The organism is candidate division KSB1 bacterium (assembly GCA_016214895.1).
GTDB lineage: Bacteria > Electryoneota > RPQS01 > RPQS01 > RPQS01 > JACRMR01.
Genome location: JACRMR010000008.1, coordinates 1 through 57671, shown reverse-complemented (window position 1 = coordinate 57671; position 57671 = coordinate 1). Strand labels below are relative to the sequence as shown.

At 60.9% G+C, this 57671-nt stretch carries 51 protein-coding genes and 1 tRNA gene (1 of these 52 running past the window's edge); 2 read left to right on the top strand and 50 right to left on the bottom strand.

The window, feature by feature from the left end; genetic code table 11:
• The 47 genes from ffh to HZB60_04680 all read right to left on the bottom strand — a co-directional run.
• A protein-coding gene (gene ffh, locus HZB60_04910; protein MBI5059107.1) for a signal recognition particle protein crosses the window boundary here: on the bottom strand, nucleotides 1–514 show its 5' end (the start). The gene continues 809 nt to the left of window position 1, outside the view; only the first 514 of its 1323 coding nucleotides appear in the window; the start codon lies at nucleotides 512–514; its stop codon lies off the left edge, out of view.
• Between the two features lie 4 nt (nucleotides 515–518).
• Nucleotides 519–1019 (bottom strand): D-glycero-beta-D-manno-heptose 1-phosphate adenylyltransferase, encoded by a 501-nt coding sequence (gene rfaE2 / locus HZB60_04905; protein ID MBI5059106.1) that lies wholly within the window; start codon nucleotides 1017–1019, stop codon nucleotides 519–521.
• Nucleotides 1019–1095 (bottom strand) — tRNA-Val (locus tag HZB60_04900). Before HZB60_04900 ends, rfaE2 begins: the two co-directional genes overlap by 1 nt.
• Before the next feature lie 4 nt (nucleotides 1096–1099).
• Complete coding sequence (locus HZB60_04895) at nucleotides 1100–2080, bottom strand: D-glycero-beta-D-manno-heptose-7-phosphate kinase (protein MBI5059105.1); 981 nt, start codon at nucleotides 2078–2080, stop codon at nucleotides 1100–1102.
• Entirely contained in the window at nucleotides 2077–2634 is a 558-nt protein-coding gene (gene frr / locus HZB60_04890; protein MBI5059104.1) for a ribosome recycling factor, read from the bottom strand. The genes HZB60_04895 and frr overlap by 4 nt, the downstream gene beginning before the upstream one ends.
• 12 nt (nucleotides 2635–2646) lie before the next feature.
• The gene (locus HZB60_04885; protein MBI5059103.1) at nucleotides 2647–3351 is read right to left on the bottom strand and encodes a UMP kinase; all 705 of its coding nucleotides are present in this window, start codon (nucleotides 3349–3351) and stop codon (nucleotides 2647–2649) included.
• A gap of 21 nt (nucleotides 3352–3372) precedes the next feature.
• On the bottom strand, nucleotides 3373–4248 hold the full coding sequence (locus HZB60_04880; GenBank protein ID MBI5059102.1) for an elongation factor Ts: 876 nt from the start codon (nucleotides 4246–4248) through the stop codon (nucleotides 3373–3375).
• Between the two features lie 90 nt (nucleotides 4249–4338).
• A complete protein-coding gene (gene rpsB / locus HZB60_04875) occupies nucleotides 4339–5301 on the bottom strand; it encodes a 30S ribosomal protein S2 (protein MBI5059101.1) in 963 nt (320 codons plus the stop codon).
• Between the two features lie 231 nt (nucleotides 5302–5532).
• The gene (rpsI, locus tag HZB60_04870; GenBank protein MBI5059100.1) at nucleotides 5533–5925 is read right to left on the bottom strand and encodes a 30S ribosomal protein S9; all 393 of its coding nucleotides are present in this window, start codon (nucleotides 5923–5925) and stop codon (nucleotides 5533–5535) included.
• 22 nt (nucleotides 5926–5947) lie between these two features.
• A complete protein-coding gene (gene rplM, locus HZB60_04865) occupies nucleotides 5948–6376 on the bottom strand; it encodes a 50S ribosomal protein L13 (protein ID MBI5059099.1) in 429 nt (142 codons plus the stop codon).
• A gap of 320 nt (nucleotides 6377–6696) precedes the next feature.
• Nucleotides 6697–9582 (bottom strand): T9SS type A sorting domain-containing protein, encoded by a 2886-nt coding sequence (locus tag HZB60_04860; protein MBI5059098.1) that lies wholly within the window; start codon nucleotides 9580–9582, stop codon nucleotides 6697–6699.
• Between the two features lie 525 nt (nucleotides 9583–10107).
• Complete coding sequence (locus tag HZB60_04855) at nucleotides 10108–12216, bottom strand: hypothetical protein (protein MBI5059097.1); 2109 nt, start codon at nucleotides 12214–12216, stop codon at nucleotides 10108–10110.
• A gap of 921 nt (nucleotides 12217–13137) precedes the next feature.
• A complete protein-coding gene (gene galT / locus HZB60_04850; GenBank protein ID MBI5059096.1) occupies nucleotides 13138–14169 on the bottom strand; it encodes a galactose-1-phosphate uridylyltransferase in 1032 nt (343 codons plus the stop codon).
• Nucleotides 14170–14217: 48 nt separating this feature from the next.
• A complete protein-coding gene (locus HZB60_04845) occupies nucleotides 14218–16335 on the bottom strand; it encodes a hypothetical protein (protein MBI5059095.1) in 2118 nt (705 codons plus the stop codon).
• Entirely contained in the window at nucleotides 16329–17525 is a 1197-nt protein-coding gene (gene glgC, locus HZB60_04840; protein MBI5059094.1) for a glucose-1-phosphate adenylyltransferase, read from the bottom strand. Before glgC ends, HZB60_04845 begins: the two co-directional genes overlap by 7 nt.
• 32 nt (nucleotides 17526–17557) lie before the next feature.
• Entirely contained in the window at nucleotides 17558–17932 is a 375-nt protein-coding gene (locus HZB60_04835) for a response regulator (protein ID MBI5059093.1), read from the bottom strand.
• Nucleotides 17917–18786, bottom strand: a complete 870-nt coding sequence (gene nadC, locus HZB60_04830; GenBank protein ID MBI5059092.1) for a carboxylating nicotinate-nucleotide diphosphorylase — start codon at nucleotides 18784–18786, stop codon at nucleotides 17917–17919. The genes HZB60_04835 and nadC overlap by 16 nt, the downstream gene beginning before the upstream one ends.
• Complete coding sequence (locus tag HZB60_04825) at nucleotides 18782–20992, bottom strand: UvrD-helicase domain-containing protein (protein MBI5059091.1); 2211 nt, start codon at nucleotides 20990–20992, stop codon at nucleotides 18782–18784. The genes nadC and HZB60_04825 overlap by 5 nt, the downstream gene beginning before the upstream one ends.
• Nucleotides 20989–22065, bottom strand: coding sequence for an endolytic transglycosylase MltG (gene mltG, locus HZB60_04820; GenBank protein ID MBI5059090.1), 1077 nt, complete (start codon nucleotides 22063–22065; stop codon nucleotides 20989–20991). The genes HZB60_04825 and mltG overlap by 4 nt, the downstream gene beginning before the upstream one ends.
• Nucleotides 22055–23251, bottom strand: a complete 1197-nt coding sequence (locus HZB60_04815) for a HAMP domain-containing histidine kinase (GenBank protein ID MBI5059089.1) — start codon at nucleotides 23249–23251, stop codon at nucleotides 22055–22057. The genes mltG and HZB60_04815 overlap by 11 nt, the downstream gene beginning before the upstream one ends.
• A gap of 12 nt (nucleotides 23252–23263) precedes the next feature.
• Nucleotides 23264–24238, bottom strand: coding sequence for a glycosyltransferase (locus tag HZB60_04810; protein MBI5059088.1), 975 nt, complete (start codon nucleotides 24236–24238; stop codon nucleotides 23264–23266).
• Complete coding sequence (locus HZB60_04805) at nucleotides 24235–25020, bottom strand: hypothetical protein (protein MBI5059087.1); 786 nt, start codon at nucleotides 25018–25020, stop codon at nucleotides 24235–24237. The genes HZB60_04810 and HZB60_04805 overlap by 4 nt, the downstream gene beginning before the upstream one ends.
• Complete coding sequence (locus tag HZB60_04800; GenBank protein ID MBI5059086.1) at nucleotides 25001–26347, bottom strand: tetratricopeptide repeat protein; 1347 nt, start codon at nucleotides 26345–26347, stop codon at nucleotides 25001–25003. Before HZB60_04800 ends, HZB60_04805 begins: the two co-directional genes overlap by 20 nt.
• Nucleotide 26348: 1 nt before the next feature.
• Entirely contained in the window at nucleotides 26349–27401 is a 1053-nt protein-coding gene (locus tag HZB60_04795; GenBank protein ID MBI5059085.1) for a site-2 protease family protein, read from the bottom strand.
• On the bottom strand, nucleotides 27392–28576 hold the full coding sequence (locus HZB60_04790) for a 1-deoxy-D-xylulose-5-phosphate reductoisomerase (GenBank protein ID MBI5059084.1): 1185 nt from the start codon (nucleotides 28574–28576) through the stop codon (nucleotides 27392–27394). The genes HZB60_04795 and HZB60_04790 overlap by 10 nt, the downstream gene beginning before the upstream one ends.
• 13 nt (nucleotides 28577–28589) lie before the next feature.
• Nucleotides 28590–29330, bottom strand: a complete 741-nt coding sequence (locus HZB60_04785; GenBank protein ID MBI5059083.1) for a lipoate--protein ligase family protein — start codon at nucleotides 29328–29330, stop codon at nucleotides 28590–28592.
• Between the two features lie 131 nt (nucleotides 29331–29461).
• On the bottom strand, nucleotides 29462–30265 hold the full coding sequence (lpxA, locus tag HZB60_04780; GenBank protein ID MBI5059082.1) for an acyl-ACP--UDP-N-acetylglucosamine O-acyltransferase: 804 nt from the start codon (nucleotides 30263–30265) through the stop codon (nucleotides 29462–29464).
• 12 nt (nucleotides 30266–30277) lie between these two features.
• Nucleotides 30278–31666, bottom strand: coding sequence for a bifunctional UDP-3-O-[3-hydroxymyristoyl] N-acetylglucosamine deacetylase/3-hydroxyacyl-ACP dehydratase (locus tag HZB60_04775; GenBank protein ID MBI5059081.1), 1389 nt, complete (start codon nucleotides 31664–31666; stop codon nucleotides 30278–30280).
• On the bottom strand, nucleotides 31663–32709 hold the full coding sequence (gene lpxD, locus HZB60_04770; protein ID MBI5059080.1) for a UDP-3-O-(3-hydroxymyristoyl)glucosamine N-acyltransferase: 1047 nt from the start codon (nucleotides 32707–32709) through the stop codon (nucleotides 31663–31665). The genes HZB60_04775 and lpxD overlap by 4 nt, the downstream gene beginning before the upstream one ends.
• A 3-nt stretch (nucleotides 32710–32712) precedes the next feature.
• Entirely contained in the window at nucleotides 32713–33243 is a 531-nt protein-coding gene (locus tag HZB60_04765) for an OmpH family outer membrane protein (GenBank protein ID MBI5059079.1), read from the bottom strand.
• Nucleotides 33244–33273: 30 nt separating this feature from the next.
• Nucleotides 33274–35601 carry an outer membrane protein assembly factor BamA gene (gene bamA / locus HZB60_04760; GenBank protein MBI5059078.1) on the bottom strand — a complete coding sequence of 776 codons (2328 nt, stop codon included), beginning with the start codon at nucleotides 35599–35601 and terminating at the stop codon, nucleotides 33274–33276.
• 6 nt (nucleotides 35602–35607) lie between these two features.
• A complete protein-coding gene (locus HZB60_04755; protein ID MBI5059077.1) occupies nucleotides 35608–39750 on the bottom strand; it encodes a translocation/assembly module TamB domain-containing protein in 4143 nt (1380 codons plus the stop codon).
• Between the two features lie 6 nt (nucleotides 39751–39756).
• Entirely contained in the window at nucleotides 39757–40440 is a 684-nt protein-coding gene (locus HZB60_04750; GenBank protein MBI5059076.1) for an FAD-binding oxidoreductase, read from the bottom strand.
• On the bottom strand, nucleotides 40437–41171 hold the full coding sequence (locus HZB60_04745) for an isoprenyl transferase (protein MBI5059075.1): 735 nt from the start codon (nucleotides 41169–41171) through the stop codon (nucleotides 40437–40439). Before HZB60_04745 ends, HZB60_04750 begins: the two co-directional genes overlap by 4 nt.
• Before the next feature lie 31 nt (nucleotides 41172–41202).
• Nucleotides 41203–42423 (bottom strand): hypothetical protein, encoded by a 1221-nt coding sequence (locus HZB60_04740; GenBank protein MBI5059074.1) that lies wholly within the window; start codon nucleotides 42421–42423, stop codon nucleotides 41203–41205.
• A gap of 2 nt (nucleotides 42424–42425) precedes the next feature.
• Nucleotides 42426–43457, bottom strand: coding sequence for an S-methyl-5-thioribose-1-phosphate isomerase (gene mtnA, locus HZB60_04735; GenBank protein MBI5059073.1), 1032 nt, complete (start codon nucleotides 43455–43457; stop codon nucleotides 42426–42428).
• The gene (locus HZB60_04730) at nucleotides 43454–44422 is read right to left on the bottom strand and encodes a sugar kinase (protein ID MBI5059072.1); all 969 of its coding nucleotides are present in this window, start codon (nucleotides 44420–44422) and stop codon (nucleotides 43454–43456) included. The genes mtnA and HZB60_04730 overlap by 4 nt, the downstream gene beginning before the upstream one ends.
• Before the next feature lies 1 nt (nucleotide 44423).
• Nucleotides 44424–46064 (bottom strand): arginine--tRNA ligase, encoded by a 1641-nt coding sequence (locus tag HZB60_04725; GenBank protein MBI5059071.1) that lies wholly within the window; start codon nucleotides 46062–46064, stop codon nucleotides 44424–44426.
• Complete coding sequence (rsfS, locus tag HZB60_04720) at nucleotides 46061–46627, bottom strand: ribosome silencing factor (protein MBI5059070.1); 567 nt, start codon at nucleotides 46625–46627, stop codon at nucleotides 46061–46063. Before rsfS ends, HZB60_04725 begins: the two co-directional genes overlap by 4 nt.
• A 14-nt stretch (nucleotides 46628–46641) precedes the next feature.
• On the bottom strand, nucleotides 46642–47196 hold the full coding sequence (locus HZB60_04715) for a LytR C-terminal domain-containing protein (GenBank protein MBI5059069.1): 555 nt from the start codon (nucleotides 47194–47196) through the stop codon (nucleotides 46642–46644).
• Between the two features lie 182 nt (nucleotides 47197–47378).
• Nucleotides 47379–47894 (bottom strand): hypothetical protein, encoded by a 516-nt coding sequence (locus HZB60_04710; protein MBI5059068.1) that lies wholly within the window; start codon nucleotides 47892–47894, stop codon nucleotides 47379–47381.
• A gap of 71 nt (nucleotides 47895–47965) precedes the next feature.
• Nucleotides 47966–48685 carry an NTP transferase domain-containing protein gene (locus tag HZB60_04705; GenBank protein MBI5059067.1) on the bottom strand — a complete coding sequence of 240 codons (720 nt, stop codon included), beginning with the start codon at nucleotides 48683–48685 and terminating at the stop codon, nucleotides 47966–47968.
• A 69-nt stretch (nucleotides 48686–48754) separates the two neighbouring features.
• Nucleotides 48755–49606, bottom strand: a complete 852-nt coding sequence (locus HZB60_04700; protein ID MBI5059066.1) for a pantoate--beta-alanine ligase — start codon at nucleotides 49604–49606, stop codon at nucleotides 48755–48757.
• Nucleotides 49603–50442 (bottom strand): 3-methyl-2-oxobutanoate hydroxymethyltransferase, encoded by an 840-nt coding sequence (panB, locus tag HZB60_04695; GenBank protein MBI5059065.1) that lies wholly within the window; start codon nucleotides 50440–50442, stop codon nucleotides 49603–49605. The genes HZB60_04700 and panB overlap by 4 nt, the downstream gene beginning before the upstream one ends.
• Nucleotides 50435–51628 carry a tRNA 2-thiouridine(34) synthase MnmA gene (gene mnmA, locus HZB60_04690; protein ID MBI5059064.1) on the bottom strand — a complete coding sequence of 398 codons (1194 nt, stop codon included), beginning with the start codon at nucleotides 51626–51628 and terminating at the stop codon, nucleotides 50435–50437. The genes panB and mnmA overlap by 8 nt, the downstream gene beginning before the upstream one ends.
• A complete protein-coding gene (locus HZB60_04685; GenBank protein ID MBI5059063.1) occupies nucleotides 51625–52506 on the bottom strand; it encodes a hypothetical protein in 882 nt (293 codons plus the stop codon). The genes mnmA and HZB60_04685 overlap by 4 nt, the downstream gene beginning before the upstream one ends.
• The gene (locus HZB60_04680) at nucleotides 52503–53660 is read right to left on the bottom strand and encodes a cysteine desulfurase (protein MBI5059062.1); all 1158 of its coding nucleotides are present in this window, start codon (nucleotides 53658–53660) and stop codon (nucleotides 52503–52505) included. The genes HZB60_04685 and HZB60_04680 overlap by 4 nt, the downstream gene beginning before the upstream one ends.
• 111 nt (nucleotides 53661–53771) lie before the next feature.
• On the opposite strand from HZB60_04680, the gene HZB60_04675 reads away from it, so the two are divergent.
• Nucleotides 53772–55196: a hypothetical protein gene (locus tag HZB60_04675; protein ID MBI5059061.1), complete on the top strand. Its 1425-nt coding sequence runs from the start codon at nucleotides 53772–53774 to the stop codon at nucleotides 55194–55196.
• On the opposite strand, the gene rdgB is transcribed toward HZB60_04675, so the two are convergent.
• From rdgB to HZB60_04660, 3 genes are read right to left on the bottom strand one after another with little or no spacing between them, the layout of a single operon-like run.
• The gene (gene rdgB / locus HZB60_04670) at nucleotides 55193–55801 is read right to left on the bottom strand and encodes an RdgB/HAM1 family non-canonical purine NTP pyrophosphatase (GenBank protein ID MBI5059060.1); all 609 of its coding nucleotides are present in this window, start codon (nucleotides 55799–55801) and stop codon (nucleotides 55193–55195) included. The genes HZB60_04675 and rdgB overlap by 4 nt on opposite strands.
• Nucleotides 55794–55979: a hypothetical protein gene (locus HZB60_04665; GenBank protein MBI5059059.1), complete on the bottom strand. Its 186-nt coding sequence runs from the start codon at nucleotides 55977–55979 to the stop codon at nucleotides 55794–55796. The genes rdgB and HZB60_04665 overlap by 8 nt, the downstream gene beginning before the upstream one ends.
• Nucleotides 55980–56038: 59 nt before the next feature.
• Nucleotides 56039–56317 carry a hypothetical protein gene (locus tag HZB60_04660; protein ID MBI5059058.1) on the bottom strand — a complete coding sequence of 93 codons (279 nt, stop codon included), beginning with the start codon at nucleotides 56315–56317 and terminating at the stop codon, nucleotides 56039–56041.
• Nucleotides 56318–56649: 332 nt separating this feature from the next.
• On the opposite strand from HZB60_04660, the gene HZB60_04655 reads away from it, so the two are divergent.
• Complete coding sequence (locus HZB60_04655) at nucleotides 56650–57585, top strand: VCBS repeat-containing protein (protein ID MBI5059057.1); 936 nt, start codon at nucleotides 56650–56652, stop codon at nucleotides 57583–57585.
• Nucleotides 57586–57671 lie beyond the last annotated feature (86 nt).

Sequence of the window (57671 nt, the reverse complement as noted above, 5' to 3'; positions counted from 1 at the left end):
CCTCGCAGACGTCGATGGCGCTCCGGCTCTCGCCGCGATACACCGGAATCCCGATCGAATCGCCCAACACCTGCAACTGATCCTGAGCTGCCGGACGCTGCAAGTCGGCCGCGACCAACAACGGCCGCTTGCCTTTCGACTTCAACAATCGCGCCAGCTTCGCGCAAAATGTCGTCTTCCCGGATCCTTGCAGACCGACGACCATATAGACAGTCGGCGGCAGGCTCCCCGTCGTTAGCCGACTCTCCTTTTCCCCCAGCAGCACCACCAGCTCATCGTGAACAATCTTGATCACGAGTTGCGCAGGCGAAACCGCTTTCAGCACCTGCTGGCCCAGCGCCCGTTCCTCGACCTTTGCCAGGAAATCGCGCGCGACACTCAAGTTCACGTCCGCTTCGAGCAGGACGCGTCGAATGTCCTTCAGGCTCTCACGGATATTCGATTCCGTGAGCTTGCCGGTCCCCATGAGGTTCCGGAACACCTGATCCAGCCGGGTTGTCAAATCCTCAAACATGCGCTCAGCGGTAGCGTTTCCTGATCAGCTCAATGATCGAACTCGTTGAACATCCCTCACGCAGCGGGATCGTCACCACCCGGCCGCCCGCGGCGGTCACCTGATCGTATCCGACGATGTCCTCAATGCGGTAATCGCCGCCCTTGACCAGCACGTGCGGCGACAGCAATCGAATCAGCGCTTCCGGTGTGTCTTCGTCGAACAAGATGACGTGGTCCACCGCCCGCAACGCGCACAACGTCACCGCCCGATCCAGCTCCCCCACCAGCGGCCGCCGCGGACCCTTGATCCGCCGCGCCGACTCATCACTGTTCAGCCCGACCAGCAGCGTAGTGCCGAGGGCCCGCGCCGCTTCGAGATATTGAACGTGTCCCGCGTGCAGAAGGTCAAACACGCCGTTCGTGAACACGATGGTGCCGCCGCGCAATCGCTCGACCGTGCAGCGCTTGGCAGCCTCTTCGCGCGACAAAATGCCCGCGTACCCCGACTGTGCGCCGTCAATCATGGTGGGCGACATAGGACTTGAACCTATGACCTCTGGTATGTGAGACCAGCGCTCTAACCAGCTGAGCTAGTCGCCCGAATTCAGAATACATCCGCCAGCAATTGATCTCGATGAATCGGCACGACCCCGACCTCGCCGCACACGATTCCCGCCGCCTGATTCGCCAGCACCGCCGATTCGAGCGGCGTCGCCCCGCCGCATTCCGCCACCACATAGGTCGAAATCACCGTATCGCCCGCCCCGGATACGTCGTGGACCTTTTTCGCCCGCGTCGGAATGTGCGCGCTCTCCGCCGCACTCGTAAATAATTCCATCCCCCGCTCACCGCGCGTCACCAACAGCCGCGACGGCTTCACCCGCTTGAACACCTCCGCCGCCGCTCCGAAGAGCTCGTCGTCGCTCCCGATGCGCTTCCCCAGCGCCGATTCCAGCTCCCGCACGTTCGGCTTGAACAACCCGCACCCCGCGTATTCAAAAAAATGATCAAACTTCGGATCCACCGCTACCCGCACCTCGTGCGTGCGACAGATCGAGAGCAACGCCTCGATCACGCGCGTCGATAATACGCCCTTGTTGTAGTCCTGACAGATCAGCGCGTCGAGCGAATTGATGACCGTCCGCAACGCCTCAATCAACCGATCCTCGTCGCTGCGCTCCAGCGGCCTGATCGTCTCACGATCCGCCCGCACCACATGCTGATCGTGCGCGATGATCCGCGTCTTCTCCGTCGTCCGCCGGCTCGGGCACTTGATCATCCCCAGCGCGCCGCAACCCGCCAAATCCAAATGCCGCAGCAGGTCCAGCCCCGCCTGATCGTCCCCGATCACCCCGAACGCAACCGGCGTCGCGCCCAGCGCCGAGATGTTCTGCACCACGTTGCCCGCCCCGCCCAGCGCCGCCCGCTCGCTCTCCACCTCCACGACCGGAACCGGAGCCTCCGGACTGATGCGGCGAACCGTCCCGGTCAAGTGCCGGTCCAGCATGAAGTCGCCCACCACCGCGATCCGCTTGCCATGCGCCGCGTCCAGAACCCGACGCGCCCGATCGGCGGAAACCGTCAAACTTCCAATACCTCTTTCTCTTTCAACTCAAAGAGATGATCCATCTCCTTGATGTGCTTGTCCGTCATCTCCTGCGTCTTGTCCTGCGACTTGCGCGACTCATCCTCGCTGACCTTGTGCTCCTTTTCAAGCCGCTTAATGTGCTCGTTGGCGTCGCGACGAACATTGCGGATCGCCACCTTCGCCTCCTCCACATACTTCTTCACGACTTTCACCAGATCCTTGCGACGCTCCTCCGTCAGCGGCGGAAGCGTCAGCCGAATCGTCGTGCCGTCAATGTTCGGCGTCAACCCCAGCTCGGACTTCTGGATCGCCTTCTCGATCGCGTGCACCGCGCCCTTGTCCCAGGGCTGGATCATGATCGTCTTCGCGTCCGGTGTCGAGACCGATGCCACCTGCGAGAGCGGCATTTCCGTCCCGTACACGTCCACCCGCAGCGGCTCCACCAAGCCCACCGACGCCTTGCCGGTGCGAATGTGCGACAGCTCATGCCGCAGCATTTCCACCGATTTCTTCATCCGCAAGTCGCAGTCAGCGATGATTTCTTTCACCATTGTTGGGTCCACCTAAGAAATCAGCGTTCCGATCTTCTGCCCTTCGAGTATGCGGCGAAAATTGCCGCGTTGCTTCAAATTGAAAACATGGATCGGGATCGAATTCTCCATGCAAAACGTCACCGCCGTCGTGTCGATTACCCGCAACTGACGCTCCACGAACTCAAGATAACTGATCCGGTCGAACATCGTCGCCGTCTTGTCGAGCGTCGGGTCCGCGGTATAGATCCCATCGACCTTCGTGCCCTTCATCAACACCTCGGCCTTGATCTCCTTCGCCCGCAATGCCGCCGCCGTATCCGTCGTGAAAAACGGACTACCAGTGCCACCGGCAAAGATCACGATCCGGCCCTTCTCCAGATGCCGCAGCGCCCGGCGCCGAATAAACGACTCCGCCACCGTCTGCAACGGAATCGCCGTCTGCACCCGCGTGATCGCCCCGCGAGCCTCCAGCGCGTCCTGCAACGCCAGCGCGTTAATTACCGTCGCCAGCATGCCCATCTGATCGCCCGTCACCCGGTCCATCCCCTGCGCGGCACCCCGCAGGCCGCGAAAGATGTTCCCGCCGCCAATCACGATGCCGACTTCGACACCCAGCGACTGAACCTCGGCAATCTCCTCGGCCATCGCATGCAGCGTCGCCGGATCAATACCGTACTCCCCCGCGCCGCATAATGCCTCGCCGGAAAGTTTCAGCAGAACCCGTTTGCCGTCCAGTGTGCTCAGAGCGCTATCATCCTATGATCCAACCCGAAACCGCTCGAACGACTGTACATCCACCGCTCCGCCCACCGCCTTCGACGCCCCTTCCAGCAAGCTCTTCACGGCCACCTTCGGGTCCTTCACGAACGGCTGCTCCAATAACGCAACCTCGGCCAGCCACTTGTTGATCCGCCCCTCGGCGATCTTGGCCACCGCCGCTTCCGGTTTGCCTTCCTCGCGCGCGCGCGCGATTTCAATCGCCCGCTCCGCGTCAAGTTTCGCCGCATCAACCTGCTCGCGCCGCACCACCAACGGTGACGACGCCGCGACTTGCATCGCCAGGTCTTTGCCCAACGGGCCCGCTTCGGCGTGCTGCGACGTGATGCCCTGCAGACCGACCAGCGTGCCCAGCTTGTTGTCGCCGTGCACATAGTAGCCCACGAAACCACCCGCCGACTGCATCCGCGCAAAACGGCGAATCTCCAGCTTCTCGCCAATCTTGCCGATCAGGTCGGTCAACGAATCGCCAACCGTGCGCGCCCCCAGGGTTCGCTGCTTCAAATCATCAACGGATTTGCCCGCCGCGTCGCCCCAGCCCAGCACCAATTTGGCGAGCTCGTCGGCGAACTTGCGAAAGTCGTCATTCTTGGCCACAAAATCCGTCTCGCTGTTCACCTCCACCATCGCGGCGGTCTGGCCGTCTTCACTGCGCACAATCGCCACCACGCCTTCATTCGCCGCGCGGTCGGCACGCTTCTCCGCGGCCGCCTTACCCTTCTTGCGCAGATATTCCACGGCCTTGTCCTTGTCGCCGCCTGATTCGACCAGCGCCTGCTTGCAGTCCATCATCCCCGCCCCCGTCTCCGCTCGAAGCTGAGACACCAGCGCGGCGCTAATTGCTACGTCTGCCACGGTATCTATCCTCTATCTCGTTGTGTCATTCTATACTCGCTGCTTGGCGGCACCGTCCCCGGTGCCGCGCCTCGCCCCGCGGTCCGCGAACTACGCGCCCGCCGGTGCGTCTCCGCTGGGCGGTACCGGCTTCTCTTCGCCGCCGTGGGGTTGATCCGCCTGAGGTGCAGGTCCGCTACCCGGTCCGGGACCGCCCGGCCGACGCACACGTCGCGGCCGATCACCACCGCCGCCGGGACCACCCGGTCCACCGCCGCGCTGATCACGACCTTCCCGCCGATCCCGGTCGCGACCCCGCGGATCCACATGCTCACGGTCGCGAGCCTGTGTATCTTGCGTCGTCTCCTGCACCTGCACCGCCGTCGCCCGATACGTCGCCATCCCTTCGACGACCCCGTCCGTCAGGGCGCGAGTTATCAACGCAATCGACTTGAACGCGTCATCGTTGGCCGGAATCGGATAATCCACCAGATCAGGATCAACGTTCGTATCCACGATCGCGAAAATCGGAATGCCCAACCGACGGGCCTCGGCGACCGCGATCTTCTCGCGACGGACGTCCACGATGTAGATCGCGTGCGGCAAATAGTTCAGTTCGCGAATGCCGCCGATGGACTCGAGCAGCTTCTCCCGACGGCGGTCCAACATCAACCGCTCCTTCTTCGAGATCTTCTCGAACGTCCCATCCACCATCTTCTTCTCGATCCCGTTCAGCGTCTTGATCCCCTGACGAATCGTCTGAAAGTTGGTCAGCGTGCCGCCCAGCCAACGCTCCGTTACGTACGGAACCCCCGCCCGCTTCGCCTCCGCCGTGATCACATCGCGCGCCTGCGGCTTAGTGCCCACGTACAAAATTGTACCGCCGCGAGACGCAATCTGCATCGCCGCGGCAGTAGCTTTGTCCGTACATTCCTGGGTCTTGCGCAGGTCCAGCAGATGAATCTTGTTCCGTTCCATCAATATGAACGGCTTCATCTTCGGGTGCCAGCGACGAGTCAAATGGCCGAAATGACTTCCGGCCAACAGCAATTGCTGAAGCGTAACTTTGGACATCGGTGCTCCGGGTTGGTGCTCTAACGGCCCTTCCTCTCGCCGGACAACTCAGTCACTGAGCACCCATCCCGCGATCCGAACCGTCGATCGATTAGTAAACCTGACTTGCCTGCTATGTGTGCGCGGCGATACGTCTCCCGCCGAACCGGGTTAAGTTTGCGCAACCCGGCCGGAAACCGGAACGGCGCGCCAAGTCTTTGCCCGCTTGGCGTACCCGATTAGACCATTGGCTTAGCGCTTCGAGTACTGGAACCGCTTGCGCGCGCCCGGCTGACCATACTTCTTGCGCTCGCGCTCACGCGGGTCACGAGTCATCAGGTCATGTTGACGCAAAACCGGTCGGTGCGCCTCGTTCATCACGACCAGTGCGCGCGAAATGCCGAGCAGCAGCGCTCCGGCCTGGCCGCTCAGCCCTCCGCCCTTCATCGTCGCGTGAATGTCAACCTTGCCGAGATTCTCCGTCACGACCAGCGGCTGTTCGATCTCCATCCGCAACACGTCGCGGCGGAAATAGCCAATCAGGTCCTTGCCGTTGACATTGACTTTGCCGGTGCCCGGCACCAGCCAGACGCGGGCAATGGCCGTCTTGCGCCGTCCTGTGGCGTAATACTTGGTCTGCTTCATGTAATACCTTAAGGGAGTCGAATTAGAAGGAGAGCGGCTTCGGCTGCTGCGCAACGTGCGGATGTTCCGCGCCCGCATACACAAATAGCTTGCCGAGCTGCTTGCGGCCCAGACGCGTACGCGGAATCATGCCCTTTACCGCACGTTCGATGATCCGCTCCGGATGCGCCTTCTTGAGCGTCTCATACGGTGTCCAACGCGCACCCTGCGGGTGGCCCGTGTGATGGAAGTAGGCTTTCGTACGAGACTTGCCGCCCGTAACCCGCACCTTGTCGGCATTAATCACCACGACGAAATCGCCCACATCCACATGCGGCGTGTATTGCGGCTTGGTCTTGCCGCGAAGAATTGCGGCGATCTGAGTGGACAAGCGGCCCAGGATCTGGTCCGTCGCATCGACGATTATCCAGCCCCGTTCCACCTGACCCGGTTTGGCGTGAAATGTTGACATGAAACCTACCCTATGTTTGCAAAGCTTTTAAATATAGATAACCAGCTCCACATTGTCAAGCACAACGTGAGTCGGCACAGCCCACAGACCTGAATCGTACTACTTTGTTAATTAACACTTTACCGCAATCAGTCAGATCGGCGTCCAACCTCCCAGCCCTCTTCAAAGTCTCTCCCGACCGCCGGATCGGCCCTCGGCGCTTCGCCGAGCCGGGCGTCCTCGCCCGGCCGGAATCGGAGAGTCAACTCTCCCCCCACATCCCGTGGGGGGCCGGGGGGGCAAATCGGAACTCTGCCTTCCGATTTTAAATTCTCAGTTTCCTACCTCAACACCACAATCTTCGTCCGCGCCCCCCCCGCCCGCTGCCCAATCTGTACGAAGTACATCCCGCTCGCGAGCGCACCCGCGTCGAAATGATAGTCATGCGCCCCCGCCGTCTGCACGCCGAGGAAGCGACCTTCCACGAGTCGCCCCGTCACATCATATACGCTCAGCGTCACCGGAGATACCCGCGGGACGGTGTAGGAGATGGTGGTCGATAAGTTAAACGGATTCGGGTAGTTCTGCGAAAGTGTGAAACCCGCCGGAGGCAACTTGGGACGCCGCTCCACGACGGACAACCCGACGATGTCTTCCATATGGCCAGCATACAGCACGAAGTCGTCGCCGTCCCTTGCGGCGACACCCGAAACTCGGCATTCCACTCCGACCAGCTCGTTTCCAAGCCGATAGTAGCGGCCATCGATGTTCACGCTGTCAAGATCCGATTCATCCCAGACCCGGACCCGCAGGTCGCCGCTGCCGTCATTCAAGTACAGAGTCGTTGCGCCGTCGATGTTCTCATCCACGCGATTGATCGCGCCCGTCGTCGCGCACCACGTCCCCGACCCGTGCAGATTCTGGAATGATGTGCGACCAATGCTGTCCTGCAGTTCACGATCGCCCGTCGTCATTACGATCGGCGGTGGAAGGGAGACGCCTTCGTTGATGAGCGTCATGCCGAAACTCGTAAAGCCGCCCAGCTGAATCTCATTGTTGAACGAGCCAACGAGCCCGGTGATCGTGATCAGATTGCGGCGCCGTAGCGCGGGGTACGCGTTCATGCGGCCAGACTGAGTCAGATAGAGCCCACGCCCGCTTTGATCTTGAAGGTAAGCCGCGACGCGACGGGAACCGCTATCCGTCGTGATCTCGCGCACGTAGTTGACCACGCCGCGGAGCGTGACGATTTGTCCGCTGTAAACGCCGAAGCTGTCGTAGAGGCTGGCAATCGGGACGAACGCGGTGGGTGAATAGCCGCCGAAGAAGACAACCGCGCCGGCCAGCTCGTTACCGGCCAGATCCTCGATGGCCTGAATCTCCAGTCGATAACCGTGCTCCGAATCGAGAGCCGCGAGAAGCTCAAGATGCACGGTATGGCCCGCGGATAAGACGGCTGCCGAGGCGACGTCAAGGCGGGGATGCTCTGGGACCGACTGATCGGTGATCGTGTAGTTGCCCGGGTCGTTCGCGCCAACGTCGGACAGACGCTCGTTGAACAAGATGTTAACGCTCAGGTCGGAGACTGCCGTGGCGCTGAGAATTTCGGGAGGACGACGGTCAATGAAGCCAAGATCGGCGTCGAAGCGCGGCGCTGTGACATGGCCGATGTACCCTGCGAAAGGGAGATACGTGCAGTTTCCGCGAATGAACAGGAAGCTGTCGCCGACCACCGGCACGAACTCAAAACCGGCATCGTTGACGATCGTGCATGAGCCTTCCAGACCGGAAACGTCGAACTGGCCATATGAGTTGAAGTCCGAGGTATTCGTGACCATGGACGGTCCGATCTCGATCAGGACTCCCTCGTAAGCCTCGCCCGAGTCGGGTAAACTGCCATTGGGCGGCGACAACTCGGCCGCGCGCACGCGAAGCGAAGGAATCGGTTGACTTGTGCCCAGCACCGCAACCTGACTGCCCGACGCGAATTCGGTGAGGGATCCCGCGTAGTCGATCACCTGGCCGGTGACGCGGATGCTGTCCCAAAGCGAAGGCATCCGATCCGGCGCGTACACTTCAATCCCCGACCAGCGTCCTGAATCGGGCCAGATGCCAACAGGATCACACATAAAGAAGCTGAAGTCATTATTGAATCCAGTTCCTGTGACAATGCCGATTACGGTGACGAATTGGCCATCATAGGGTGAGACGCCACCGGTGGGATCGCCCGTGTACTGCAAATCGAAGATGGCGGGAGGGTCTCCTCGAATGCGATAGTGATAGCTCTCTTCCGGCGCGGCAGCGGGATTAGTGGAGATGGTGCCGAGGCCGTCGATCGCTCGTACGTAGTAGTACGCAAAGACATGTGCCGCTCCGGCGGGTACGATCCCACCCCAATTACCGTCCCCGGATCCGCCGTCTCCATGCGCGCCATCGTCGAACATGGACTGTGGAATGAAGTCGCCGAGCGGGCCAAAGCGATAATGCACTTCCACGCCGGCAACACCGTCGGCATCAAAGACGGACGCCGTAACCGTGACGGAATCATGGTTGGTCGGTTCCGCCGGAAAGTTCGCGACTTGTGATATGACCGGTCCATGATTGTGAAGCAGCCCGATGTCCGACGTCGCGCGTGGATTGACGAGAAACACATTGGCCGCTGAGGACACGATCCCCCGCAAGAACAGGAGTGAGTCACCCAGTAGCAATTCCACGGCGTAGTCCCATCCGGTTCCGACACCGACCGGACCCGAACCGTCGTCAATGGTGATTTGTGGCTGATCGTCGACAACGACCGCGTTCGCAATCTCAACGAGCACACCTTCCATCGGTTCGGTGACGGACCCGGTCGTGGTAGGTGTGGGGGCTACTTGGGCGCCGACGGAAACCACGGTGAAGGTCCCTGCAACGATGTTTCGAAGGCGGGTTTGCGTGTTCGATTCCTGAACCTCGGCTTGGAACCGAACAGAATCGCCGCGGATGATCTGGCGCAGCTGGTTGTCGTTCACGAGAATACCGCTCCACGGACCACCGCCCCGATCCGAAAGGAAGTAGCGAATCGGCTGTCCGGTGTACTCCGTCGCTGTGACAATTCCACCGACCGAGACCAGTTGTCCCGCCCAGGGTGAGGCTCCGGAAGGGTCCGTGGTGAACTGAATGTCGTGAATAGACATCTGCGCGAACAGTGCGGCAGGCAGCAGAAGGTTGAGAAGGCAGGAATATCGCATGACTAGACTCCTGGGGATGGAGACTCGTAGCGCAATTGTGGTCACACCTGCGCGTGCGGCGAGCATTCGGCTCCGGTTGTCACTTACAACTCGGATCTTGAAGGCAGATTCCTCAGCTGCGACTAACTGCGAGGGTGCTCTAAGGCGATCCTCGGTGCCAATACCGGTCAGTAGGGAAGAGCTGGCGGACAGCTCCGGAGGTAATGCCAGTGGTTTCCTTGGCGGCGCATGTCTCCATGCGCCCCATTCTGCGAAGCAGCAGCCGTCACCCCCGCCAAGATCAGCACGAATAGCGACTTGTACATTTTAAGCCACAGCTATTGACTTTTTGACCAAAGTTTCGTATATTATGAGCGTCCGAGTGGGTCAGGATTAACTGCCAATTCCTCATCTATCATCTATCATCTATCATCGTTCATCAATAACATTTCCTGCCCCCGCCTCCTTAAGTGAGGCGGCACATCCCCCGCTCACGGGAGAACTAAGGGGGGGATTTAGGCTTTTCGCGCTCTTCGGTTCCGCTGGCTAATTTCTCACCGCGCGGACGTGATAAAAGTAGCCGCCTTCCGTTGCGGTCGAGTCAAAAAACACCGTCGTGTCCGGCGGCACCGGTACGCCCAGCGAGTCCCAAAGCGGATTCGCCAAACTGCCCGCACCGAAGATCACATAGCGATCGATCTCGATCGGTGAACCCGTCGTATCGAATTGCACAGGAAACCACTCGAGCCGCATTACGTTGGATTGAAGCGGATGGCCGAGGGTCAATCCTGCCGGAGCCATCGGCGGAGGCAAACACGCAAAATGCGACACATCGTACGCACTGAAATTCGTATAGTCCGCTACAAATGCCACACACCCCGCAATTGCCACACCCCAGGCAAGTCCGGGGGTATCATAATATCCAACCGAAATCGGCGCGGCTGGATCGGAGATGTCGATTACTCTGAGACCGGTCTCGTAGTCCGTCACATACGCGTAGTCTCCGTCAACCACAACACTCACACAAAGATCCGGTGTATTGAAGACGCCGCTGCGTACGGGTGCGGCGACATTGGAAACATCAATGACCTGCAGGCCGCTTGTACCATCCGCAACGTACGCGTAGCTCCCCCTGACTGCAACATCATAGGCGTGGCCCGGAGTGTCATAGAAGCCGGTTTGGCTCGGGGCGGCCGGATTGGTGATATTGATCAATCGCAAGCCACTCGCCCCATCCGCGAGGTAAGCATAATTCCCTTGCACGGCCACGCCGCGTGCAGTTCCCGGTGTGTCGTACGATCCGGCACCCAGGGGGGCTGAAGGAACGCTGATGTCGACTATCCGCAGGCCGCGCGAATCGTCCGCTATGTAGGCGTAATTTCCGTCGAGCACCAAGTCTCGGGCCTCACCCGGCGTGTCGTAATGGCCAACCTGAACCGGGACCGCCGGATCGGAGACATCAAGAACTCTCAACCCACTGGTCCCATCGGCAACGAAGGCAAGAGTCTCCCGGATCGTAATCCCTACGGCCTGATCTGCCGAGTCGAAAACCCCGGTCTGTACAAGCGCCGTAGGGTCGGCCACATCGATTACTCGCAGCCCGCCGTCTCCGCAAGCAATGTAGGCGATGCCGCTCTCAACCGCCACACCCCAAGCGTTGCCCAGCGGGTTGTAATAACCGGTCTGCTCGGGGGCGGCTGGATTCGCAACGTCAATCATTCGCAGTGCGCCGTCCTCTTCCGCAAGATACGCGAAATCTTCTTGAACGACCACGCTCCGACAGCGACCCGGTGGGTCGTAGAAGCCGGCTTGGATCGGGGCGGCCGGGCTGGTGACGTCGATGACCAACAGTCCAGCATAGTAATCCGCCACGTACGCGAACTGACCGCCAACCGTGACGTCCAAACACAGATTGGGTGTTTCGAGCATGCCGGTCTCAAACGGCGCGGCAGCGTCGGTTACGTCAATCACGCGCAGGCCATTCAAATAGTCCGCAACGTAGGCATAGTTCCCATCCACGGCAACGCCCATTGCGAAGCCTGGTGTATCAAAGAAGCCGGCCTGAATCGGCGCGGACGGATCACTAATATCGATGACTCGCAGACCAGTTGCTTGATCCGCCACGTACGCGTAATTTCCTACCACCGCCACACCAGTGGCGTTTCCCGGTGTGTCAAGAAAACCTGCCTGCACCGGCGCGGCGGGGTTCGAAACGTCGATCACCCTGAGGCCACTTAGGTAATCCGCTACGTAGGCGAAATCCCCCTGTACCGCAACACCCAGCGCACTGCCTGGCGTGTCAATAAAGCCCATCGGCACGGGCTGCGCCGGTTCGCTGATATCCACGATTCGCAAACCGCTCTCGCCATCCGCTATGTAGGAATAGTTCCCTTGAACGGCAACACCAGTGGCGCTGCGCGTTTCAACGTAGCCGATTTCCACGGGGTTCGCGGGATCCACGATATTCACAATCCGCAACCCAGACATGTGTGTCGCGACAAAGGCAATCGTGTCGCGAACCACTGCGTCAGACGCATAGTCCCAATAATCGGCGATCGTTCCCAGCCGTCGTACATGCAAGCTGTCCTGCGCCTTCAGCTCGCTGCTCATTAACATCACTGACCCCAATAAGCAGATGACCACGAACACTCGCATGATGGACTCCGAACAAATTGCTTTTTTCCTATTATACCGCCGCGCACTGCGAAAGTCAAGGCCATGCGGTTCCGCCGAGCGGCGGGACGGCCATGCGGCATCGTGCAAGAGGAATTTACATGCCCCGCTCAGAACAACGACTATAGCCACCCGACAAGACCAAAAGTCGTCCTCTAACCAGGAAGCACTGCAATCGTCTCCATGAACAATGACATACGCACTTAACAAACATCTAATCGAACTCGGAAGCCGGCATTTCGATTTTCATTTTTCTCGAATGTCAATCGTCAGCCCCGCCTCCGTGACGAAGTAGGTCGTGCCTCCTGCATTCACCTCAAACGCAAACGGCTCCTCCCATTGCCCCTCGTTGGCCACGAGAAGATGGACGGCGGAAGATCAGCGCTTGGCGGCACGATCCCACTCACGTGGGTGTCTCCATGTGCCCCATCTCTGGCGCCAGCAGCCACCGCCGCCCCAACATCAGGACGTACAAGCACTTGTACATTTTAAGCCACGGCTATTGACTTTTTGACCAAAGTTTCGTATATTATGAGCGTCCAAGTGGGTCAGGATCAACTCCCAACTCCTCATCTATCATCTATCACCGTTCATCTATCGGCCATGCCACGCGATGCAATCTACCCCGACAAAAACCGTGCAAGTTTCTGATTCTCAAAGAGTAAACCAGTTCCTTCGGGCAGATAATGTTCTTGCGCGCCATCCTCTAAGTCAGGCCCCTGCCTTCATCATCTCAGAGCCAAGTTCGTTCCGTCAAATATCGTGCATCTCCCCACCCCGCGCACATTTGCAACCTCAACCCCGGTCGGCGAGATATGGAGATCGCGCACGCTGTGCGGCGCTACACTCGGTCTCCACCGTTCATGGTTTCTGCCTCATAGATCATCTATCAGCGTTCATCGATCACCCGACCACCAGCCTCCTCAAATATTCCGCCGCCTGCTCCGGTGGTGTCGGATTAATATGAAACCCCGTCCCCCACTCAAACCCTGCCGGCTTCGTCAGCCGTGGAATGAGCTCGAGGTGCCAGTGATAACACGCCCTGATCATCCGCTCATCTCCCAGCGACGGCGAAATCGCCGCCAGATTCGGACTGGTATGTAAGACAAAATTGTACGGCGGATTGTTGAGCGCGGATCGCAACCGGTTCACCGTGTCCCGCAGCAGTTCCGCCAAGCGGTCAATCCTGATGTCATCCAGTTGCGAGTAGTCATGTTCATGACGGGTCGGCGCGATAAACAGCTCAAACGGCGAGCGACTCGCATAGGGACACAGTGCGACGAACTCGTCATTCTTCTGCACGATCCGCACATCCAACTCGATCTCGTGCCGGAGAATGTCGCAGAACAGGCAGCGCTCCTTGTGAACAAAATGCTCTCGCGCCGATTTGAGTTCAGTCTCGATTACCTGCGGAAGGATCGGCATCGCCATGATCTGTGAGTGCGGATGCGTTAACGTCGCTCCCGCGCTTTCGCCGTAATTGCGAAACACCACGACATACATGAAGCGATGATCCTGCATCAGATCCCGCACGCGATCGCGATAGGCGCGCAGCACCCGCGCCAAATGACTGACCGGCTGGTCGCCGGTCTGCTGCCGGTGGTCCGGCGTCTCGATCACGATCTCGTGCGCGCCCACACCGTTCATCGCGTCGTACATGCCGCGGGCGTGACGTTCGAGATTGCCCTCAATCCGCAACGCCGGAAATTTGTTGGGGACCACCCGCACCGACCAGCCCGGCGAATTCGGAGCGCCATAACCGTCGCGAATCGCCAGGACTTCCCCGGGCGTCTTGTCTTCATTCCCCGGGCACAGCGGGCAGAATTCCGGGGCACTCTCCGTCACCACCACCTGAAACTCAGAAGGCCGCCGCGCGCGTTCACTCGAAATGATCACCCAGCTTCGTTGTATCGGATCCAGCCTCAACTCCGGCATCTGCTCGCTCCTTCTCAAATTTGCGGATCAAGAATCGACGCTACCGCATCATATCAACCAGTTCGATGCCACCGCCTCGATCGTTGGCAGCACGAACCGAAAACCGCCTGCCGGCGGATGCCGCTCGATGACCGTACCGCCGTCCAACACTTCAATCATAATCTGGCAGTCCCCGCCCCGCTCCAACGCCACGCATGCATAGTCCAACGCCAGCTCATACACTTCGCCGGCGCAAATCTCAATGCCGTCTTCCCGTCGCTCGCAGGCCGGCTCCGAAAACGGAACGACAAGCTCCGCCTCCCGGTCGGCAACGACCCGCACGATCAACTCGCCGGACAGGTTTCGGACGACGCCCGGATGCGGATCGATCCGGATGAATACCCGCCGGCCGTCAAACCCATAGTAGATGTCGCGAATCGCGCCTTCAGATCGACCCATCACCGAGCCGTACTGCGCTGCGGGGATGTGGCAGGCCCCCACCCATTCATAGAACGACGTCACCTTTCCGTCAATCGTCGGCTCAATCTCAAAAACCGGCTGGAACCGGCGTTCCACTCGCGCCGGACGCTTGATGGCGGCGTCGAGACTCGACGGCGCCTTTACTCCCGCCAGCACATAGATCTGCTTCAAGAATGCGCGAAATAGCTCATCGAAATCCGCGTCATACAGTGACGAAAACGGCTCACCGAACCACCACAGCCAGTCCGAACCCTCCGCGCGTAACAGCCAGTCCTGGCATTCCGCGCCGACCCGCTCATCAAGCGTCAGCTCGTCCAACATGCGCCGCACACGCAGCAGTTCGCTCCAGGCTGCGTTTTTCTGAGAATCACCGATCCAGATCCGAAAATTCGAGTCGATCCAGGAACCGGGATGCACCGTTCGCACCTGCCCGCCTGCGGCCTGCTCCGCGTGAGCCCCGATCAACATCGTGGTCAGGCGTTCATGATCCTGAATCTGATTGAAAAGCGTCGTCATGAACTCCCGTCCGCCGTCCGCAAAGCTCTCCCACGGATTCTCGCCGTCGAGGGCAACACACACACACCGATGCGGATCGTGCCGCGTGTCCCGTTCAATGTTCAGCAGGCTGCCGATGAACTCCCCCACCGCCTGCGCAGCGGGCATCGGCGCATAACGAAACCCGATGGCATCCGACAAGCCGTGATCGCGAAAATACAGCCGGAGCGTCCCGTGTTCGCCTTGCCACTCGTAGGATGTATGCGCGGCTCGCCCCGCCTGCCGCGTGACTTCGCTCCGACTCAGAATTCCATCGTCCGTGGCCGCCCACGCAAAGCCGTATGACCGCGCCAATTCCAATGCCGCATCGCTGACCGAGCCTTCCGAAGGCCACAACCCGCGCGGATCCGCTCCCCAGACGCGGCGATACGTCTCCGCGCCGCGCCGCAACTGCCGCTTCGCATCCTCCGGATACCCAAACCCCGGCTTCGGCAAGCGGTGGCGCGGAATGTCAATCCCGGCAATATCACTGTCGCACAGGAGCGGAAGGATCGGATGTGCGTACGGCGATGTCGAAATCTCGATTTGCCCCCCCGCCATCTGCTCGCGATAACCCGCGATAACCAGGTCCAAAACACGATGATGATACGATAGAATCGCGGCAATATCCTGTGCGTCGTAGCCCCGTTGCTTCGATCGCAACTCGCGGATTTGCCCATCATTGTCGCCGCTGAATCCGATCCAATTCAAGTTGAATAGCGCCATCAGATCGAGATAGTCGTGCGTCGCATACTCCTCCATGGCGCTCCGCAGCTGATCCTCCGTGCCGTGCTCGCCGCGCCGCGCGAGCAATTCCGCGTACCGCCCGTGGTTTCGGATCCGATGCGGCCAGTGGATCGAAAAGAAATGCCGCAGCACAAACCGCCGCTCCGCCTCTGACATGTCCGCCGGCGAGAGACACGAAACCCGCTCGAACTCATCGGCGGGTCGGTGCTGCGCGGCGAACTCCAGCTGCTCCAAAAGTATCGGCGTGAAATTGAACGTCATCCGTGCGCTCGACGCGCGGACCGCCGCCAACATGTCCGCATACCCGCGTACCGAGTGCAGCCTCACCCACGGTAAGCGCGGCAGCTCCGCATCCGGCATCCGGTAGTACGGCTGATGGTGATGCCAGAGAAACAGAATCGGCAGCCGACCCGCCGCCCTCACCACACGTAGCCCTCCGGAACCACCGTCACCCGCCCCTCCGTGACGATGAATCGCGCTCGATCCTCGTTCTCGTCCACGCCGATCCGCGCGTGCTCCGGAACGCGCACGCCCGTACAAATGATCGCGCGGCGGACCACCGCGTGCCGCCCGATGTCCACGCCTTCCATCAAGATCGAATCGCTGACCTCCGCCCCCGTGTGCACTTTCACCTCCGGCGATAGCACCGAACGCACCACGCGCGCGCCCGATATTACGCTCCCCGAACTGACCAGTGAATCGACGACGACCCCTTCCCGACCCCGATCAATGGTCGAATCGACGATGCGCGCCGGCGGGGTCTGCGGTGTGTAGGTGCGAATCGGCCACCGGCGATCGTAGAGATCGATCGCCGGGTTCGCCGTGACCAAATCAAGGTTCGTCGTGTAGAACGAATCCAACGTTCCGATGTCGCGCCAGTAGGCCGGGCTGCCGCTGTCCCCGTCGCGGAACGGATACGCGAATATCGGCTCATGGTTCGCCACCAGATTGGGAATGATGTTGCGGCCGAAATCATGCCGCGAATTGCTGTCCTTCGAATCCCGGATGAGCTCGCGCACTAACTTGGTCGTCGTAAATACGTACACGCCCATCGAGGCCAACGATTGATCCGGATGCCCGGGCATCGCCGGCGGATCCGCCGGCTTCTCCACAAACTCGCGAACGCGAAACTCGTCGTCCACCCCAATCACTCCCATCTCGCGCGCGCTCAGCCGATCCAGCGGCACCACCGCGACCGTCATCTCGGCCTGCTTGTCGATGTGGTAGTCCAGCATCTTCCCGTAATCCATCTTGTAAACGTGATCGCCCGAGAGAATCAGAACATAGTCCGGCTTGTGACGCTCCAGCAGATTGATGTTCTGATAAATCGAATCCGCCGTCCCGTGATACCAGTTTTCCGTCCCGATGTGCTGCGGCGGAAGCGCTTCGATGAACTCATCAAGTTCCAACCGGAAGACCGGATTCCAGCCCAACCGCACGTGCCGGTTCATCGTCACGTTTGAATATTGCGTCAACAGATAGATCTGCCGAATCCCCGTGTTGAAACAATTCGAGAGCGTGAAATCGATGATCTTGTAGATCCCCCCGAACGTCACCGCCGGCTTGGCCACTTCCCGCGTCAACGGAAACAGGCGCTCGCCACGCCCGCCGGCCATGATCAGCGTCAACACGCGTCTGAAGGGCTTACTCACGACTTCTTGTCCAGCACTTTCTTCACCGCCTGCTTCAATTCGGCGGTATCCGAACTCTTCACCACATACGCCTCGGCCGGCCAGGTCATGAAATTGTCCCGATAAGACGGAAACGCCGTGTTGAGAATGACCGCCTGTCGCTTGTCGTGCGCCATAATCTTCTGCAATAAGTCGATTCCCGACAACCCCGGCATCTGAATGTCGAGGATGATAATGTCAAACTCGCGCTCCTCGATCCGGCTCAGCACCTCCATCCCATTCGCCGCCGTCTCGACTTCGTAGCCTTCCTCCTCCAGCTCCATCCGGTACAGTTCGCGCAAGTTCTTCTCGTCGTCCGCGACCAGCAACTTCGCCTTTACGCCGCTTTCCATTCAACCTCCAAGGAAAAGTCCAGGGCCGGCACCGAATGCGTCAGCGCGCCAATGGACAGATAATGTACTCCCGTCTTCGCATACTCCCGCAGATTGCCGGAATGAATCCCGCCGGAGGCTTCGAGCGACACCGAGTCGCCATGGGCGCGCACGGCTTGTGCGACTTCATCCGGCGTGAAATTGTCCAGTAAAATCTGCTTCCAACCCAGGGCCACGGCCACGTCAAGATCTTCGAGACTCGTTACTTCCAACTTGCCATCGCGCAACGTCAACTCCGCCTCCGCCGCGCGAGCCGCCCGCAACTGCTCAAGCTCCGCGCCGATGCCCCGTAACCCACCGACGCAAACCAGATGATTGTCCTTGGCCAGTACCGCATCCGAGAGATTCGTCCGATAGACGTCGCCGCCGCCGTGTCTGACCGCCTGCAACTCAAGCTCGCGCAGTCCGGGCGTCGTCTTGCGAGTCGCCAAGACCTGCGAGCCAAACTCGGCCGCGGCAGTTGCAAAGCTGCGCGTTACCGTGGCCACACCGCTCAAATGGCAGAGGAAGTTCAGCGCCGTGCGCTCGGCCTTGAGAATGGACCGCGCATTTCCCCTGAGATCGACGATTCGTTGCCCGGCTTCAGCCCGCTCCCCGTCTCGCCGGAGCCAGTGCAATGCGAGCTCCGAATCGACCTGCTTGAAGACTTCAGCGACCGCTCCGCAGCCGCTGATGATCCCATCCGCCTTGGGTACGATGTACCCCTCGCCGATTAAGCCGGCGGATACCAGCCACTCCGACGTGACGTCATGCCCCGTCGGCAGGTCCTCGGCCAACGCGATGCTGACTATCTCGGCGAGCGTAATCACTCTAATCCACCTTCTTCAGTTGCGCGTATTTCACCGCCAGCAGCTTCGAGCCGATACCCTCGAACGCCACTCGCACTTTCAGATTCTCGGCGTCGCCGCTCTTTGCCGTCACCACTCCCAGACCGAAATCCGCGTGCTCGACGAGATCGCCGATCCGGTACGGCACCAGCGATGCGCTGACGGACGGCGATGCCGGGCGCGACATCTGAAAAACGTCGCGGTGCCGCGAGCTGGCCGGCGCGTGGCCGTCCCCCAAGTCAAGCGAGTCCTCGAATTGCCGGCGCGGCGGCAACGTCCAACCGCGCAAGCGCGTTGGTTCAATGTCGCGCAGGAACCGCGAGGGTTCCTGAAAATCGCGACCGCCATAAAGCGTACGAGACTGTGAGTACGTCAGATACAACCGCTCCCGCGCCCGCGTCACGCCAACGTAAAACAACCGCCGTTCCTCTTCAAGCCCCGCCTGGCTATCCATGCTCCGGCGATGCGGCAGCAGTCCCTCTTCGACGCCCGTGATGAAGACCACCGGAAACTCCAGCCCCTTCGCCGAGTGCAACGTCATCAGCGTGACACGATCCGCCTGCTCCTCGTACGCGTCCACGTCCGCCACCAGCGCGGCTTCCGCCAGAAAATCGGTCAGCGTGATCTCCGAAACTGCGCGCTGCCGCTCCCGCGCCGCCTCCACCAATTGATGCAGGTTGGCGATACGCTCTTCGCTCGCAGGATCCCGCGGATCGTTGTAGTGATCCACCAGTCCGCTGCTGTCCAACACCGTCCGAACCTGATCCGCAATCACCAGTTCCCGTATCTCCTCGCGCAGCTTGAGCATGCGCCCGGCCACCGGACTCAGTTTCGCGAACGCGGTCTTGCCGAGCAGTTTCAGAAGCTGCTCGTCGTGCAGAACCGCGCCGAATCCCGTGCGCAGTTGCTTCGCCGTCTCCTCAACCGCGGCGACTGTGACCTCGCCGATCCCGCGCGGCGGCGTCTTCAGCACGCGGCGCCACGCCTGTTCATCGTCCGGATTGACCAGCACACGCAGATAGGCCAACAGGTCCTTGATTTCCTTGCGCTCGTAGAACCGCACGCCGCCCACTAGGGCATACGGCACGGCCTGCGCGACCAACACCTCCTCGAACAGCCGCGATAACGAATTGGTCCGAAAGAGAATCGCGAAATCCCGCCACGTGTAGCCGTTCATCCGCCGCTGGTGCACGATCTCGCCGACAACTTCGTTGGCCTCATCGACGGCGCGGGACAGCGTCCGCAACACGACCTTTTCCCCGCCCTTCTGCGCCGTCCACAGCCGTTTGTCCGTCCGCTTTCGGTTCCCGCCAATCACGTCGTTCGCGATGTCGAGGATCGCCTGCGTCGAGCGATAGTTCTGCTCGAGCCGGTGAACCTGCGTGCCCGCAAACCGCTCCTGAAACTCGAGAATGTGTTTCGAATCCGCGCCGCGCCAGCCGTAAATCGCCTGATCGTCGTCGCCCACGACGAACAGATCATTCCGCGGCTCGGCCAGGATCCGCGAAAACTCGAATTGATGCGAGTTCGTGTCCTGGAACTCGTCGATCAGAACGTGCCGATAACGATCGCGCAACCGCTGCAAGACCTGCGGACAGGCGGCGAACAAGTCCAACGGCAGCCGCAACAAATCATCAAAGTCCACGGCCTGCGCCGTCCGCAACCGGTCGTTGTAGGCCGTGAGCAAGTCATCCACGTAGCGGTGCGCCGGGTGCTTCCCCGACAGCCTGCCGCCATTCTTGATGAGCGAAATCCAGCCCCGCAGCGTACCGGCGCTCAGCTCATCGCGCGCGAGCTGCCGTTCGCTCAGCAATCCGGTTAGTATCGCTTCATTATCGTCCGTGTCATAGATCGTAAAACCCGGCGCCAGGCCGATCTCACCGCCGTACTGCCGCAACAGCCGCGCGCAAAACGAGTGAAAGGTCCCCGCCCACGGCAGCCGTGAGGATTCGCCCCAGTAACCGCGCAGTCGCTCCTGAAGCTCGCGCGCCGCTTTGTTCGTGAAAGTCATCACCAGCAGGGAGTCGGGATGCTCGCGCTGCTCGGCTACCAGGTAAAATACCCGTCCCGTCAACACGCGCGTCTTACCCGACCCCGCCCCGGCAAGCACCAGAATCGGTCCCGACGGAGCCACCACCGCATCGCGCTGCTCCGCGTTCAATGTCTTGAGAAATTCCCGAAATCTGGAGTTCATCCCTTGACTACGCTATCCGGCTTCGCGAGCTGCTCGCGGTCATAGTCACGGCGAATCCGATCGAGTTGAGCTTTCGCCGCCAGGTGATCCGTCAAATTCGTCGTAAACGCGTGGGTGCCGTCGCCCTGCGAGACAAAAAACAGGTACGATGTGGACTCCGGGCTGAGCGCCGCCTCGATCGCCAGCCGGCCCGGGTTGTTGATCGGTCCCGGCGGCAGACCCGTGTACTTGTAAGTATTGTATCGGCTGTCCACCTTCAAATCACTGAAGAAGAGCCGCGAGGGTCCCTTCCCCAACGCATAAGACACCGTGGGATCGGCCTGCAGGAGCATCCCTTTTCGCAGCCGATTCAGATACACCGAGGCGATGGTCCGCGCCTCGCTCCGCACCATCGTCTCCCACTCCACGATACTGGCGAGTGTCAAGGCCCCGTGCAGAGTCAGACCCAGCGCGGCCGCCCGCGCATCCGCATCTACCGGCAGGTGCGAGCGAAAATTTGCCACCATGCGACGGACCATGCGCCGTACATCACCGTTCGCGGCAAACAGATAGGTATCCGGATAGAGGTAGCCTTCCAACGAGGGACCGTCCACGCCGACTTCACGAGCGAACACGGTATCGCGAATCACCGCCAGAAACGCCGTCGAGTCAATTCCCAATCGCGCGTGAATGATCCCGGCAATCTCCATGCTGGTCAAGCCCTCGCGGATCAGCACCGGTACTCCCACCGACTTCGCGCGCGAAAGGTTCTGAATCAGTTCGACCAGCGATTGCCCCGATGCCAGCACAATGTTGCCCGCCTGGATCTTCGTGTCGGCGCCCATCAGCCGCACCGCATAGCGAAACAAGAGCGGATGATCGATGAGCCCGCGGGCCTGAAGGACCTTGGAGAGCTGCTCGACCGTCGCGCCCTCCGGGATGCTCACCTCAATCAACTGCCGCGGGCCATCGGAAATCGATCCCTCCAACAACACGCGCGAGAATACTTCCAGAGCCAACAACAGCACCAGGGCCAGTCCCAATACGACAAAGCCGCGTGCGACGCGGCCTGAATGCGATGCGTTAGGAGTCACCGTGGCCTACTCGTAAACAGATGCGCATTACCGTGCCCCGGCCGTGCGAGGTCTCCTTAATGAATAATCGGCCACCGTGATACTCCTCGACGATCCGGCGCGCCAACGAGAGGCCCAGCCCCCAACCGCGGGTCTTCGTCGTAAAGCCCGGACGAAAGACCAAGCGGCGATGCTTCGCCTGAATCCCGGGTCCGTTGTCCGCGACATCGATATTCACCGTGTCGCCGTGCAGCTCGCAGGACACCTGAATCTCGCCACCCGACTGCCGCAAGGCATCGATACTGTTCTTGATCAAGTTTTCGAGCACCCACCCGAACAGCCCGCGGTTCAAATTTACCACCGGATCGCAGGGAAAGTCGATTTGAAGGCTGATCGGCTTATCCGTGCGCGGCAGGCGCGACTGGAAATAGTTCACCGTCTCCTGCACAACGTCGCGCAGACGCGTCGCCGTCATGACGGGCTCCGAGCCGATCTGCGAAAACCGCGCGGTGACCCGCTCGAGCCGAACCATGTCCCGTTCCATCTCGACCACCGCGTGCTGTACGTCACCGCCGCCCTTCAACAACTCGGTCCAGCCCATCAATGACGTTAACGGTGTTCCCAGTTGATGCGCGGTCTCCTTGGCCAGACCCACCCAGACCATGCGCTCTTCGCTCCGGCGAATACTGCTGAACCCGACATAGCCGATGATCACAAAGAGCAGCGCCACGAGAATCTCGACCCACGGCAGCCAGCGTAATTGCCGGATGACGACCGAATCGCCGTAGTGAAACCAATCGACTTGATTGCCCGACACCAGAATCGGTAACGCGGGATTCCCCTGCTCGTCCATCGTCCGCGCCAAGTCACGCGCCTGTGACCGCGCCTCCGCCGTCGTGTCATTGGGGTCAATCTCGATATTCTTCCAGTGCTTCGGACTGCCGCGCGAATCCGTGACAATGATCGGAAAATCGACCGCCTGAATCTGCTCGAGCGCGAGCGCGATCAGATCCGGACTCTCGCTGTTCACCAGCACCGAGTACATCCGAATCTTCTGCTCCAGTCCGTGCCGCGTCGAGTCCTTCAGCTTCGACACCAGCACCTGCGTGTAGGCCAGTACCGAAATAATCAGAATCACCGCCGCGAGAAAGAGGAACCCTTTGAAAGTTCCCACATGCTGATAGGCAAGCCGCGGCAGCCGCATCATGGCCGAGATCGCCTATCGCGCCGACGCTGGTCCGGGCGCGTCGGCGGCCGCCGAATCGTACTTGATCGCGTACGTACGATCCCGCTCGGAGGTGTTCACCATCATCTCCGCGATCAAGCCAAAGGAAAAGAACTGCACGCCGATCACCATCAATAACACGCCGAGAAACAACAGCGGCCGGTTGCCGATCCACTGCCCCGCCAGCCAGCCGATGGTCAGGTACAGGTTGATCGCAAATCCCGTCAGCGCGCAAATCATCCCCAGCGACCCGAACAGGTGCAGCGGTGCGCGGTTGAACCCGGAGATGAACAGCACGGTCAATAGATCAAAGAAGCCGTTGACGAAGCGGCTCATCCCGAACTTCGTCACCCCGTATTTCCGCGCGCGATGCTGCACCGGCTGCTCCGTGCAGCGATAACCCATCTTGTGTGCCAGCACCGGCAAGAATCGGTGCAACTCCCCGTACACCGGAATGTCTTCCGTGACCGGCTTGCGATACGCTTTCAGTCCGCAGTTGAAATCGTGCAGTCGAATCCCGGACAGCTTGCTCGTCACATAGTTGAAAAACTTCGACGGCACTGTCTTGCTGAGCGGGTCATAGCGCTTTTTCTTCCAGCCGGAGACCAGGTCCCAGCCTTCCTCCAACTTCGCGATTAATCCCGGTATCTCGGCCGGGTCATCCTGCAGGTCCGAATCCATCGTGATCACGTACCTGCCCGTTGCCGCTTGAAAGCCCGTGGCCAGTGCCGCCGACTTCCCGAAATTGCGGCGGAAAGAGATGATCCGAAGATGAGGATCCCCGGCGCGGAGTTCGCGCAGCACGTCCAGGGAGTGATCCCGACTCCCATCATCCACGAAGATGATCTCATAACCGCCCGTCCGCCGGGAACACACGGCCGTAAGCTGCGCGTGCAACTCCCGCAGCGATTCGTCCTCGTTGTACAGCGGAACGACGACGCTGAGCTCCAGGCGCTCTGCCTCACTCATCGCCGCCCTCCCGTCGGTGCGCCAAACGTCTGAATCGTATCCTCCAGCATGTACTCCTGCGCGTCAAGGTCGATTCCCGTCAACGCCCAGGTTAATGTGAATGTGCGCAAACTGTCCGTGCAAACCACCTGTGTCGGCAGCGGCCACCCCTGCAACGTCCGCTGCCGGTCGTATCGCTTGTACAGCGGGTCCCGCCCCGCGCGCCGCACGACTTCCGCCGTCACCATGCCCCGCTTGAGCGACATCGTCAGCTCATGCACCACGCTGTCCGACGTAGCCCGCACAAAGTAACCGCTGCCGGTTTCCCACACACTATCCGGCTGCAAGCCGCCCGTGCGACCGCTAACCGCCAACGGAAGAAAGTCGCGCGGATCCCAATCCGGAAACGGATAGCCCAGCAGTTCGGACAGGTCGATCCGCTCGGATAACCCGTAAACCCGTGGAATCGGACTCGTCCCCCAGTACACCGCGCGATCAGGAATCACGTAAAACGTCCCGATAAATTCGTCCCACGGCTTGCGAAACCCAAACTCAATGCGCTCACCGATGAGGTAGATCAGATGACCCCGCGCCGCGAGTTTGGTCTCGCCCATTTGCACTCTGAGCTTGAACTGCGCCGACATCGAGCGCCAGCCGACCCAGCGGTCCAGCGTGCGGTGCAGCACCTGCGCCGGGGTCCAGTCATTCACACCGGACACCCGCTGATAGTATCCCGCGGCGCAGCCACTCGCCAGCAGCATCACGCCCACCAGCAATGCGGCGCTACGGAGTAGCTTTGGCACGCAAGCGCTCGTTTCGTGGATCCAGACGCAGGGCGCGACCATAGTAGTCGCGCGCCTTCGACTCCTGCCCGCGCTTCGCGTACACATCGCCGAGGTGCTCCAGCACTTCAGCCGATCCCGGCGTCCGCTTGGCCGCATCCTTTAGCCACCGCAGCGCCTCGTCGTGATGACCCTGCCCGAATTCGATCCAACCCATCGTATCCATGTAGGAAGCGTTGTCCGGATCGCGACGTAATGCCTCCGCCGCGAGCACACGAGCCTCGTCAAGCCGCATAAATCGCGCGGCGAACGTGTAGGCCAGATTGTTCAAATACACGGCGGCGCTGTCCGATAGCTCGATCGCGCGACGGTAGGCAAACTCCGCCTCCGACAGGCTGTCCAGTGTGTCGTAGATCAACCCGAGCGTACCATAGGGAGCCGACATGGTCGTGTCCGTCGCCACGGCCAACTTCAGCGCGACGATCGCGTCAAGCTTGCGCCCCAGCCGGTTCAGCGCCGTGCCGCGCAGGTTGTAAAGCCCCGCGTCCGGCCCGGTAATGGGCAGCCCGCTGTCCACCAGGGCCAGCGCGCGCTCGTACTCGCCGCGATCGAACATCATTACGGCACGGCCCGTCCAGAACCGCGGATTATCAGGCGCCAGGCGAATCGACCGATCGATCAGCGCCGTCGCTTGAGCGGTGTCGCCCTGCTGCAGGAGCGTCGTGCCCAGCGTGTAAACGATTCCGGCGTCCGTTGTGTCCAGCGCCTGAAGCTGCCGGAGGTACGGTACCGCGCGCGCGTATTCCCGCTCGTTCAGATACACTGCCGTCACCTGCCGCAGCAAGAGATCGCTCGGCCCTTCGATGCCAACGATCCGCGCGGCCGTCCGGTCCGCGTCGTCGTACCGCTTGAGCGTTAATTCCACCGACAGCAATTGCCGCAAATAGTTCCGGCTCGCGGGATCGAGCTCGACCAGCGTTTCCAGCGCTTCGCGCGCCTGCGCCATGCGATCGCTGCCACGATAGATCGCGGAGAGCACTTCCAGCGCGGAAGCATTCCGCGGATCCAGGGCCAAGGCCCGGTCCAGCGCGCCCTCCGCCTGCGCAATGCTTCCCACCGCCAAATACGACTCCGCCAATGCCACGTGGATGAACGCGGATAGCGAGTCAAACCGCAGGGCCTCTTGAAAGTCGAAGATCGCCCGGTAATAGTCCTCATTCGTCGCCGCCGTCGTGCCGCGAATGTAGAAGTCCATCGCCTTAGAGCGCGTCTCCTCCGGCGTCGCCGCGCGCGCGCCAAGCATCGCGACCATCACGGCAATCAGCGCTGCAATAATCCGAACTCGCATGTCAGTTGGCAAAGATCCGCAATAAGTCCTGATACGAAACAAACAACACGAGCATGAGCAGCATGGCCATGCCCGCCTGCTGAATGTAGAGCTTTAGCTTGGACGGAATCGGTCGCCGGATAATCGATTCAATGATGACATAGACGATATGTCCTCCGTCGAGCACCGGAAAGGGCAGGATATTCAGGAAGCCGATCGAGACACTCACGTACGCGATAAAGAACAGAAACGCATCGCCGCCCTCCCGCGCGCTCTCGCCCGACAGCTTCGCGACCCCCAGCGGCCCGGCCAGGTCTTTCACGCTTGACGCGCCACCGAAGAGATCGCCCACAAACCGCACGATTCCGACTGAGGTCCGCCAACAGAACAGCCCACCCTGCGAGATCGCTTCGCCGGGACTGGCCGGTCTGAATACGACCTTCGGCGCGATCCCGACCACGTGGCGCGGCGGATCGGAGCCGGGGATGATCTGCGTCGGTATCGCGAACTCGACGTGCTCGCCGGACGCGCGCCGGATTCCGATGTTGACCGTGTCCCGGGCCGCGGTGATCGCCTGCACGACGTCTTCCCAACTCCCGACCGCGCGCCCCTCCACGGTTTCGATCACGTCGTCCTTCACGACGCCGGCTTTCAGCGCCGGCATGCCCGCCATCACTTCGCCGACCGCCGTCCCCTGCGGGTCCGGAACCCCGACCGACACGGTCAGAATCGCGATCAGCACAAAGGCGGTCAGGTAGTTCATCATCACACCCGCGGAGAGCGTGAAGATCTTCTGCAGCGGGTTTTTCGACATGAACTCATCCGGCGCACCGGTGACCGTATCGTCCAGCGACTCGTCCACCATGCCCGCGATATGCACGAAGCCGCCCAACGGAATCCAGCAAACCTGGAACTCGGTCTGCCCGAAATTCCGGGACCAAATCTTCGGCGGAAACCCAATTGAGAACTTCGTCACTCGCATGCCGCTCAGGCGTGCGGCCAGAAAGTGACCGAACTCATGCAAGGTCACAATCACGCCGATCACCACCAGGAAGGATACTACCGTCAGCAGCATTTCATACTCGCTCTTGACCGCACTCGTTGCACCTCTTCTGTCGCCATTTCACGCGCCATTCTGTCCGCATCCTCCACCGTCTCCAAATCAACAAGCGGCCGCGGGGTCCAGCGCGCCAACACGCGCTCGATAACCCGCGCGATGGCTGTGAAGGATATCTCGCCCCGCAGAAATGCCGGCACGGCGATCTCATCGGCCGCCGATAACGCCGCCGGCGCGGTGCCACCCTGCGCGAGCGCCGCATAGGCCAGCGCTAAGCAGGGAAACAGCTCGTTAGTCAGCGGTTCAAACGTCAGCGAAAACGACCGGTCGAACTCGGTCCGCACCAGATCGCTTGTTGCCCGCTCCGGGTAGGTGAGCGCGAATAGGATCGGTAACCGCATATCCGGAACGCTGAGCTGAGCCTTGAAGCTGCCGTCCACGAATTCGACCATGGAATGCACGACCGACTGCCGGTGCACGAGCACGCGAATCCGCGAGGCGTCCACGCCGAAGAGCCGTTCCGCCTCGATCACTTCGAGTCCCTTGTTGAACAGCGTGGCCGAGTCAATCGTAATCTTCGGTCCCATCTTCCAGGTCGGATGAGCCAACGCCCGTTCGACGGAAACGTCGTCCAGCGAGTCCCACGGCATGCCCCAAAACGGCCCGCCGGACGAGGTCAGCCAGAGCCGCCGCACTGAATCGGCACGCTCGCCAAGCAAACATTGATAAAGCGCGCTGTGCTCGGAATCCACGGGCAGGATGGCTGCGCCGTGCGCCCGAGCCGTCTTCATCAGCAGCGGCCCGGCGGCGACCAGAGCTTCTTTATTGGCCAGTGCAACCGACTTGCCGCGCTCCAACGCCGACATGGTCGTACGCAACCCGGCTCCCCCCATGACCGCGTTCACGAGCAGGTCATAGTATTCCGCGGCCACTTGCTCTTGCAACGCCCGCGGACCGACATACACCCGGTCGATCCCCAGTTGTTTCGCCGCCGCGGTCAGCTCACCCGCCTGTGCGTCGTCGTGCAGCGCGACTGACGAGACGTGGAATTCCGCCGCAATCTCAAGCAAGCCCCGTAAGTCCGAGCCGGCCGCGATCCCGGCAATGCGAAATCGCTTGCTCTTCTCCCGCACTACCGCGAGGGTGCTCCGACCAATCGAACCGGTCGCGCCTTGTAACAACAGCGACTTCACGGCTGAATGATACTCACGATTCAGCGCCACTTAACTGCGGTACACAGAAGCTCCGGAACGTCACACGGAATGACTCCGTCAGGGCCAGCCGCACGTCGTCCCGATTGATCGGACGCCCCAATTCGGCCTCCGCCGACGTCGATTTCGCGGCCAGCCGCTCGCGTAGCGCCGCGCGCATCCGCTCATCAGAAACCCTCAGTAAGTCAACAATCCGCAAGTGATCGTCGCCCAGAAGAATCGACCCGTGCTGCAAGATCGCGCCTTCCCACTTGCGCTGTGCGCTCCCCACGATCTTCCGCCCCCGCGCGGTCACTTCCCACCGGGAAGTCCGGACAAAGCATGAAGTTCGATTCGGCAGCGCCGCCATTGGCTCGCCACGCTCATCGACCTGCGCATCCACGCCGAGCGCCCGCAGGCCGTCCGCAATGGCCTGACTCACATATTGCTGAACGAGTCCGCCGAAGCCGGGGGAGTCTCCGCGCACGACAATCGCGTACGTGAGTTCCTCGCTGTGCAATACCGCCGCGCCGCCGGTCGGACGACGCACACACGGCACTTGCCATCGCGCACGGCGCTCCTCATCGATCGAATCCGACGATTGATGATAGCCCAATGAAAGCGTTGGGCAGTCCCATTCGTAGAATCGCACCAACGGTCCGATCGCACCGCGCGAGCACTGCTCCATCAGTTCCCGGTCGATTTCCATCAACCGCAAGCCCGACTCCGCCGGATCCTGTCGTATTTCGAGTTCCATGAACCTATCTTGGAATAGCCGTTGAATCAGGCAACGGGGCTTCCGCCCGTGGTCTGTGTTGCTTGTCAAGGCGCTAAAGCCACCTTGCCTTGCAGAAGTCGATACTCCGATCCTATTTCAAGATCGGTTCATCATACCTCATCATCCAGTGCAATACGATTCCCCGGAAGCAGACCGCGCTTTGATTTTTCGATAAATTCCAGCACGATCCGCACTTCCTCGCGGTCGCCGCATTCCGCCCGCATCTTCTCGATCGCCTGCTTCGTGTTCATTTTGGATTGAAAGAGCAAGCGGTAGGCATGCTTCAGCGCGCCGCGGGTCTCCTGTGAAAAGCCGCGGCGGCGCAGGCCCACCGAGTTCAACCCAAAATAGCGCAAGGGCTGCCCCCCGGCCAAAATATAGGGCGGAACATCTTTCGGCACGCGCAATCCGCCGCCCACCATGCAATGACGGCCAATCCGCACGAACTGATGAACAGGCACCATGCCGCCCAGAATCGCCCAATCCTCGATCTCCACATGACCCGCGAGGTTCACCGCGTTCGCCATGACCACGTTGTTCCCGATCAGGCAGTCATGCGCCACGTGAGTGTACGCCATCAGCAAGCAGTGGTTCCCGATCGTCGTACGACCGGTCGCCGTGGTTCCGCGATTCAAGGTACAGAACTCGCGGATGGTTGTGTCGTTGCCGACAAACAGCTCGGTTCGTTCCCCCGCGTATTTCAGATCCTGCGGCTCCCCACCTAAGGCCGCGCCGTGAAAGACCCGGACGCGCTCACCTAATCTGACTCCGGAATGCAATCTCACCGAACTTGAAATCCGGCACGCCGCGCCGACCTTCACGTCGTCATCAATCACCGCGAAGGCCTCAACAATCACGTCGTCCGCCAATTCAGCCCGGGGCGATACCACTGCGGTCGGATGTACTTTGGCCATGGATATGCCTGTCTATTTTTCCACAATGAGCGCCGTCATATCCGCTTCCGCGGCCAGCACTCCGTCCACATGCGCTTCACCGCGCATCTTGCAGAGATTCCGCCTGAACATCGACATCGTCACCGTGAACTTGATCTGGTCTCCCGGCACCACGGTCTTGCGAAACTTCACGTTGTCCAGGCCCGTAAAATACACCACTTTGGTCTCCGGGTGCTCCACCGAGTTCAGCAGCAACACACCGCCCGTCTGCCCCATCGCCTCCACAATCAACACCCCCGGCATCACCGGATGCCCGGGAAAGTGCCCGTCGAAGAACGGCTCATTGCGCGTCACATTCTTAAGCCCAACCACGCGCTCAAGCGGAGTCAGCTCCAGAATGCGATCGACCAGCAGCATCGGGTACTTATGCGGAAGCAAGGCCTGAATCGCAACCGAGTCGAAGACGTAGCCCGCGCCCGTCTTGCCGCCGAACTTGCGAGCGATGCGCTGGGACTCCAGGATCTTCCGCAACAGCTTCGCGACTTCCACATGCGACGCATGTCCGCCCTTGGCCGCCAGTACGTGACCCTTGATCGGCGCGCCGACCAGGGCCAGATCGCCCACGAGATCCAAGACCTTGTGTCGCACGGGCTCATTCGGAAAACGCAGTGGACGGTCATCCAGCGTGCGCGTCCCGAGCTTCGTCCCTTCCGGCAGCCTAAACATCCGCTTGAGCTGGTCCAGATCTCCTTGTGAATACTCCCGGTCCACGAACACGACGGCATTCTCCAGTGAACCGCCGAGAATCAGCCCCTGCGCCTTGAGGGCCTCCGTTTCCGACAGCAGGCAGAAGGTCCGCGCCGACGCAAATTCGCGGCCGAACTCCTCCAGCGTGTACATCGAGGTGTACTGGTTGCCGATCGACGCGTGGACATAGTCGATCATGTACGTCGCGCGAAACTCGGCGGACGGCACCACCACGATGTCGATTCCGTCGCGGTCGCTGTGATAGGTCAGGGTCTGCTCGAGCTCAACGTACTCGCGCGGCGCCTCTTGCTCGACAATGCCCGCGTCGCGCAGCAGCTCCATGAACGGCTGTGCGCTGCCGTCCATCGCCGGCGGTTCGTCCGCGGTCAACTCGACGGTGAGATTATCCACCCCGCTGGCCAGGGCGGCCGCCAGCACGTGCTCAACCGTGTGCACGCGCGCGTCGCCGCGCCCGAGCACGGTGGCTCGTGCAATCTCCACTACATGATCGACCAGCGCCGGAATCTCGGCGTCGGGTCCGAGATCAATCCGCCGAAACCGAATCCCCTCACCGATGCCCGCCGGCTTCAGCGTAAGTGTCACCGGGTGTCCTGTGTGCAGGCCAATCCCCGTGAGCGACCGCTCCCGCGAAATAGTTCTCTGTTGCTCGCTCACGATTTAGTACGGTCGTTGGTTTGTTCGTCGGTCAAGGTAGATTCCAGCCGGCGCACGCGCCTGATCAACTCGGGCATCCGCGTGACCGCGGCTTCAATCCGCTTCCATAATGCGTGAGGTCGCGACGGACTGCCGGCGACGATCTCGCCATCGGCCACATCCGAAGCAACCCCGGACTGCGCTGCAATGCCCACGCCGTCGCCGATGCGCAAGTGGCCGACCAGCCCAACCTGCCCCCCGATTCGGCAATTGTCGCCGATGCGCGTCGAACCGGACACACCGGTCTGCGCGGCGATCACCGTGTGCGAGCCGATGCGAACATTGTGAGCAACCTGAATCAAATTGTCCAGCTTCGTTCCGCTCCCAATCGTGGTCTCGCCCAGCGTCGCGCGGTCAATCGTCGTGTTCGCGCCGATCTCGACATCGTCGCCGATCACCACGCGGCCCAACTGCGGAATCTTCTGATAGCCGCTGTCGCCGGGCGCGAAGCCAAAGCCGTCACTGCCAATCACTGCGCCGTCCTGCACGACCACGCGGTCGCCCAGTTGAACCCCTTCGCGAATGGTCACCCGCGAGTGAATCCGGCAATCCACCCCGAGGTTCACGTCGGCGGCGATCACCACATGCGGATAGAGCACGGTGCCCCGGCCCACCACCGTGCCCGGACCGACGTAGCAGAGCGCGCCCACGCGCACATCCGCCTCCAGCCGCGCCGTGGGGTCAATCACCGCGCTCGGATGAACACCCGCAGCCACCCATTGCCGCTGGGGATAGAACAGCTCCAGCAACCGCTGAAACGCGTGATAGGGATCGGCGACCTCGATGCGCGTGCAGGCGCAGTCCGCCATCCCCGGCGCAATCAGCACGGCGCCGGCTTCCGTCGCCTCCAGGTAGCGCAGGTACTTCGTGTTGTTGAGAAACGTCAGATCATGCGGACCGGCGTCCTCGATCTTCGCCAGCCCGGAGATCACCGTCGCTTCCGACCCGCGCACCGTCCCGCCGACCAGCGCGGCGATCTGCGCCGTTGTATAGGACGGAGTCACGGACTACTCTTTCTTCAGCTCGTCGAGCACTTTGTCGGTCAGGTCGTACTCGGGCTGAGCGTACACGATATTCGCATTGACGGCATCGAACACGAAGTCGTAGTTCTCCGCCTGGCTGACTTTTTCGATCGCCGTGTTGATCCGGTCCAGCACCGGCTTCGACAGCTCAAGATTGCGCGTGTAGAGCTTCCCGCCCTCGCCCCACGTTTCCTTGCGGAAGGCATCCAGCTCTTCTTGCTTCCCCCGCAACCGGCCTTCCCGGTCGCGACGCGCTTCGTCGGACAACAACAGGCTCTGACTCTTCAGATCTTCCATCATGTCCGTGACAATCTTCTCCAGCGCCTGCGCCTGCGTGATATACTGCCGCTCTTCCTCCTGCAACTTCTGCTTGGCCGCGCGAAAATCTTCGCTGGCCTCGAGGATCCGATCCGAGTCCACATAGCCGATCTTCTGTTCCTTCGCCTGCACCGGACCCTGCGCGATCGCGCATACCACCGCCAGCGCCAGGCCGATCGTTCGGAGCTTAACGTTCATATTCCTGCCTGTATCTCCATGTTGGGTGAATCAGAATCCGCGGCCAAATTGAAAATGCGGAACCCAGTCCGTGTATCGCAACCCGCGCGCGTCCGTGTAATCGAGCCCCAGTCCGTAGTCCAATCCGATCATCCCGATGAACGGCATGAACAACCGAACCCCCAACCCGACCGAGCGTTTCAAGTCCGTCGGATTCGTCTCCTCGAAGCTGCGCCAGACGTTCCCGGCTTCCGCAAACGAGAGTACGAAAATCGTCGGATTCCGCACAATCGGATATCGCAACTCAAACGATTGCTTGAACATCGTCTTCCCGCCAACCGCGTAGCCGCCCGATTGCGGACCTACTTCGCGTTCGTCGTAGCCGCGCAATCCGGTTCCCAGTGACAGGCCCGCGCCGCCCATGAAGAAATAATCGAAGTACGGGATGTCGTGAAGATCCCGCGTCAAGCCGTCCAGCGCACCCAGTTCATTCGTCGAGGCCAACGTCAGGGACCCCGCCACCGGCAGATACCAGGTGTTCGTCACCTGCGCCTTCGCATACTGATCGTCACCTTGCAGCGGCCCGCCCGTCAGCTCCGTTTCCAAAGTATTCACGGACCCGGACGACGGAAATTCCGGATCGTTTCGGCTGTCCCGCGTAACAATCTGCGTCAAGCTCGAACTGATCCGCGGTACGTCTTCCTGCAGATCTCGCGGATTGCTGATCTGGAAGGCATCCGTGAAATTCGAGTACTTCGTGCGGTCCAGACGGTAGATGTAATCCAACCGGAAATAGTCGTCCGGCCAGCGCAAACGCCGCCCCACGCGCATCGTCCCGCCGACGATATCCTCGTCAAAACCGTAATAGCTGCCCCCGCGATGCGTGTCAAAAAACGAGACTCCCACCAGCGTCTTCGTGTTGCGGAACCACGGCTCCGTGAAACTGATCGAGAATGAACGATAGATCTTGCCGAAATTCCAGTCCAGCGCGAACTGCTGCCCGCTGCCGAACAGATTGTTCATCTGAAACCCGACCGAACCGATGAACCCATCCCGCTGGCTGTAGCCCGCCGACGCGTTCGCCTGATCCGTCGATTTCTCCTCGACCTTCAGATACAAGTCAACCTGATTATCGCTGATGGGCTGAACATCCGGAGTCGCATTGGCGAAGTAATTCAGAATCGTCACTTCCCGGATCGACCGCTGCAACTTCGTCACGTCAAACGTCTCGCCGGGAAACAATACCAGCTCCCGCCGGATTACCTTCTCCTTGGTCTTCGTGTTGCCCTCGATGTGCACGCGGTTCACCTTGAACTCCGCGCCTTCGACAACCTCCAGACCGACATCCACGAGGTTCCCCTCGCGCACCTTCTCCGCCGGCGTGACGCTCGCGTAGATATAGCCCTTCTCGTAGTACTTGTTGCCCACGTCCGCCAGACTCTGCTGAAACTTCGTGCCGTTGTACAGATCCCCGCTCGCCACGCGCAGCCGGGACCCCAAATCCTCCGTGGTGAACAGCTTGTTGCCCGCCCAGGTAAACAACCCGTACTTGTAGAGCTGCCCTTCGCTCACCTGAAAGACCACGGTCAGCCAGCGTCGGTTCTCGCTGTAAATCACCGAGTCGCCGACGACCTCCGCGTCACGGAATCCCCGGCTCCGGTAGAACTCTTCGATCAAGCGCTTGTCTTCATCAACCTTTTCCGGCTTGAATTCACCGGAGCGAAGCAGCGTCTTGCGCTTGATGCCCTTCAGCTTGCCCCGCAACGTCTTGCTGCTCACGGCCGCGTTGCCGACGAAACTGACTTTCTGAATCTTGACCTTGGCACCTTCCGCGATGTTGAGGCTGACGATCTGCCGGCCCGTGGCCTCGGACGTATAGCTGTTGACCTCGACACTCGCCATCAGGTAGCCTTTGTCGGCATACTTGGCGAGCAACCGATTCTTCAACCGCACCAAATCTTTCGGCTGCACGACTTGACCAGGCGACAACTGGATGAGGCTGTTAAAATCCTCGCCTTTCAGCTTCTTGTTGCCCTTGATGTCGGTCTTTTCCAGCCGCGGGTATTCCTTCACCCGGACGACGAAATAGACGCCGGCTTCAATCTCACGCTCCTCCAGAATCTGCACATCACTGAACAAATTCAGTTTCCAGAGCTGATGAATGGCCGCCTGTATATCGTCGCCGGTAACTTCCTGACCAATCGACAGGCCCGAATGCGCGCGAATCAAACCCGCGTCCGTGGTGCTATTGCCCTCCACCGATATACCCAGCACCTTTACTCGATCCTGACCGAAGGCCGCCGCGGCCATCAGGCTCAGTCCCATCAGCGCGATGACCGTAATCAACGCCAACGAATTCCGTGCACGCACGATCGTCATGTACTACTATGGCTCCAGAACGAATGAATACTTCAGTGAGACCGACTCGTCTCGTTTGCGCTCCGCCTCATCGTACTCCACGGCCAGGTCCAGCACCAGATCACGCGACAACGGCTTGATGCGATACTCGATATTCCAGAAGTGCACCAGCCCGAGCCGCCCCGCCTCGAATCCGCGTTGAGCCTCCGCCAGCTCACCGGTATAGGTAAACAACACGTCGCTCGTCAGGTACTTCCCCACCGAAACCTGCGACCCCGTGAAAAACCTGACCGCGCCCGCCTGGCTCAATGAATCTACTCGTTCGTTGGTCGGCACCAACTGACGCGTGATCGACGTCCGTTGCCCGCCGCCCGGACTCAAGGCAACCTCGTCGAGCCAGGTCCACTTTTCCAGCTTGCGCTCAATCGGATCCAGCCATTGCCGACCCAACGCGCGGGTGATCGTCGTCGCCACCAACTGCTCCGCCTTGCCCTGCGCGCCCGTGGCGGTGTAACCCAGGTAGCTCAGCGCCTGCTCCGGAGTCTCTCCCGCGCCCCCCTCCAGCACAAAGGTGATCTTGTCCAGTCGCCCTCGCGGAGACCGGGATTGCGACTCCGTGTCGATCTGATACATGGTCAGGTACACGGGCACGCGCCGCGACACGCTGTCCACGCCATCGGTGAAGGCGCGCCCTTCCAGAACCGGCATGATGTCCGTCGCATCGAAGTCCGCGCTCGCGTAATCGATCTGAAAAGTCTGATCGAGATAATCCACTCGACCACGCCGCGTCTGTAACTGACCTTCGACATAAAAGGTCGATGAATCAATGCTCTGCCGTACGATCAATGGCGAGGCCGTCGGTTCCACGATCGCATCAATCGTGAGATGATCGAAATAATCCGCCAGACTGCTCAACAACGCCGATCCCCGCAGCGGAGCGAAAATGTCCGAATCCTTCAGATTCGTGAGCTCGACGTCGTAGTGGTTCCCCTCGCCGACGTTCAGGGTCAAGTCCCAGGTCGCTTCCCGCAGGCGATCGAACAGCCAGCGCGCCACCGGTCGTCTCGCGCCCGAGCCTGACGGCAAAAACGGAAAGGTCAAGCGGCCGTTCCGCAGGTCCGCATCGCCCGTGATCAGCAAATGTGTCGGCGACTGCGCCGAAATTGTCAGCGGCTGGCCGATCCCGGCACCGGTCGTCAACGTTCCCACCCAGTCAGGCTTCATGAACCCGGGAAGCGTCACGGGGATGCCGGTCTCCCCCGTGTGAAACTCGATGATTCCGAGATTCAGATGGGGCCGCGGAATGATCAGTGAGCCGAGCGGACGTCCGCCACTCACCACTCGCGGTTCCGACAGATCCACCGTCAACCACGAATCACCGGTGGCCAACTGGATCTGTCCTTCGACCGTCTGCAACGAATCCACCACGAGTTCGACGGCGATATTCACCGGATCCGGTGTGGCGTCAACATAGCTGAAACGACCATTCTCCACGGTCAGTTCAGCCCCCTGAAACTCGGGATGCTCAAGCGTGCCGCCAATGTCGAGCCGCAGCCGCGAGTCGCTGCCCTCCGTGTGAAACGTGCGATCAACCTGATCCACCAGATCGAGAAAGTCGCCGCTCCCTTCGAGATGAGCGCTCAGCGTGCGCGCACCGACAAGTTCCGCCTCCGCTGCGCCGCTGAATGTATAGACATCCCGCTTCGAAAAAGCTAGCTGCGAGATGCGCAGCACGCGGCTACCGTCGGATGCTGCGCCGGACCAGATCCGGCCGCCAAATCGGTCAACCCACAACTCGCCCAATAGCTCGCCCGCTGCTACCGATACGTCGGCCGTCACCGTGGGACTGCGCGAGCGCCCGGAGACCGTTACTTGCGCGTCAAGCTCCCCGGAAATCAGATTTCTGCGGCCGGACAACGCCAGCACGAAATCTTCCGCGCGCGCCGCGCTTGCGCCCGCCACAATCGCGACGGTATCTTGCGCAAAATCCAGGTACCCGGAGGCCTGAATGATCCCGCGGATGTCGCGACCCAACTCAAAACGGTCGATCGTTATCCGATGCAGGTCCCCGTGACCGTCCGCATTGAACCAGTACCCCGGGACCTTGAGAATTTCGCCGTCAATCAGCGACAAACTCGCCGCCCATTCCGGATTGTCCAGCGCTCCCGTTACGCGGACTACGCCGGTCAACGTGCCGTTCAGACCGACACGGTCCATGAACGTCGTCCGCAGCGGAAACTTTTCGTACGGCAAGAACTGGATATCGGCCTGCATCCCGATCGTTCGATCGCGAAAGTTCGCACCTCCGGCCAGCGAACCGACTTCATCAATGAAGCACTGCACGATCCGCAGTTCGGGATCGTTATACTCCACTTCCGCTCTGCCCGCGAAGGGACTGCCGTCCCCGGAATGCCCGGACCACGCGCCGCTGAACCGATAGTGATCCGGCATCGTGCTCCGGTAGCCGCCGTTGAAATCGATGTCCCGCGCCAACATCGATAGCAGCCCGCGACTCACGCTGTCGAGAGTCGCCGTGAGCTGCACCGAGCCACCGCTGGCATCGCCCTGAAACCTCGCCTCCGCAGAGTGCAGATTCATCAGCCAGACCGGCGGCTTCTGAAACAGCGCCGCCATCACCGGTCTTGTGTCAATAAGTGAGGCCGCGTAAACCGAGTTCGAAGGGATCAGGTTGACGGTACCCAAGGCGGAACCGGATTCGTCTTGCAGAACCGCCGCAAATGCACCCTCATGATAGCTCGAACTCGCGCGCAACAACACGTTGCCGCTCGCGTCCTTTGCAAAGAGCATCAGATTGGGTGACTTCAGCGTTCCCGAGCCTGCGCATTCCACCGAACGGACGGCCACCTCCGTCCCAAGAACTTTCGTCGTATCCCTCAGCGATTGCTCAACAACGAACGCGATCGGATTGCCGTTTTCCAGACCCAGCCTGCCGTCCGCCCGGACGGTTCCGAGCGGGCTCATGGCGTGTAAGTCCTCGATCGCCAGGTCGTCACGACGGATTCGGCCACGCCCCCGCAGCTGTTCCAACCGGTAATCGGAAATCAGCACACTGTCGGCACGGAACTCGAATTGCGCCGAGGCATCGCGCAACCGCCCGGCCGCTTCAAGTTCAATCGCCCGGGACGTGACCGATCCGCTATCCGCACTGAGCTCCGCTCGGATGGTAAACGCTCCCGCGCCAAGGCAGGCCAGGCGCGCCGCCAATTCAATGCTCGCGGGTCCCGCCCCTACCGTCAGCGGCTCCACCGTCAGTGTGTCACGGGCGAACCGGGCCACCAACGGACCCGCCGAAAGCGTTCTATCAAATACCACTCCGCGCAGGCTGTCGATGTGAATCTCACCTGAAATCCGCAAGGTGGAGTCCTCGCCCTCCGCATGAATCGCCACAAAACCGCCGCCTGACGTCAGGTCGATTCGATTGCCGGCAATCAGCGGAAGTTCGCCATTCGGCACGGCAATGCGCGCGTCGATCACGCATTCAGGCTTCGAAGCATCCAATTCGCCCATCACCGAAAACCGGCAGCCGGCCCTCGGCGCATAGTTGCCGACCGCTGACAGCCGCTGCATGCCTTCCATCGTCCGCTGAACCGAACCGTCAATGGCCGTGACCGCGTCCACGGTATCCCTGTCAAAGAGCAATCGCACCGCACCGTCATGAAACTCGACGCCGCTCAAACTGTCCAATCTTCCGAAAAACTCATAGACCGCCGACGGAACCCGAATGTCACCGAACCAGCGACCCGTACTGTCCGCCGAACGGCTCCCGGTCGCCGATATCGATAGCTCGGGTCGCTCGATCCACAAGCGGGTCGCGGCGAGTTCGTAGGCGCGCGGATTCAAAAGTGCCCGCAGCAGACTGACCGAAAGCCGGGCCTCCGCGATCCGCAGTTCGGAACCGAGCGAGTCCAATGGGATGCGCGCATCCCTGACCGAAATCTCCCGCCAATTCACGGAGACCGCGGCGACGCACGCGCCGGTTCCCCATTGCGTCGCCAGTAACTCGTTCGCCTTGCGAGTTAGACCCGCCTCGATGCTAACGAGCGGAACGTGCAGAGGAAACAACCACAGCCCCCAGATCAGGAGACCGCTGCCCGCCACCATCACCCCCGCGGCGATGATCGCGAATCGAAGCGCTCGGCGCCGCCGCATCGAATGCTACCAGGCGAAAACGCCGTCGGGATCGAACAGCGGACAAAGGTCCGCGCGCAGCACCGCCGCATCGCGATTCGGAGCCATCGTCCGGGAGTGACGCTGTTCCGCGGGGGACGCGGCGACGTCCATCGTCCCCGTCGCAAGCCGCACCGCCACCACGATTCCCAGCCGCCCGCCCGCTCCCATCACCAGCGGCGCGAGCGCCGGCTGCGAGCCGTTGCCCTGACCGATCCCCCGCAACACGACCAACTCGCCCCGCGAATTCATCAACTCGATTGCCCGCAATCTACCGCCCAGGGCTTCGCGCACCGCGAAACTCGCGGGCGATGCGGAATCCGAAAGCAAACCACCCATGGTCCGCCGGGGAGCGACCCCGCCGTCAGAGCCTAATAGATCCGCCGACACTCCCGCGCCTACGCGCAGCTCGTGGGCCGACAACAGCTCCGTCGCCGCGAATCCGTACATCATCACAGCCAGCACGTTCTCGCGCTCGAGCGCAAATGTGCTCTCGAACGAACTCCCCGTCCCCAACACGAGGATTCGCAGCCGCTCGTCACGCGCATACCTCACGATGTCGCTCAGTAACTCCACGGTCCGCGGAGCCACGACCGGCCACGGCTCGGTCTGCCGCAACGCGGCACCGGCCAGCTCGGCCAGCCGCAATGTGTGCTCAACCAGCGTACTCATCGGTTTATGGCCTCATCAACATCGCCGAATCTGCGCTTGCGCCGACCGAATTCTTCGATGGCGGCGACCAAATTCGCCCGCCGAAACTCCGGCCAGAGCTCGTCCGTCACCACGATTTCAGCGTATGCGCATTGCCAGAGCAGGAAGTTCGACAACCGCAGCTCGCCCGACGTCCTGATCAATAGATCCGGTTCCGGGAGCCCCGCGGTGTACAGGTACTGCTCGAATTCCTGCTCGGTAATCTCTTTCCGCCCGCTGCGCAGCACCGCACGCACGGCATCGATAATCTCCTGCCGCGATCCGTAGGAAAGCGCGAGATTGAGAATCAACCCACTATTCTTGGAGAGCCGCGCCACGGCAGACTCCAATGCCTGCCGCGTTGGATACGCCAGCTCGTTGACCCGCCCGATGATCCGCAGTCGCACATTGCTCTTGTCGAGGCTCTCGACTTCCTGGCGAACTGTATTGAGTAACAGATCCATCAAGGCGTCGATCTCAAACTTGGGTCGCCGCCAGTTCTCATTCGAAAACGTGTATAGCGTGAGCACCTCGACCCCAAGCTCGCCGCAGGCCTCCACGATGTCCCGCACCGACCGCACACCCTCGCGATGACCGTCCGCCCGCTTGAGACCGCGCGCCTTCGCCCAACGGCCATTGCCGTCCATGATGATAGCAATGTGCCGCGGCACTTTCAGGCAAGCCCGCAATTCCGACAGTGGCTGCGCACTCATCAGCGGTTCGGCTTCCAGTTCCGGCGATGCCCTACGGCTGCGGAAACGATCGACCCTTCTCCACCATCTTGCGCCCCTCCGCGTTCTGACCCAGGCGGATCAGCGCGATGCCATAGTTGACCCAGCCCGGCCCAAACTCCGGAGCGACTTCGGTCACGGCTTTGAACGTGTCCCGCGCCTGCTCCATGTTCGCAAAGCTGCCCCCTTCGAGGTAGATCACGCCCCTGGCGAACAACACGTCCTTGTCCTTGGGTTCCTTCTGCAAGTACTCCGCGAACGAATTCATCGCCGCGGCCGTATCCCCGAGTTGCAGATGGAACTGCCCCATGTAGTAGAGAATGACCGGATCATCGGTCTTCTTACGGGCGTCGTCCAACGCGGCGACCGCCTGCTTCTTGTACTCCGTGCGCTCGGCCTCGGACTTCGTGGTATCGACGGAAAGCCGCGCCAACGCAAAAGCCTTGTACTGAACGGCGTCCAGACTTTCCGGATCCCTCGCCCGAATCTCGTCGGCGATCTTCACCGTTTCCACATAATTCTGCAAATCATAATTGTTCTGCAGCAGATGTTGACGAATTACTTTCAGCGCCTGCTGATAGTTCTCGGCATCCTTCTTCTGCATGTCCGATTCCTGAATCAGGCGCAAGGCATCACGCCACGAATCATTCGCCGGTCCGATCTTGTCCTGCTTCTCCAGCACCTGCGCTTTCTGCCCGTGAGCATTCCACTTCGCGGGTAACAGCATGATCGCCATGTCGAGCTTGTCGAGGGCCACGCCCAGCGCCTGCTGCCCCGCCGCATCGATCTCCGACGGCGCCTTGCCCACATACGGCGAGTCGATCGTCACCGCCGAAAAGTAAAAATCGTTCCACCGCTGATTGACAAACTCATCGAGCTTCTTCTTGAATTTCTTGAGCGTCTTCTCGTCCGCGGGAGTCTTGACTTCCTGCGCGCGCTTGAAATCCGCGATCATGCGGGCATAGAGCTCCTTCGGCACGTCCGGAACGTCGCCCGCAACCTGCTGCGCGATATCCGCGCGCGTGGAGTCGCCCGCCAGCTCGCCCATGAACGCGCCGCGCTCAAAATAGACTTCCAAGTTATCCGGCTCCGCGGCGGCGGCCTTGTTGTAGAACTCCGCCGCCTTCAGCAATTCGCCCTGCTTTTTGTACAACCGCGCGCTCGTCAAATCGACGCCCGCGTAACCCGCGACACTCAGCGCCGTCAGCGCGAATAGCAGTGTAATCGTCCTCATGGTCAACCTCGATCGGCTCCCTCAGTTGCGTTGAACCTCGACCGCCGCGTAAACGGCGGACTCCATATCCCCTCTGCCGTCACAAAACTCGTTACCAACCGCCCCGGCGTCACATCAAAGGCCGGATTCCAAACCCGGTATCCGCGGACCCGATCCAGCCCGGGCGTGATGCCCGTCACTTCCCCGGAGTCCCGCTCCTCGATCGTGATGGCCGTACCACTCCGGAGCGAAAAGTCAAACGTGCTGTGCGGCGCGACGACGTGAAACGGAATCTGGTGGGCGTGGGCCAGCAGGGCGATTGAGAGCGTGCCGATCTTGTTCGACGTGTCGCCGTTGCGCGCGATGCGATCCGCGCCCACGAGCACGCGATCCACCTGTCCCTGACTCATCAGGGCGGCCGCCATGTTGTCACAAATCAAGGTCACCGGAATTCCGGCGCGCGCACATTCCCAGACGGTCAGGCGAGCCCCTTGTCCTACCGGTCGCGTTTCGCACGCCACGACCTCGCTCACTCGCTTCGCCGCGTAGGCCGTCTTGATGACGCCCAACGCCGTTCCGATGCCCCCGGTCGCGAGCGCACCCGTATTGCAGTACGTCAGCACGCGCTCGCGCCGCTTGAACAACGTCAGTCCGGCGGCCGCCATGAGCTCGCAATCCAGTTCGTCGTTGGCATGAATCAACAGCGCGGCGTCCAGCGTCGACGTCGGCAAGTCATGCGCCTGCTCAACCGCGGCCCGCATCTGCGCGAGAGCGGAAAACAGGTTGAACCCGGTGGGTCGCGTCCGCGCCAGGCGCTTGATCGCGCCATTCACGCTGCGGCGCGTCGCCCCGCGTTCGCGCGACGCGAGCGCCACGCCGTAGGCCGCCGCGACGCCGATCGCCGGCGCCCCGCGCACGGCCAACGTCTCGATCGCACGGGCCACTGTCTCCGCATCGCGCGCGCGAATCCACTTGATCGCTCCCGGCAACGCGCGCTGATCCAAGATCCAGAGCGAGTCGCGACTCCACTGCAAATGCCTAAGCGGATCTCTCATGGGATCGCGCAGAGTTTGACGAAGGCCTTGTACCGGGCATTTAGTTCGCGCATCGTCTTCGTCCGCAACCCATCCGGACCGAAGCCCTCGACGTAGAACGACCCCACGACGCTCCCCCAGCCCATCGACCGCGCAATCTGCTTTTCGTTCAACGCACCCTGTTGCGCCAAATAACCGAGCACGCCCCCGGCATAGGCGTCGCCCGCGCCCGTCGGATCGACAATCTCCCGCACCGGATACGTATTCGACAAGAACAGCGTGTGCTCGCCCACAAAGAAACTGCCGTGCTCGCCCTTCTTGACGATCACCCACTTCGGCCCCAGCTTGCGCAAGGCCTCCGCGCCTTTGAACAAATTGTGCTCACCGGTCAACCAGCGCACTTCGTCGTCATTGGCAATAAACAGGTCCGACTGCTTGAGCACTTTGAGCAGATCCTTGCGCGCCACATCGATCCATAACTGAAACGTGTCAATCGCCACCAACTTGGGCCGCTCCACCTGCCGCAACACCGCCAGCTGCAAGTCCGGATTGATCGCCGCGAGAAACAGGATCTTCGGCCGCAAAAAATGCTCCGGCAACTCCGGCCGAAAATCCGCGAACACGCCCAGCTCCGTGCGAATCGTCTCGCGTTTCAGAAAATGTTCGAGATATCGCCCTTCCCATAGAAAACTCTCGCCCGCCGCGACGTGAATCCCGCTCAAATCAGCCCTGCGCTTGCGCAAGAAGTCCAGCGCCGCGTGCGGAAAATCCTCCCCCACAACTCCCACAATTCCGACCCGCGCAAAAAACGAAGCCGCGTTCGCAAAATGCGTGGCCGCGCCGCCCAGCACCCTGTCCGTTGACGCATACGGCGTGTGAATGATATCCTGCGCCACGCTGCCGACCACCACCAGGTCCGGCGTGACCGCGCTCGGCGCGACGGGCCGCGCCGCGGCCGGCGACCTCTTCGGGTTCGTTGTGCTCAAACTACATTTCCTTCGGGGCGCTCACTCCGCACAGCGACAGACCGCGGGCCAGCGCGATTTGCGTCGCGCGACAGAGAGCGAGTCGCGCGGTTTGAAGTTCCGCGGGCGTCGTCAGCACGCGGCAATTGTGGTAAAACTTGTGAAACTGCGTCGCCACCTCCCGCAGCCAAACGGTCATGGCATGCGGATCACGCGCGTTCGTGCAATCCCGGACCGCCTGCGGCAGCTCGCGCAGCCGGCGCAGCAGATCCAGCTCCTCCGGCAACGTCAAGATCGAGAGTTCGACGTCCGCGCCCGGCGCGTCAACATTCCCCTTCCGAAAGATCGACTCGATCCGCGCATGCGCATATTGAACGTAATAGACCGGATTCTCATCCGATTGTTTCTTGGCCAGTTCAATATCAAAATCCAGCGGCGTCGTGGTCCGGCGCAATAAGAAGAAATAGCGCGCGGAGTCCACGCCCACTTCATCCAGCAGCTCCGACATCTCAATCAGCCGGCCCGCGCGCTTGGACATCTTGACCGGCTCGCCGTCCCGCAGCAACGTCACGTATTGCAGCAAGTGCACTTCCAGCCGCCGCGGGTCCCGGCCCAGCGCCGCCATTCCCGCCTTCATTTTTGTCAGGTAGGAGTGATGATCCGGTCCGAGAATATCAATGATAACGTCGTAGCCGCGGTCATACTTGTCCAGATGATAGGCGAGGTCCGGCAGGAAATACGTCGGCCGGCCATCCGACGTCACGACCACCCAGTCCTGGCCGTCGCCGTACTCCGAGGTGCGCACATACGTCGCACCGTCCCGCTCGAAAACCGCTCCGCGCGTCTTTAATTGCCCAAGCGCCGCCCATTCCAGCCGCGCTTCGCGCAGGGCGTTCTCATGAAACCAGCGATCAAAGCGGACGCGGAACTTCGCCATGGTTGCCTGATGCGACTCGACGAAATGCTCGACCGCCCGCCGGCCCAGTTGTAGCGACGCTTCCTCGGCCGGGAGCGCGCGAAACTGCTCGCCCTGAGTCGCCGCAATCTCCTCCGCCAACTCGGTCACATACTCCCCGTGATAGCCGCCTTCAGGAATCTCCAGCGGATTGCCGAACTTCGATTCGTAGCGCGCGCGAACCGACTCGCCCAGCAGCCTGACTTGATTCCCCCCGTCGTTCACGTAGAACTCGGCATCGCAGCCGGCCTGCCGCGCACGAAACATCCGGCACAGCGTGTCCCCGACTGCCGCCGCGCGCGCGCTCACCACATTCAAGGGCCCCGATGGATTCGCGCTCACGAATTCGATCAGGACGCGCTGCCCCGCCAGGTCGTCCGTAACGCCGAACTGCTCCGGATTCGACAGCGCGTCACGCGCGATCGTGTGCAGATACTCCGGCGCCAGTGTGAAATTGATAAATCCCGGCCCGGCAATTTCCACACGCGAGATGAGTGCGGCGTCAACGTCAAGTTTCGCGGTCAGGGCTTCCGCGATCACCCGTGGCGCTTTCCCCAACACTTTCGCGCTCACCAGCGCCGCGCTGGTCGCGAGATCGCCGTGAGCCGCGTCGCGCGGTTTCTCCAGGACTACCTGCGGATCCGCCACCCCGAGTTCAATCAGCGCGGCCTGCAAAGCCGCCTCAAGATGCTGCTCGGGACGTTTCACGAAGACTTCTTCTTCGCGGGCTTCGTGGACTTCGCCGCCGGCTTGCGCACGGGCGCGGACTTCGACTTTGGCTTCGGCTTCGGTGCGTTCTTCACGGCAGGCTTCGCCGCCCGTTTGGTCGCGCTCGCCGCCCGTTTAGTCGTGCTCCCCGATTTGGCCGGAGCCGCTTTCGCCCGCGGCTTTGCCTTTGGTGGCGCCTTGCCATCCTTGTCCTTCACCACGCGCAGGTCGGCGTCGCTCCACAAGTCTTCCAGCCGGTAGTACTCCCGAAAGGCCGGCCTGAACACATGCACGACCACATCCACGTAATCCAGCAGCACCCAATTCAGGGACTGCCGACCCTCGCGGTGCAACAACTTGTCCCCCGTCCGCTGCTTGACTTCGTCCTGAATGTGATCCGCTATCGCCCGCACGTGCTGATCGACTTCGCCCGTGCAGATCACGAAGAAATCCGTCAGCGCATCCAGCTTCCGCAAATCCAGAATCGCAACATCGATCGCCTTCTTCTCCAGAGCGGCGGCGGCGATGAAGTCTGCCAATACCTTCGAATTCTTAGCGCCCAGTGATCAGCCCTCCCTCATCGGCCGGCGGCCAATTCGTAGTTGCGGTAATCCCGCCCCAGAATCAGCGTCACGTCGATGTCCACCATCGCGGAGTTTAGTTCATGTTTGACCAACGACCGGGGCAGCCTGACCGAGTCCGCCAGAATCAAGCCCAACGAATCCGCACCGCTGCGATCGATCAGCTCGCACTCCCGCGTGTCCCGCTGCCCGGAATTCCCGACTTCGCGAATATCAAACCCCATCGCCCGCAAGCGGGGCGATACCCGCCGCGCCAGACCCTTCTCGGTCGTGCCGTTCAACAACTGAATCCGCACCGGTCGCGTGACCAGCGGCCGGCGCTCGGGCTGAATCGCCGCTCGCGTAGCGGTCGTGTCAGTCCGCGGCTCCGCACTCGAATCGATCACGGCGGCGGAAACTTCGACGTCTCCCGAATCCGCCGCGCTCATCGTCCGAATCGAGTCCCCGGCGATCTCATTGGACACGTTCCGCGTCGCGCGCGTGGTGTCCGGAGACGACCAATCAAACCAGAAATACGCCAGCAGCACGGCAATCGCTGAAAGCACTACCACACTCGGAAGCCGCCACCCGCCGGCGGTCAACTTCGCGGAAATTCTGGTCCGACGGGATTGCGGAGTGGGGGGAAGAAAGTAGCGACGCGTCACTTGCCGTTAGGAAACAAAAGACCGAGATTGGCTCTCGGTCCGGCGCACTCAGAGCAACAATTACTCAACTGTGACATTCGCCCCTGTCATCAGGGGCGCCACGGATCAAAGTACCTGCCGTAGGGATCCCAACCGTAGTTGCCGGATGGACTATAGCCGCCGTAACGGCTGAAACTGCCATACGGCGACATGTTCTGATAGGCCGAAAGCGAGATCAAGTAGTTCTTCCCCGGCCGCCAATTCAGATCCGCTCCGCCGACAAATGAAGTCCCGTTCGTCGCCGGATTCCATTCCGACGGGCCGGAAGGCTGGAACTGGTACCCGAGGTGCGTCGTCAAGGACAGCGGCCGCGATAGCTGATAGTCAATCCGGTTCATGTACAATCCGCGAGATCCGGAAAGCCCGCCGCCATTGTAGTAGCCCATGGACAGTGACTGCGACATGTGCATCCGCGACGGGTCCAACAGGCCGCGCAATGCCTTGGAAGGCGTCGCCGTCCGCAAATACTCCCCCGTATCCCCGCCCGGAGTCGTCCCTCGCCACTGGCCCAAGCCACTTGAAACCAGCAGCCCAAGTCCCAGAATCGCCGTCAGCAGTATTCGCATCGCTCTCCTCCAGTCCCTGTCCGTATCAGAAATGAAAATTAACCTTTTAGACCGAGAATGTCAAGCTGGACTCACCCGTCACTACGACCTCGGTGGTACTCCTCCGCCGCCGCCAATTCCGCCGGAGTGTTGATGCCGCAGATCTCCTTGAACGTCGCAAGCTGCTCGGCGCGGACCAGCCGCCCTGCGCTCCGCAGAATCGAAATGATGTCCGTGAGGTAGTATTCGCCCTTCGAATTGCTGGCCCGGACCCGCGAAAGGGCCAGAAACAACTGCTCTGAATCGCAACAATAAATCCCGGAATTAATCTCTGATACCCGTCTCTGCTCATCTGTCGCCTCGCGATGCTCGATGATCCCGACGAACTCGCCTCGCTCGTTCCGCAGAATCCGACCGTAGCCGGTGGGGTCTTCAGCCACCGTGGTTAGCACGGTTACTGCCGCACCCTGCTCGCGATGCGCCTTTACCAGCCGCCTCAAGGTCTCGGCTCGCAGCAACGGCACGTCACCGGAGAGGATAACGACCTCTCCGCCAAAACCCTTCATCGTGTCCTTAGCCTGAAGTACCGCATGCCCCGTGCCCAAAGGCGGATCCTGGACCACGTATTCTAAGCTTTTATCTATTAAAGTTTTAACTACTTGGTCTCGACCGTGACCAACAATCAAGATTACCCGGTCCGGCCCCAGCTGCCGTGCCGTCTCGATCACACGCTCAATCAGCGCCTTTCCGCCCACTCGATGCAGCACCTTCGGCAAGTCGCTCTCCATGCGCGTGCCCTTGCCGGCTGCCATGATGATTATCGCCAGCAGTCGCCACCCCCCTGCGCTATGTACTTCCGGCTGACTCCCGCAGTTCCGGAATTAGTTGCCAAATCCATATTTATCATTGTCAATCAGTCGCACCGGGCCCAATTTGACCGCGATGATCAACCGCCCGGTTTCTTGGATAGGGTTAGCCGAGGCAAACGCCGCTTCGCTCACAACCGTCGCATACTGCGTCTCCAGCCCGCCGACGGTCGCGAGTTCTTGCTGCATCACGTGTTCGATTCCGGGCAAGGAACGCTCGCCGCCCGCTATCGCGCGTTTACCCGCCGCGAGCGCACGCCAAAGCACGCCCGCTCGCTCCCGCTCCGCCTGCTTGAGATAGACATTGCGCGAAGACTTCGCCAATCCATCGGCTTCGCGCACGGTCTCGACCTCCACGACCTCCAATGGAAATCGGAGTTCGGCCACCATGCGCCGCACAAGAAATAGCTGTTGTGCGTCCTTTTGCCCGAACAGCGCGACGTCAGGCTGTGTTTGGTGGAACAGCTTCGCTACGACCGTCAGCACGCCGCGAAAATGATGTGGACGAATCGCCCCCTCAAACTGAGTGGACAGAACGCCCGGATCGACCGTGGTCGTTTCAGCGCGCCCGTACATCTCGCCCGGCTCCGGCAGCCATACGAGGTCCACGCCTTCACGCTCGAGCAATTCCAGGTCGCGCTCCGGCGTGCGCGGATATCGCTCGTAATCCTCCCCCGGCCCAAACTGCGTCGGATTGACAAAGATAGAAACGATGACCCGGTCAGCCCTTGCTCGCGCCGCCTGTACCAGCGCCAGGTGCCCTTCATGCAGTGCACCCATCGTCGGGACCAAACCGGTCGATTCACGCAAACGCTTGTACTCCGTGATGCGCGGACTCAACTCGGCGAGCGTGCGGCAAACGATCATTGTTTCCGCGGAACCTGCGCTTCGTAGCTTTCCGCCGCCGAGGGGAACGAACCGTCACGCACGTCGTTCACCCAGCCCGACACCGCCTCCCGCACGAGTCTCGCGCCCTGCATATACTGCCGCACGAACTTCGGCTTGAACTGCTCGAGCATTCCCAACAGATCATAGTTCACCAACACCTGCCCGTCACAATCGGGACCTGAACCGATTCCAATCGTCGGGATCTTGAGTGCTTTGCTCACCCGTCCCGCTAACGACCCCGGTATCTTCTCCAGCACAATCGAGAAGCAGCCGGCGGCTTCCAAATCGCGCGCATCCGCCAACAGCTTGTCGGCCTCCTCACTGGTCTGCGCGCGCAGCCCGTAACCGCCAAACACATTAATCATCTGCGGCGTCAACCCGAGGTGCCCCATGATCGGAATGCCGCAGTCCACGAGGCGGCGGATCGTCGGCAACAGGTAGCCCGCGCCCTCCAGTTTCACCGCCTGCGCGCCGCCCTCCTTCAGAAAGCGCACCGCGTTCTTCACGGTCTCGTCCGTCGATACCTGAAAACTCCCGAACGGCATGTCCGCGACGATCATCACGCGCGAAGTCCCGCGCGAAACGCAGCGCGTCAGAAACAGCATCGCGTCAAGCGTCATCGGTATCGTCGTCGAATGTCCGGCGATTACATTGCCCGCGCTATCGCCCACGAGCAGAAAGTCCACGCCCGACTCCTCTTCGATCGCGGCGAACACCGCATCGTAAGCCGTCAACCCGACGATCTTACGGCCTTCTTCCTTGCAGCGAACCAATTGCGGTGCCGTTACGCGCGGGAATGATCCGGTCTTACTCATGGGCTAATCCTCCCTCGGCGGAGACCGCGTCTCCGCGGGTTGCACCCCGACTGACTTCCAGCAGTACTCCCCCACCCAGCAGCTCGTCGCCGCGATAAAACACCGCCGACTGACCGGGTGTGACCGCCCGAACCGGACGCGCAAATTCGATCCGCGCCCGGCCCCCGGCGAGCGGCATCACCCGCGCCGCGTGACCGCCGTCGCGATAGCGGACCTTCGCCTCGCACTCGAGGGCCTGATTCGGCTCACCGATCGAAATCCAATTCACGTCCTCCACGATCGCGGAATCGCTGAAGCAGTGCTCCTCGTCATCCACATACACGCGATTCTCGTCCACGTCAATGCGGGTCACATACAACGGCCGCCCGTGTGCAATTCCCAGGCCCTTGCGCTGACCGACGGTGAAATTCGAGACGCCGCCGTGGCGCCCAAGCACGATCCCATCCGGTCCCACGATTTCGCCAGGCGCAATCACCGCCAGCGCTTGCGCGAAATTGTCTCCGAGAAACCGGCGGTAATCGTTGTCAGGAACAAAGCAGATATCCTGGCTCTCCGGCTTGTCCGCCGTTGCCAGCCCGTGCTCACTCGCGATCCGCCGCACCTCCCGCTTCGGTAAGTCCCCCAGCGGAAACAGGGTGCGCGCAAGACTCTCCTGCGACAGCCCCCACAGCGCGTAGGACTGATCCTTTTCCAGATGCCGCGCCCGGAACAACCGGCTCCGCTCGCCGCCCCGCACGACTCGCGCATAGTGGCCCGTGGCCAGATAGTCACAGCCCAACTTCCTCGAGCGCTCCAGGAGCGTCTGCCACTTCACGAACGTATTGCAACGCACGCAGGGATTCGGCGTGCGCCCGGAGAGATACTCGCGCGCGAAGTTCTGCACGACCGACCCATGAAACTCGTCCGACAGATTCAACACATAGTGCCGGAATCCCAACCGCTCCGCGACTTGCGCCGCGTCCCGCGCCATGGTGATCGAGCAGCACCCCGACGCGCGATTCAGCGACAGCTCCCCGCCCTTCGCGTCCGTCCAGAGATGCATCGTCAGACCCACGACCTCAAAGCCGCGCTCAACGAGTAGCGACGCCGCGACCGAACTATCCACGCCTCCGGACATGGCAACGCCAACCACCGATCCGCGCGGAATCGCGTCTGCCCAATCGTGAATGGTGCCGTCGTTGCTCATTCCGGTTTCATTCGCAGCGTTTGCGCCTTGATGGCTTCAAGCGATGGCGGCGCCGGAGGTGCCGCGGCGGGCGCAACCGTGGAATCCGCGCGCGGTCCCAGCAACCAATCGACCGATTCCGTGAGCATCGCAACGGGCATGGCTGACGTCGCGCGGCGCTTGTCGCAGACCGGCAGATTGCCCGCCGTTTGCACCCAATTGGCCAGTGCTCCGTCTGCCGCGGAACCCGGTGTTACCACCAGCAGCCGCTCGCGAACGCTCTGAGTCCCCCAGCGGGCCGCCGCACTCAGGCCGCGGCTCGCCGTGATTTCCAACGGCAAGTGCAAGATCGCGCCCGCCACCTCATCCGCTTCCAGACTCGCGACCGGCAACGCAAAGAGACTTCCCCGGTCCCAGCCGCCGAGAAAGACACGGTTGGTGTCAATCGTAAAATGCTCGTCGAGATATTGCAGGCAAAGCTGCGCCGCATTGTACACAGACCGCTCGTCCCGCGTGGCACCGCCGAAGCAGCTATCGACGTTGAGGGCGAGAATCGCCAGTTCATTCGCGCGCTCCACCTGGCCAAGTACCGCCGGGAAGTCCGCTGGGCCCGGATTGGAATACAAGAGCAGCAGCGCCGGCAGCTTGCCGTCGGATACCGGCACACGGTAGTGGGCGAAACAGGTCAGGCCGCGCTCACCCGTCAAATCCAACTTGTAGCGCGCCGCCACCTTGTCCCGACCGAGAAACTGGGCATTGTGTTTCACCAGGCGGTCGCGTTTGCGCGTGACTGCTTGCGGATCAAACCGCTGCATCGATTGCATCGTCGTCAGCAAGATCACCAAGCCGGCGACCAGCACGAGCGCTGCCATCGCGAGATAGATCATCCGACGTTTCATCGCAACCCCGCCGGCGCGGTTTGGCGCTGCCGGTCCACTACGTCCGGCAGTACCGCCATCAACGCGTCCACGTCCGACAACCGATTGAACCGGCCAAACGAGAACCGCAGTGACGCCTGAGCCACACGGACGTCCAACCCGATCCCCAGCAACACATGCGATGCTCCTAGTGCACCGGCGCTGCACGCGCTCCCCGTCGAAACACAGAACCCCTTGCGGTCGAGCGCGATCAGCAGCGCTTCCCCTTCGCAGCCAAGAAACGAGATGTTCACGATGCCCGGCGCGCGCGACGTCCGCGAGCCATTAATCCGTACCTCAGGAATCTGCTCCAGAATGAGTGCTTCGAGCCGATCCCGCAGCACGGCAATCTCGCGCATTTCCTGCTCCAGTGCTGCGCCGCTCAGCTCCGCCGCGCGGCCAAACCCCACAATCCCCGGTAAATTCTCGGTTCCCGGCCGCCACGCGCGCTCCTGACCGCCGCCAATCTGCCGCGGCGAAATTCTCGTGCCCCGCTTGACGAGCAGCGCACCCACGCCCTTGGGACCGTAGATCTTGTGACTCGATATACTCATAAGATCGGCATTCAATGCGCGAAACGACAATGGGATCTTTCCGTAACTCTGGACCGCGTCCGTGTGGAACGTTACGTCGCGTTCCCGGCAAGCCGCGCCGATGTCCGCCACCGGCAACAGCGTTCCCAACTCGTTATTCACCTGCATGACGGACACCATCGCCGTCCGCGCCGTAATCGCCCCCGCCACCTGCTCCGCCGTGACCATCCCCTCATGATCCGGCGCCAGAATCGTCACCGCTCCGCCGCGCTCCTGCCACCACTTCGCGACGTCCACTACCGCGTGATGCTCCGTCGCCACCGTGACCAGATGATTGCGCCGCTCCCGCCAGACATCCAACGTTCCCAGCAGGGCCCAGTTATCCGCTTCGGTCCCGCCCGACGTGAAATGCACCTCGTCCAATTCACATCCGGCGAGTTTGGCGACCTGCACCCGGGCCTGATCCAGTGCCCGCCGCGCATCGGCTCCCCGCGAGTGCGCGCTGGACGGATTCCCCCACGCGGAACTCAGACACTCCCGCACGGCCTCCACGACCGCCGGATCCGGCTGCGTCGTCGCGGCATTGTCAAGATAGATCGGCATACGGCTCAATGTCCCTCAAAACCTCGCAATTCGCTTTCGAGTCCGGTTGACTTTTCCCGTCGAATGAGTTAGATTTGACCATCCGACCTTCTCAATCGGCGGAACCCCTCCATGACCACTCGCTTCGCCATATTCCTGCTGCTGCTTTTCACGGGGAATTGCCTTGCTCAGTCAACCCGCGATCCCGCCTTCGACCCGCCGCCCGCCGGCGAGGGCAAAGCCGGGAAGGTGCGATGGAACGGCAGCATCGGCCTCGTCATCATCAACGGCAAAGTCTATCAGCAATTCGGCCTCCGACCCGACATCCCGTTCGGCAAATGGGGTGTCGGCCTCGACCTTACGGTTCGCATGGACGCCGATGGCAAGATCAAGGAAGATGAGTGGGACGAGCCGGCCGATGCCATCGAAAAGATCTACTATGTCCGGTACGGTCAACCCGGCGACCCGTTCCACATCCGGATCGGCGCCCTGGATCAAGTCACGCTCGGCTACGGCATTGTGATGCGGCGGTATGCCAACACGATTCAGTATCCCGAGATCAAGCGCGTCGGCGTTTACACCGAGGGCGGCGTCGGTCGGTTCGGCTGGCAGGGTATGATCAACAGCTTGCGTGAACTCGATGAGCCGGGTTTGCTCGCCACCCGTTGGTCCTACGAAACGGGATTCAAGGGACTGACGCTGGGAGCGACGGCTGCGGCCGACGGCAATCAGTTCGCGGGGTTGCTGGATGAAGACGACGACGGCGTGCCCAATCGTCTTGACCGCTATCCCGACGTGAATGATTTCCGTCGCCGCCAGGATATTCTCAACTTGCTCTCCCCCGCGCAGATCGACTCGCTCGTGCGGTGGGGGCTGATGGCCGATCCGCGCCGCATGCCCGTGAACTATGCTGACCAGACCGAGAGTGTATTCGAATTCGGACTTGACGCGGGACTGCCGATCTACGCCAAGTCGCCGTTCTCACTCTGGCTTTACGCGCAAGCGGCCACGATTCTCGACTACGGCTATGGCTGGGCATTTCCCGGCATGAGATTTGTCTGGGGGCCGGTCGAGCTGGGCGCCGAATATCGCCACTATGACAAGGAGTTTGTGGGCGACTATTTCAATTTTGTTTACGAACTCGAGCGCGCGCGGCTGGTCGGCGATTCGCTGTACCTCCCCAAGTCCGACGGGCTGCGCGATCTGAGTCCGGCCAGCGGATATTATGCCGACGCGTTACTCAACATCTCATCGATCGGCTACGTTTACTCGTGGTATGTCGATATGCGCGGCACGGATTACGAGAACGGCAAGACGCTCTACGGCGAGGCCGGAGTCACACCGCCGCCGATGACGCGCTTTCAGAAGATCGCCAGCTACTACATGCAGCCGAACGTGCGCGAAGTCCTGAAACGGACAACCGACGGCACGATCATGGGGGTGAAGCTCTACTTTGCGATCGCGCAGAATGTCAGCCTCGTCTATGATCATCGCCTCACCTACGAGAACGGCGAAGCGCTTCGCACGATCCGCCTCGAAACCATGGTCACGTTCTAAGGCTTGCCGGTCAGCCACAGCAGGAGTTCAACCACGCGGATGAGTGCATGGCCGCGATGGGAGACCGCGTTCTTCTCGCCCACGCTGAGTTCCGCGAGTGTCTCGCCGTTGGCGAGTTCGAACACCGGATCATAGCCGAAGCCGCCGCTGCCGCGGAAGTCGCGCAGGATGGTTCCGCCCACTACTCCTTCCACGCAATGTAGCCCGTCGTGGGTTCGCAGGCACATGACCGTGCGGAATCGCGCCTGCCGCTTACCGTCCGGAACGTCGCGCAGCTCGGCGATGAGCTTGCGGCAATTGCTCTCGTAGGTTGCTCCTGGGCCAGAATAGCGCGCGGCATATACACCCGGTGCGCCGTTCAATGCGTCCACCTCGAGTCCGGTATCGTCGGCGAGCGTCCAGGCGTTCACCTGCGCAGCGACTTCGGTCGCTTTTTTGATGGCGTTGCCGTAAAGATCAGGGCGATCTTCGACTACCTCCGAAACAAAAGCAAAATCCGCCAGACTCAAGACGTTCAGCGGCAATCCCTGAAGCGCTTCCTGAATCTCGCGGAGCTTGTCGCGGTTCCTCGTCGCCACGACGAGGGAACGAGAGGGACTATCCAAAAACCTCGCTCTGGTTCTTGGCGGTGATTTTGACCGTTTTGGTCGTGATCCGCAGGCCGCCACTGACCTGATTGAAGGACCGGACCTTCACGATTTGCAGCACATCCTCACCCTCGTGGTGATGACCCGCCGCCTTCGCCTTCTTAGACTTGTCAGCAAATGTTTGTTTCTTTGCCATTTAGTGGTTCCTCGGGGGTTATCGTAAGCCATCAAATATAAGAAGATCGCGTGGGAAAGTCAAGGAGAAGTGCTACCGGCTCGTTGCTTGATCGGAATCGCGCCGTCGGGGACGTGGTTGAAGTAGTCAGGGCTGAACTCGAACGCGTAGGCGGGCACGCCGTCAAACAGAGGCATGGTCTCATGGAGCATGCCCGCATCGTAGAAGTAGCGGTTGCCTTCCGGACACAGGTTGTGGGAGAGACCGGCCTTGATGACCATGACCTCCCACTTGCGCCCGGTTTGATCGCCTGCCAGAATCCAGGCTTCCGAAATCCGTCTGAACCTGATGCGGTGCATGCCCAAAACATACAGCCCACACCGCTCTACGTCAAGCCCTTGATAAACAAACCTCTACAAGGTTCGCACGAAAGTTTGTGGATGTTTCTGAGAGGCGGCTGCGAGATGCAGTAGACAAAGCGGACAAGTTGAGTCTTATTTGATACTAATTTCGACGGACAGACTCAATTTGACTTTGTCGAGTCATTTACATAAATTCATTGCAACATTCGACATACTTCTCTGCCTCTGGCGGCCGTCAGAGGTTCAGACAGCCAAGAAGCGCGAGTTCTTCCTGCCCGGATCTTCTGACCATGCAGCGAGGGATTCGCGTCTTTAGTTTTGGAAACATCATGACAAAAATCATCATTCCCATCGTTTTTCTTTTTGCCTGCATCTCGTTTGCGCAGCCTTATCAGCCCCATGTTATTTGGGACAGAAGCGGGGAAACGGATAGCTCGTCATACGGATACAAGATTCTGCCCTTGGGCGATCAGAACAATGACGGCTTTGCAGACTGGGCCGTATTCGCGCAAGGAAACGGTACCTGGCTCGGCACGCAACGGCCTTACCTGGAGTTCTTTCACGGAAACATTACTCCGGATACTGTGCCCTATGATGCCTACCGTGCAGATACGACGCTTTACAGACACAATTGGTTCGCTTTTCCTTGCGGGGATGTGAACGGGGATGGGTATCAGGATTGGCTCATCCGTCAATGGCAACAAAGCCAACCTCCCAATTACACTATCTTTATTTTTTATGGGGGACCGAATGCGGACAATGTTCCTGATATCGTGTTGTCAGTTCCAGTTGGCAGCAGCTTTTATCAAGTCGGTGACTTCAACGGCGATGGCTACGATGATCTATACTGGTCGCACAATGATGCGAGTATTAGAGTTTATTACGGCGGAAGCCCAATGGACACGACTGTGGACTGGTATCTTCATGAACCTCCGCCGGGAATCAACAGCAGCTTTCCTTACGCCATCGGCGATTTCAACGGGGATGGGGCCTCGGACTTCATGTGTTTCAACATGAACAACGGCAATCTCGCGGTCTTTTTAGGAGGCGCGAATCCAGACACGATACCGGCTTATTTCTGGAGCAACATGAGTCGGCCCACCACCGGAGTTGACAGTTTGAATGGAGACGGCGCGGATGAATTCGTGCGTGGGACACCGGTTCACTTTGGCCGGCCGGTTCTTTCGCCCGTTCCCGACATCATCCTGAATACTAGTGTAGTGTCTCACTCAGATTGCAACTTATCGAGGGCGGCGCGGGCGTGACGGAACTTGGTAATGATGTCGTCGGCGGTTGCGGCCCAGCGAAACGGGGTTGGGTTGTCATTGTGCTGTTCCACCGCTGACATAAT

What these genes read in the sequence shown, in the direction of transcription:
- HZB60_04810 (MBI5059088.1), bottom strand. Translation starts at nt 24,238, where the DNA reads ATGAGTGAGGCAGAGCGCCTGGAGCTCAGCGTCGTCGTTCCGCTGTAC.
- HZB60_04700 (MBI5059066.1), bottom strand. Translation starts at nt 49,606, where the DNA reads ATGATCGTTTGCCGCACGCTCGCCGAGTTGAGTCCGCGCATCACGGAG.
- mnmA (MBI5059064.1), bottom strand. Translation starts at nt 51,628, where the DNA reads ATGAGCAACGACGGCACCATTCACGATTGGGCAGACGCGATTCCGCGC.
- HZB60_04785 (MBI5059083.1), bottom strand. Translation starts at nt 29,330, where the DNA reads ATGGAACTCGAAATACGACAGGATCCGGCGGAGTCGGGCTTGCGGTTG.
- HZB60_04660 (MBI5059058.1), bottom strand. Translation starts at nt 56,317, where the DNA reads ATGCACCGCATCAGGTTCAGACGGATTTCGGAAGCCTGGATTCTGGCA.
- HZB60_04815 (MBI5059089.1), bottom strand. Translation starts at nt 23,251, where the DNA reads ATGATGCGGCTGCCGCGGCTTGCCTATCAGCATGTGGGAACTTTCAAA.
- rpsB (MBI5059101.1), bottom strand. Translation starts at nt 5,301, where the DNA reads ATGTCCAAAGTTACGCTTCAGCAATTGCTGTTGGCCGGAAGTCATTTC.
- HZB60_04680 (MBI5059062.1), bottom strand. Translation starts at nt 53,660, where the DNA reads ATGCCGATCTATCTTGACAATGCCGCGACGACGCAGCCGGATCCGGCG.
- mtnA (MBI5059073.1), bottom strand. Translation starts at nt 43,457, where the DNA reads ATGAGAGATCCGCTTAGGCATTTGCAGTGGAGTCGCGACTCGCTCTGG.
- HZB60_04705 (MBI5059067.1), bottom strand. Translation starts at nt 48,685, where the DNA reads ATGGCAGCCGGCAAGGGCACGCGCATGGAGAGCGACTTGCCGAAGGTG.
- HZB60_04855 (MBI5059097.1), bottom strand. Translation starts at nt 12,216, where the DNA reads ATGCGAGTGTTCGTGGTCATCTGCTTATTGGGGTCAGTGATGTTAATG.
- frr (MBI5059104.1), bottom strand. Translation starts at nt 2,634, where the DNA reads ATGGTGAAAGAAATCATCGCTGACTGCGACTTGCGGATGAAGAAATCG.
- HZB60_04675 (MBI5059061.1), top strand. Translation starts at nt 53,772, where the DNA reads ATGACCACTCGCTTCGCCATATTCCTGCTGCTGCTTTTCACGGGGAAT.
- HZB60_04685 (MBI5059063.1), bottom strand. Translation starts at nt 52,506, where the DNA reads ATGAAACGTCGGATGATCTATCTCGCGATGGCAGCGCTCGTGCTGGTC.
- HZB60_04665 (MBI5059059.1), bottom strand. Translation starts at nt 55,979, where the DNA reads ATGGCAAAGAAACAAACATTTGCTGACAAGTCTAAGAAGGCGAAGGCG.
- HZB60_04765 (MBI5059079.1), bottom strand. Translation starts at nt 33,243, where the DNA reads ATGAACGTTAAGCTCCGAACGATCGGCCTGGCGCTGGCGGTGGTATGC.
- galT (MBI5059096.1), bottom strand. Translation starts at nt 14,169, where the DNA reads ATGCCGGAGTTGAGGCTGGATCCGATACAACGAAGCTGGGTGATCATT.
- HZB60_04750 (MBI5059076.1), bottom strand. Translation starts at nt 40,440, where the DNA reads ATGAGTACGCTGGTTGAGCACACATTGCGGCTGGCCGAGCTGGCCGGT.
- lpxA (MBI5059082.1), bottom strand. Translation starts at nt 30,265, where the DNA reads ATGGCCAAAGTACATCCGACCGCAGTGGTATCGCCCCGGGCTGAATTG.
- HZB60_04835 (MBI5059093.1), bottom strand. Translation starts at nt 17,932, where the DNA reads ATGGAAAGCGGCGTAAAGGCGAAGTTGCTGGTCGCGGACGACGAGAAG.
- HZB60_04740 (MBI5059074.1), bottom strand. Translation starts at nt 42,423, where the DNA reads ATGAGGACGATTACACTGCTATTCGCGCTGACGGCGCTGAGTGTCGCG.
- rfaE2 (MBI5059106.1), bottom strand. Translation starts at nt 1,019, where the DNA reads ATGATTGACGGCGCACAGTCGGGGTACGCGGGCATTTTGTCGCGCGAA.
- HZB60_04825 (MBI5059091.1), bottom strand. Translation starts at nt 20,992, where the DNA reads ATGAACTCCAGATTTCGGGAATTTCTCAAGACATTGAACGCGGAGCAG.
- HZB60_04795 (MBI5059085.1), bottom strand. Translation starts at nt 27,401, where the DNA reads ATGCTGCTGACGGTAGTATCCTTCCTGGTGGTGATCGGCGTGATTGTG.
- rpsI (MBI5059100.1), bottom strand. Translation starts at nt 5,925, where the DNA reads ATGAAGCAGACCAAGTATTACGCCACAGGACGGCGCAAGACGGCCATT.
- HZB60_04755 (MBI5059077.1), bottom strand. Translation starts at nt 39,750, where the DNA reads ATGCGGCGGCGCCGAGCGCTTCGATTCGCGATCATCGCCGCGGGGGTG.
- HZB60_04860 (MBI5059098.1), bottom strand. Translation starts at nt 9,582, where the DNA reads ATGCGATATTCCTGCCTTCTCAACCTTCTGCTGCCTGCCGCACTGTTC.
- HZB60_04745 (MBI5059075.1), bottom strand. Translation starts at nt 41,171, where the DNA reads ATGAGTGCGCAGCCACTGTCGGAATTGCGGGCTTGCCTGAAAGTGCCG.
- HZB60_04655 (MBI5059057.1), top strand. Translation starts at nt 56,650, where the DNA reads ATGACAAAAATCATCATTCCCATCGTTTTTCTTTTTGCCTGCATCTCG.
- HZB60_04710 (MBI5059068.1), bottom strand. Translation starts at nt 47,894, where the DNA reads ATGCGAATACTGCTGACGGCGATTCTGGGACTTGGGCTGCTGGTTTCA.
- glgC (MBI5059094.1), bottom strand. Translation starts at nt 17,525, where the DNA reads ATGGCCGGCGGGCGTGGCGAGCGCCTGTTTCCGTTGACGCGGGAAGTG.
- rplM (MBI5059099.1), bottom strand. Translation starts at nt 6,376, where the DNA reads ATGTCAACATTTCACGCCAAACCGGGTCAGGTGGAACGGGGCTGGATA.
- HZB60_04800 (MBI5059086.1), bottom strand. Translation starts at nt 26,347, where the DNA reads ATGCGAGTTCGGATTATTGCAGCGCTGATTGCCGTGATGGTCGCGATG.
- bamA (MBI5059078.1), bottom strand. Translation starts at nt 35,601, where the DNA reads ATGACGATCGTGCGTGCACGGAATTCGTTGGCGTTGATTACGGTCATC.
- panB (MBI5059065.1), bottom strand. Translation starts at nt 50,442, where the DNA reads ATGAGTAAGACCGGATCATTCCCGCGCGTAACGGCACCGCAATTGGTT.